The 57671-nt window shown below is 65.8% G+C and carries 43 protein-coding genes and 1 pseudogene (1 of these 44 running past the window's edge); 20 read left to right on the plus strand and 24 right to left on the minus strand.

The genetic code is table 11. From position 1 onward, the window contains the following. Positions 1-223, plus strand: a pseudogene (locus tag KAK06_RS13195) (IS91 family transposase); the annotation flags it as partial. Between the two features lie 420 nt (positions 224-643). Here KAK06_RS13195 and KAK06_RS24570 read toward each other — a convergent pair. Together KAK06_RS24570 and cysQ are read right to left on the minus strand one after the other, a co-directional pair. Continuing rightward, entirely contained in the window at positions 644-2671 is a 2028-nt protein-coding gene (locus KAK06_RS24570; RefSeq protein ID WP_210802585.1) for a capsule polysaccharide biogenesis protein, read from the minus strand. Between the two features lie 22 nt (positions 2672-2693). Continuing rightward, positions 2694-3473 carry a 3'(2'),5'-bisphosphate nucleotidase CysQ gene (gene cysQ / locus KAK06_RS13205; protein WP_210802586.1) on the minus strand — a complete coding sequence of 260 codons (780 nt, stop codon included), beginning with the start codon at positions 3471-3473 and terminating at the stop codon, positions 2694-2696. 981 nt (positions 3474-4454) lie between these two features. Here cysQ and cysD point away from each other — a divergent pair. The 4 genes from cysD (at position 4455) to KAK06_RS13225 (ending at position 11253) form a co-directional block, all read left to right on the plus strand. Continuing rightward, entirely contained in the window at positions 4455-5378 is a 924-nt protein-coding gene (gene cysD, locus KAK06_RS24190) for a sulfate adenylyltransferase subunit CysD (RefSeq protein ID WP_375140893.1), read from the plus strand. A 44-nt stretch (positions 5379-5422) separates the two neighbouring features. Next, positions 5423-7327, plus strand: coding sequence for a sulfate adenylyltransferase subunit CysN (gene cysN / locus KAK06_RS13215; RefSeq protein ID WP_210802588.1), 1905 nt, complete (start codon positions 5423-5425; stop codon positions 7325-7327). Positions 7328-7396: 69 nt separating this feature from the next. Beyond that, positions 7397-9130, plus strand: a complete 1734-nt coding sequence (locus KAK06_RS13220; protein ID WP_210802589.1) for an SLC13 family permease — start codon at positions 7397-7399, stop codon at positions 9128-9130. 50 nt (positions 9131-9180) lie between these two features. After that, positions 9181-11253 carry a S9 family peptidase gene (locus KAK06_RS13225; protein WP_210802590.1) on the plus strand — a complete coding sequence of 691 codons (2073 nt, stop codon included), beginning with the start codon at positions 9181-9183 and terminating at the stop codon, positions 11251-11253. On the opposite strand, the gene KAK06_RS13230 is transcribed toward KAK06_RS13225, so the two are convergent. Further along, positions 11254-12441, minus strand: a complete 1188-nt coding sequence (locus KAK06_RS13230) for an ATP-binding protein (RefSeq protein WP_210802591.1) — start codon at positions 12439-12441, stop codon at positions 11254-11256. A 54-nt stretch (positions 12442-12495) separates the two neighbouring features. Then, the gene (locus tag KAK06_RS13235; protein ID WP_210802592.1) at positions 12496-13308 is read right to left on the minus strand and encodes a nucleotide-binding protein; all 813 of its coding nucleotides are present in this window, start codon (positions 13306-13308) and stop codon (positions 12496-12498) included. 332 nt (positions 13309-13640) lie between these two features. Between KAK06_RS13235 and KAK06_RS13240 the strand changes: the two genes are divergently transcribed. From KAK06_RS13240 to KAK06_RS13255, 4 genes are all read left to right on the plus strand, one after another. After that, the gene (locus KAK06_RS13240) at positions 13641-15035 is read left to right on the plus strand and encodes an undecaprenyl-phosphate glucose phosphotransferase (RefSeq protein ID WP_210802593.1); all 1395 of its coding nucleotides are present in this window, start codon (positions 13641-13643) and stop codon (positions 15033-15035) included. 16 nt (positions 15036-15051) lie between these two features. After that, complete coding sequence (locus tag KAK06_RS13245; RefSeq protein WP_210802594.1) at positions 15052-16251, plus strand: hypothetical protein; 1200 nt, start codon at positions 15052-15054, stop codon at positions 16249-16251. 77 nt (positions 16252-16328) lie between these two features. Further along, the gene (gene epsE / locus KAK06_RS13250; protein ID WP_210802595.1) at positions 16329-17168 is read left to right on the plus strand and encodes a polysaccharide export protein EpsE; all 840 of its coding nucleotides are present in this window, start codon (positions 16329-16331) and stop codon (positions 17166-17168) included. A 57-nt stretch (positions 17169-17225) separates the two neighbouring features. Beyond that, entirely contained in the window at positions 17226-17948 is a 723-nt protein-coding gene (locus tag KAK06_RS13255) for a tyrosine-protein phosphatase (protein ID WP_210802596.1), read from the plus strand. 9 nt (positions 17949-17957) lie between these two features. Here KAK06_RS13255 and KAK06_RS13260 read toward each other — a convergent pair whose 3' ends face one another. The 20 genes from KAK06_RS13260 to KAK06_RS13350 all read right to left on the minus strand — a co-directional run bounded on the left by KAK06_RS13260 (position 17958) and on the right by KAK06_RS13350 (position 45816). Continuing rightward, on the minus strand, positions 17958-18650 hold the full coding sequence (locus KAK06_RS13260; protein ID WP_210802597.1) for a hypothetical protein: 693 nt from the start codon (positions 18648-18650) through the stop codon (positions 17958-17960). Positions 18651-18822: 172 nt separating this feature from the next. Further along, on the minus strand, positions 18823-20373 hold the full coding sequence (locus tag KAK06_RS13265; RefSeq protein WP_210802598.1) for an O-antigen ligase family protein: 1551 nt from the start codon (positions 20371-20373) through the stop codon (positions 18823-18825). Between the two features lie 342 nt (positions 20374-20715). Continuing rightward, a complete protein-coding gene (locus tag KAK06_RS13270) occupies positions 20716-21033 on the minus strand; it encodes a hypothetical protein (RefSeq protein ID WP_210802599.1) in 318 nt (105 codons plus the stop codon). Positions 21034-21339: 306 nt separating this feature from the next. Beyond that, positions 21340-21504 carry a hypothetical protein gene (locus KAK06_RS13275; protein WP_210802600.1) on the minus strand — a complete coding sequence of 55 codons (165 nt, stop codon included), beginning with the start codon at positions 21502-21504 and terminating at the stop codon, positions 21340-21342. 53 nt (positions 21505-21557) lie between these two features. After that, entirely contained in the window at positions 21558-22535 is a 978-nt protein-coding gene (locus KAK06_RS13280; protein WP_210802601.1) for an NAD-dependent epimerase, read from the minus strand. A gap of 177 nt (positions 22536-22712) precedes the next feature. Further along, entirely contained in the window at positions 22713-24005 is a 1293-nt protein-coding gene (locus tag KAK06_RS13285; RefSeq protein ID WP_210802602.1) for a glycosyl hydrolase family 28-related protein, read from the minus strand. A gap of 42 nt (positions 24006-24047) precedes the next feature. Next, positions 24048-25229, minus strand: a complete 1182-nt coding sequence (locus tag KAK06_RS13290; protein ID WP_210802603.1) for a hypothetical protein — start codon at positions 25227-25229, stop codon at positions 24048-24050. Then, positions 25226-26008 carry a WecB/TagA/CpsF family glycosyltransferase gene (locus KAK06_RS13295; protein WP_210802604.1) on the minus strand — a complete coding sequence of 261 codons (783 nt, stop codon included), beginning with the start codon at positions 26006-26008 and terminating at the stop codon, positions 25226-25228. The genes KAK06_RS13290 and KAK06_RS13295 overlap by 4 nt, the downstream gene beginning before the upstream one ends. Positions 26009-26022: 14 nt before the next feature. Beyond that, positions 26023-27015, minus strand: a complete 993-nt coding sequence (locus KAK06_RS13300; RefSeq protein WP_247652844.1) for a glycosyltransferase family 2 protein — start codon at positions 27013-27015, stop codon at positions 26023-26025. A gap of 8 nt (positions 27016-27023) precedes the next feature. After that, positions 27024-28382 (minus strand): lipopolysaccharide biosynthesis protein, encoded by a 1359-nt coding sequence (locus tag KAK06_RS13305; RefSeq protein WP_210802606.1) that lies wholly within the window; start codon positions 28380-28382, stop codon positions 27024-27026. Further along, on the minus strand, positions 28379-29338 hold the full coding sequence (gene murB, locus KAK06_RS13310) for a UDP-N-acetylmuramate dehydrogenase (protein ID WP_210802607.1): 960 nt from the start codon (positions 29336-29338) through the stop codon (positions 28379-28381). The genes KAK06_RS13305 and murB overlap by 4 nt, the downstream gene beginning before the upstream one ends. Before the next feature lie 38 nt (positions 29339-29376). Continuing rightward, the gene (locus KAK06_RS13315; RefSeq protein WP_210802608.1) at positions 29377-30648 is read right to left on the minus strand and encodes a UDP-N-acetylglucosamine 1-carboxyvinyltransferase; all 1272 of its coding nucleotides are present in this window, start codon (positions 30646-30648) and stop codon (positions 29377-29379) included. Positions 30649-30650: 2 nt separating this feature from the next. After that, positions 30651-31130 carry a serine O-acetyltransferase gene (locus KAK06_RS24680; protein ID WP_210802609.1) on the minus strand — a complete coding sequence of 160 codons (480 nt, stop codon included), beginning with the start codon at positions 31128-31130 and terminating at the stop codon, positions 30651-30653. A gap of 1264 nt (positions 31131-32394) precedes the next feature. Beyond that, the gene (locus KAK06_RS13325) at positions 32395-34659 is read right to left on the minus strand and encodes a GumC family protein (protein WP_310741086.1); all 2265 of its coding nucleotides are present in this window, start codon (positions 34657-34659) and stop codon (positions 32395-32397) included. A 271-nt stretch (positions 34660-34930) separates the two neighbouring features. Continuing rightward, positions 34931-35056 (minus strand): hypothetical protein, encoded by a 126-nt coding sequence (locus KAK06_RS24405; protein WP_259373626.1) that lies wholly within the window; start codon positions 35054-35056, stop codon positions 34931-34933. Between the two features lie 173 nt (positions 35057-35229). Continuing rightward, the gene (locus KAK06_RS13330; protein WP_210802611.1) at positions 35230-36399 is read right to left on the minus strand and encodes a nucleotide sugar dehydrogenase; all 1170 of its coding nucleotides are present in this window, start codon (positions 36397-36399) and stop codon (positions 35230-35232) included. A 185-nt stretch (positions 36400-36584) separates the two neighbouring features. Next, entirely contained in the window at positions 36585-38768 is a 2184-nt protein-coding gene (locus KAK06_RS13335) for a patatin-like phospholipase domain-containing protein (protein ID WP_210802612.1), read from the minus strand. Continuing rightward, a complete protein-coding gene (locus tag KAK06_RS13340; RefSeq protein ID WP_210802613.1) occupies positions 38765-40306 on the minus strand; it encodes a hypothetical protein in 1542 nt (513 codons plus the stop codon). Before KAK06_RS13340 ends, KAK06_RS13335 begins: the two co-directional genes overlap by 4 nt. A gap of 15 nt (positions 40307-40321) precedes the next feature. Further along, positions 40322-42148 carry a cytochrome P450 family protein gene (locus KAK06_RS13345; RefSeq protein ID WP_210802614.1) on the minus strand — a complete coding sequence of 609 codons (1827 nt, stop codon included), beginning with the start codon at positions 42146-42148 and terminating at the stop codon, positions 40322-40324. Beyond that, on the minus strand, positions 42145-45816 hold the full coding sequence (locus KAK06_RS13350; protein WP_210802615.1) for an adenylate/guanylate cyclase domain-containing protein: 3672 nt from the start codon (positions 45814-45816) through the stop codon (positions 42145-42147). The genes KAK06_RS13345 and KAK06_RS13350 overlap by 4 nt, the downstream gene beginning before the upstream one ends. A gap of 257 nt (positions 45817-46073) precedes the next feature. On the opposite strand from KAK06_RS13350, the gene KAK06_RS13355 reads away from it, so the two are divergent. The 11 genes from KAK06_RS13355 to KAK06_RS13405 form a co-directional block, all read left to right on the plus strand. Further along, entirely contained in the window at positions 46074-47492 is a 1419-nt protein-coding gene (locus KAK06_RS13355; protein WP_210802616.1) for an MBL fold metallo-hydrolase RNA specificity domain-containing protein, read from the plus strand. A 102-nt stretch (positions 47493-47594) separates the two neighbouring features. After that, complete coding sequence (locus KAK06_RS13360; RefSeq protein WP_210802617.1) at positions 47595-47771, plus strand: hypothetical protein; 177 nt, start codon at positions 47595-47597, stop codon at positions 47769-47771. 385 nt (positions 47772-48156) lie between these two features. After that, entirely contained in the window at positions 48157-49941 is a 1785-nt protein-coding gene (locus tag KAK06_RS13365) for a DUF1800 domain-containing protein (RefSeq protein ID WP_310741087.1), read from the plus strand. 5 nt (positions 49942-49946) lie between these two features. Next, complete coding sequence (locus KAK06_RS13370) at positions 49947-51455, plus strand: DUF1501 domain-containing protein (protein ID WP_210802619.1); 1509 nt, start codon at positions 49947-49949, stop codon at positions 51453-51455. A 52-nt stretch (positions 51456-51507) separates the two neighbouring features. Then, positions 51508-52047, plus strand: coding sequence for a dTDP-4-dehydrorhamnose 3,5-epimerase (rfbC, locus tag KAK06_RS13375; protein ID WP_210802620.1), 540 nt, complete (start codon positions 51508-51510; stop codon positions 52045-52047). A 61-nt stretch (positions 52048-52108) separates the two neighbouring features. Next, entirely contained in the window at positions 52109-53557 is a 1449-nt protein-coding gene (locus KAK06_RS13380) for a mannose-1-phosphate guanylyltransferase/mannose-6-phosphate isomerase (protein WP_210802621.1), read from the plus strand. A gap of 93 nt (positions 53558-53650) precedes the next feature. Next, complete coding sequence (locus KAK06_RS13385; protein ID WP_310741088.1) at positions 53651-54772, plus strand: UDP-galactopyranose/dTDP-fucopyranose mutase family protein; 1122 nt, start codon at positions 53651-53653, stop codon at positions 54770-54772. Positions 54773-54950: 178 nt separating this feature from the next. Continuing rightward, positions 54951-55343: a hypothetical protein gene (locus tag KAK06_RS13390; protein WP_210802622.1), complete on the plus strand. Its 393-nt coding sequence runs from the start codon at positions 54951-54953 to the stop codon at positions 55341-55343. Positions 55344-55509: 166 nt separating this feature from the next. Next, complete coding sequence (locus KAK06_RS24575) at positions 55510-56214, plus strand: CatB-related O-acetyltransferase (RefSeq protein ID WP_310741089.1); 705 nt, start codon at positions 55510-55512, stop codon at positions 56212-56214. 43 nt (positions 56215-56257) lie between these two features. Beyond that, complete coding sequence (locus KAK06_RS13400) at positions 56258-57052, plus strand: sulfotransferase family 2 domain-containing protein (protein WP_210802624.1); 795 nt, start codon at positions 56258-56260, stop codon at positions 57050-57052. After that, on the plus strand, positions 57049-57671 hold the 5' portion of the coding sequence (locus KAK06_RS13405; protein ID WP_210802625.1) for a hypothetical protein. 637 nt of this gene lie beyond the right edge of the window; 623 of the gene's 1260 nt are visible here — the first part of the coding sequence; its start codon is at positions 57049-57051; the stop codon falls past the right edge of the window. The genes KAK06_RS13400 and KAK06_RS13405 overlap by 4 nt, the downstream gene beginning before the upstream one ends.

Below are 57671 nucleotides of genomic sequence, written 5' to 3' on the forward strand. Positions count from 1 at the left end.
CCACCGCATCCGGCACTACGGACTTCTGGCCAATGGCAGCCGCCGAGCCGACCTGGCCAAGGTGCGCCAGGCGCTACAAGTAGAGCCCAAGCCTGCAGCGCAAGATGCCGTGGCGCTGGCTACGCCAGCACCTGTCTTCGTGTGTCGCCACTGTGCTGGCCCCATGCAGGTGGTACAGACCTTCCTGCGCGCACAGACCATCCGCGGGCCGCCGACATCATGAACCGCCGCAACACGACCCTCGTTGAGATGCCGACAAGCCGCAGACGCGCCTCGGCCGGGATAGCCTGCGCCGCCAGTTCGTGCAAGCCTTCCACGGGCCTCACGACGCGTCTTGAAGCTTGCTCCGTCAGGCCTCAGCGCAAGAAGGCCGCCGTGCAATGGACACCACCAGGCCACTGCCGGCGCCATCCAGTGAACGTGCCGAACCTGCAATCCCCATAGGCCGACGCGTCAAATCAACGCCCGTGGCATGCGCCGCGGTTTCCTCCCTCGAGGCTTGTGCGACACCTGCCCTCAGGTCAGCATCGACTCGATGCGCCGCCGCATGCGCGGGCAGGTATCCCACAACCCTAAACATAGTGAACCCTCGGGGTCTTTCGGTCGGGTGAAAGCGTGACCTATGACTGCTTTGCGGCGACTATCAACGCCCACGCAAACGGCGTGCCCACCCCAGTAACCAGCGCCGCGCCGCCCGCCGGGCGCGCCCCTCGGCCGGGCGCTCACGCCAGGCCAGTAGCGCGTCGATCGCCCGCTCGGGCGGGCAGGGCAGGCCGCTGGCCGGGTCCACATAGCGCGGGTAGAGGATCAGGCTGGCAGCCACCAGGCTGTCCAGATCCAGCCGGCGTTGGCGCCGCGGCAGCGCCACGCGGTCCTCGGTCAGGCCCCAGCCGGCGTAGAACGGCGCGCCCCAGCAGACCACGCGGCGCTGGCGCAGCAGGGCCTCGAAGCCCGCCAATGAAGTGAGCACATGCACCTCATCCACCTGATCCAGCAGCTGGTCGATCGGCACATCCACCACCACCTCGTCGGCCAGCGCATGGGCGTTGGCCTCGCCGTCACCGGCGCGGCGCAGGCCGGCCACCACGTCGGGGTGGGGCTTGTAGACCAGCCAGGCGTCGGGCCGCTCGGCGCGGGCGGCGCGCAGCAGGTCGGCATTGCGGCGCAGGCCGGGTGCGCCCCAGCGCAGCGACTCGTCGGCCTCCACCTGGCCCACCACCAGCAGCACCGGCCGCTCGCCGGCCGGGCGCTGCCAGGCGCGGCCGGCCAGGTTGTATTTGGTCAGGCGCGCCGCCAGGATGCGTTGGCGCAGCGCGGCCGCCCGCTCGCGCAGGGCGGCGGACACCTCGCCCGACTGCAGCCACTGCTCCAGCTGCGACGGCGCCGTGGCGTCGTAGTACAGGCCCTGGGCGTCGATCACCCAGGACAGCGGCTGACGCATCTCGGCGCCCAGGCCCACCGAACGCAGGAAACCATCCTCCACCCGCCGCACACTGGCCGGCGCCGCCCCGGCGGGCGGCGTGGCGCGGCCCCACAGCACCAGGTGCTCGCCCCCGGCCAGCGGCTGGCGTGCCGACTGGAAGCGCACCTGGCTGCCCGGCATGAAACGCTGCAGGATGGGCCGCTTCCACCACGAGAAACCCACTGCGGTCACGCGCTCGGGATCCTGCTGGCGCTGCTGGCGCAACCAGCCCACGGCCTGCACCAGCGCCTCGGGCGTGCAGCGCGCGCCGCCATGCGGATGCACCTGGCGCGGATAGTCCACCAGCGCCGCATGCACCAGCGCCTGCAGGCGCGCCGGGGGACGGCGCGCCAGGGTCTGTTCGTCGCGGCTGAGGCCCCAGCCGGCGTAGAAGGGCAGACCGAAGCAGCGCAGCGGCCGGCGCCACAGCAGCGCCTCGAAGCCCATTTGCGAGGTCACCACATACACCGCCGCCACCTGCTGCAGCAGGTCGGGCGGATGCACCGGATCGGCCAGCCACACCACGCGCTGCGCGGCGCCCGGCGACAGCGTGCCCGGCGAGAAATGCCCGCTCTTGCGCCCGGCCATGACGTCTGGATGCACCTTCAACAGCACGCGTGCGCCGGGGTGCTCGTCCAGCGCAGCCTCCAGCATGCGGGCAAAGCTGCGCGCGTCGGCGCCGCCGTGGGCGATCGCGGCGTCGCCAGCGGTCTGGTCCACCACCAGCACGTCGCCCTCGCGGGCCAGTTGGGCCAGGCTGGCGGGGTCGCGGTCACGCGCCAGGTTGTACTTGGAGACGCGCGCCTCGCACCAGGCCTGGCGCAGGGCCTCGGCGCGCGCGGCCTGGGCGGCGTCCACCCCAGCGGCGATCAGGCGCTCCAGGCGCGAGGGCTGGCTGGCGTCGTAGTAAATGCCTTCGTCGTCCAGCACCACCGACCACGGCGGCGCGTCCGGCCCCAGCGCCAGCGAGCGCAGAAAGCCGTCCTCCAGCCGCAGCAGCGGCAGGCCGTGGCGGCGGGCCTGGGCCTCGGCGCGCTCGGCGCTGGGCTTGCGGCCCCAGGCCAGCACGGCGTCGGCCTCGGCCGGCGAGCGCACCAGCCGTGCGCCGTGCAGCAACTCAGGCAGCGTGGCGATGCGGGCCACGCCCGCGGTGGGCGCCCACAGGCGGCGGCCGCTCAGCAGCGCCGCGCAGGCGTCCAGCTCGGGCATGGCGCGGGCGCGGCGCGGCGGATCAGAGACCGGCGGCAGCGAAGTGCGGGTTGTCGAAGCCCGGCTTGCCGTAGCGCAGGTCGGCGCCGTCAGCCACCACGGTGACGCGGCCACCGGCGGCGCGCAGCACCGCATCACCGGCGGCGATGTCCCACTCCATGGTGCGGCCCAGGCGCGGGTACAGGTCGGCTTCGCCCGCGGCCACCAGGCACAGCTTCAGCGACGAGCCGGCGTTGGTGCGCGAGGCCACCTTGCGGCCCCCCAGGAAGGCGTCGAGCGCGGTCTCGTCGCCATGCGAGCGGCTGGCCACCACGGTCAGGCCCTCGGCCGGCACGGCACGGCAGCGGATGGCGCGGCGGCCCTGGGCGTCTTCCAGCCAGGCGCCCTGCCCGGCCACGCCGCCGAACAGGCGGCCGATGGCCGGCGCATAGACCAGACCCAGCACCGGGCGGCCCTGCTCGATCAGCGCGATGTTCACGGTGAACTCGCCGTTGCGGCTGATGAATTCCTTGGTGCCGTCGAGCGGATCGACCAGAAAGAAGCGGTCACTCACATCCGGAATATTGCCCGCCGACACGGCCTCTTCGGCCACCACCGGGATGCCCGGGGCCAGGCGCGCCAGGCCAGCCAGGATCACCGCCTCGGCGCGGCCATCGGCCTGGGTGACCGGCGAATCGTCGCCCTTCTTGGTGACATCAAAGTCGGTGGCGTAGATGTCCATGATGACCTGACCCGCATCGCGGATCAGCGGCACCAGGCTTTCCAGCAGGGCGGACAGGTCGGGGGTGGTGGCTGCGTTCATGGTGGGGTCATGCCAAACAAGGGATGCCCGATTGTGCAGCGCCCATGGCACACTCCCACCCCTAAAACATTTATTGACCAGACCTTGTCCACGCACGCACCCGACGTTTCTGCGCTGAATTCACGCCGCCGGCGTGCGGTGCAGCTGCGCGTGGACGGTCTGAGCCTGAGCCAGATCCAGGCCGCCACCGGCCTGAGCGTGCCCACCATCATCAAGGCCTACCAGGCCTTCGAGCAGGGCGGCTGGCAGGCGATCGACGTGGCCGCGCGTGGCCGCCCGCGCGGCAGCGGCCGCGTGCTGGACGCCGCCCAGGAGGCCGCGCTGCGCCAGGCCGCGCTGACCCAGGCCCCTGAATCGGCGGGCCTGCCCGCCGGCCTGTGGGACACCACCGCGCTGCAGGCGCTGGCCCGTCAGCGCTGGGGCCTGAGCCTGGAGGCGCGCGCGCTGTCGCGCCTGCTGGAGCGCTGGGGCCTGGCCCTGCACAGCCTGGCCGACGCCGCGCCCCAGCGCGGCCCCGGCGCCGACTGGCTGCGCGAGGGCTGGCCCGCGCTGCAGCGCGAGGCCCGCGCCCAGCACCGCAAGCTGCTGTGGGTGGGCGCGTTGGCGCACCACAGTGGCGCAGCCGCAGGGGCCGGCATCCTGGTCGCCCTGACACCTCGCGGCAGCCTGCGCTGGCTGCCGGTGCAGCGCCTGTCGGCGCTGGACGGCTGGCGCCGCCTGTTCGAGCGCCTGGCCGCCGACCCCGACGGCCCCTGGCTGCTGGCCCTGCACGGCCCCGACCTGCGCCGCGCGCCCACTCTGACCGATTGGCTGGCCACCCAGCCCGCGCTGGCGCTTCAGGATTGCCCGATCGCGCCGATACGCCGGACAGCGCCCGAAGCGGCGCCCGTGACCAACGCCACAACAAACGATCCCCCGCGTGCCGCGCCAGCGGCGAACATCCCGTCCTTCGACAGCCGGGCCCGCCCCGCCGTCGCCAACATCCCATCTGCGCAGGAAAAACCGATGAGCCTGACCCACCTCCAACGCCTGGAAGCCGAGAGCATCCACATCATGCGCGAGGTTGTCGCCGAAGCCGACAACCCGGTGATGCTGTACTCGATCGGCAAGGACTCGGCCGTGATGCTGCATCTGGCGCGCAAGGCCTTCTACCCGGCGCCGCCGCCGTTCCCGCTGCTGCACGTGGACACCACCTGGAAGTTCCGCGCCATGTACGAGCTGCGTGACCGCATGGCCAAGGACTCGGGCATGGACCTGCTGGTCTATCACAACCCCGAGGCGATGGAGCTGGGCATCAACCCCTTCACCCACGGCTCGCAGATCCACACCGACATGTGGAAGACCCAGGGCCTGAAGCAGGCGCTGGACAAGTACAACTTCGACGTGGCCTTTGGCGGCGCCCGCCGCGACGAGGAGAAGAGCCGCGCCAAGGAGCGCATCTTCTCGTTCCGCAGTGCGCAGCACCGCTGGGACCCGAAGAACCAGCGCCCCGAGCTCTGGCGCCTCTACAACGGCCGCAAGCACAAGGGCGAGTCGATCCGCTGCTTCCCCATCTCGAACTGGACCGAGCTGGACATCTGGCAGTACATCTACCTGGAAAACATCCCCATCGTGCCGCTGTACATGGCCGCCGAGCGCCCGGTGGTCGACCGTGACGGCACGCTGATCATGGTGGACGACGACCGCTTCCCGCTGCGCGAGGGCGAAGTGCCGATGATGAAGAGCGTGCGCTTCCGCACCCTGGGCTGCTACCCGCTGTCGGGCGCGGTGGAGTCCACCGCCAGCACGCTCACCGAGATCATCCAGGAAATGCTGCTGACCAAGACCAGCGAGCGCCAGGGCCGCATGATCGACCACGACTCGGCCGCGTCCATGGAGAAGAAGAAGCAGGAGGGGTACTTCTAACCCCACCCGCATCAGCTTCAACATCTACCCGAACAGGAAAGACCATGGCACACGTTTCCGACATGATCTCGGTCGACATCGAGAAGTACCTGAAGCAGCACGAGAAAAAGAGCCTGCTGCGCTTCATCACCTGCGGCTCGGTGGACGACGGCAAGTCCACCGTCATCGGCCGGCTGCTCTATGAATCGAAGATGCTCTTCGAGGACCAGCTCGCCGCGATCGAGAACGACTCCAAGAAGTGGGGCACCCAGGGCGGTGACATTGACTTCGCGCTGCTGGTCGACGGCCTGGCCGCCGAGCGCGAGCAGGGCATCACGATCGATGTGGCCTACCGCTTCTTCAGCACCGACCGCCGCAAGTTCATCGTCGCCGACACCCCGGGCCACGAGCAGTACACGCGCAACATGATCACCGGCGCGTCCACCGCCGACGTGGCCGTGATCCTGATCGATGCGCGCAAGGGCGTGCTCACGCAGACCCGCCGCCACAGCTACCTGGTCAGCCTGATCGGCATCCGCAAGGTGGTGCTGGCCATCAACAAGATGGACCTGGTCGATTACTCGCAAGAGGTGTTCGACCGCATCAACGAGGAATACCGCGTCTTCGCCAAGCAGATCGGCCTGAACGACATCACCAGCATCCCGCTGTCGGGCCTCAAGGGCGACAACATGCTGGCCGCCAGCGAGCACACGCCCTGGTACCACGGCCCCACGCTGATGGGCTTCCTGGAAACCTGCGAGATCGACGAGGCGCGCCAGCAGCGCGAGGCCTTCCGCCTGCCGGTGCAGTGGGTCAACCGCCCCAACCTCGACTTCCGCGGCTTCTGCGGCGTCATCACCGGCGGCAGCATCAAGCCGGGCGACCGCATCCGCGCCCAGCCCTCGGGCCGTGAGAGCAAGGTGGCGCGCATCGTCACCATGCACGGCGACCTGCCGATGGCCGTGGCCGGCCAGAGCGTGACCATCACGCTGGAAGACGAGATCGACATCTCGCGCGGCGACGTCATCTCCACCGCCGACAGCCCCGCCGAGGTGGCCGACCAGTTCGAGGCCACCATCGTCTGGATGACCGACGAGCCCATGCTGCCGGGCCGCCCCTACCTGCTGAAGGTGGGCACGCAAACGGTGACCGCCACCATCACCGAGCCCAAGTACAAGGTCAACGTCAACACGATGGAGCACCTGGCGGCCAAGCAGCTCGAGGTCAACGAGATCGGCGTGGTCAACCTGGCGCTCGATCGCCCCATCGCCTTCGACCCCTACACCGCCAACCGCGACACCGGCGGCTTCATCCTGATCAACCGCCTGACCAACAACACGGTCGGCGCGGGCATGCTGCACTTTGCGCTGCGCCGCTCGCACAACATCCACATGCAGCATGTGGACGTGGACAAGGCCGCGCGCGCCACCGCCAAGGGCCAGAAGCCCGCGGTGCTGTGGTTCACCGGCCTGTCGGGCGCGGGCAAGTCGACCATCGCCAACCTGGTCGAGAAGAAGCTGCACGCCATGGGCCGCCACACCTACCTGCTCGACGGCGACAACGTCCGCCACGGCCTGAACAAGGACCTGGGCTTCACCGAGGCTGACCGGGTGGAGAACATCCGCCGCATCTCCGAGGTGGCGCACCTGATGGTGGACGCCGGCCTGATCGTGCTGACCGCGTTCATCTCGCCGTTCCGCTCGGAGCGCGCCATGGCGCGCAGCCTGATGGGCGAGGGCGAGTTCGTCGAGGTCTATGTGGACACCCCGCTGGACGTGGCCGAGGACCGCGACGTCAAGGGCCTGTACAAGAAGGCCCGCCGCGGCGAGATCACCAACTTCACCGGCATCTCCAGCCCGTACGAAGCGCCCGAGAACCCCGAGATGCGCGTGAACACCACGAACCAGTCGGCCGACCAGGCTGCTGACGCGGTGATCGCGGCGCTGCGCCAGCGCGGCATCATCGACTGAGGCGCTCAGCCCCAGGCCTCTAGCCCAACCGGGCGCACGCGTGTGCGCCCGGCCTGACGGAGTCATGTCATGAGCTGGCAACAAGCCGTGGTGTTCGCCACGCTGGCGCTGCTGATCGTGGAGCTGGTGCGCGGCCGCCGCGCGCCCGGCACGCTGTTCGCGGGCGCGGCCTTTCTGTTCGTCATGCTGAACTTCATCAGCATGGGCAACGCGCTCAAGCAGTTCACCAACAACGGCCTGATCACCGTGGTGGTGCTGCTGCTGCTGTCCATCGTGCTGGACAAGTCGCGCATGCTGGAGCTGATGGCCGAGAAGCTGGTGCGCGGCCCCTACCGCTGGGCGCTGGTCAAGCTCTACGGCGCCACCGCGGTGTACAGCGCCTTCCTGAACAACACCGCCGTGGTGGCCTCGTTGATCGGCCCGCTCAAGGGCAACCGCGAGCACAGCGCCGCGCGCCTGCTGATCCCCATGTGCTACGCCGCCACGCTGGGCGGCATCCTCACGCTGGTGGGCACCAGCACCAACCTGCTGGTCAGCAGCCTGCTGGCCGGCCGGCACATGCCCGAGCTGCACCTGTTCGACCTGTTCCCGGTGGGCATCCTGATCGTGCTGTCCTGCGGCGCGGTGATGATCCTGCTGTACCCGCGCCTGCTCAAGGCCCAACCACCGGCCGAGGACGAGACCAGCGACTACTTCCTCGAGGCCGAGGTGCTGCCTGACTGCCCGCTGGTCGGCAAGACCATCGAGCAGGCCGGCCTGCGCAACCTGGGCCACCTGTTCCTGACCGAGATCGTGCGCGGCGACAACCTGATCGCCCCGGTAGAGCCCGACCGCTTTGTCAATGCCGGCGACATCCTGGTCTTCACCGGCGATGTCACCCGCATCGACCTGCTGGCCCAGTTCCCGGGTCTGCGCCCGCACGGCCACCATGATGATCTGCCGCTGACCAACCTGGTGGAGGTGGTGGTGGCCGCCGGCTCCACGCTGGCGCGGCGCACCATCCGCGAGGTGGACTTCCGCTCGAACTTCGACGCCGCCGTGGTGGCCGTGCGCCGCGGCGCCGAGCGCCTGGGCGGCAGCATCGGCAACACCCGGCTGGAGGTGGGCGACGCGCTGGTGCTGGTGGTGGGCCAGGACTTTGAGAAGCGCAACAACCTGGGCCGCAACTTCGTCATCGTCTCCAAACGCGAGGTGCAGAAGTTCGTCGACCCGCGCAAGGGCTGGCTGTCGATGATCGGCTTTGTGGCGGTGATCGCGCTGGCCGCCTTCGGCCTGGTGGATTTCCTCAAGGGCATGCTGCTGCTGCTGGTGCTGTTCCTGGCCAGCGGCCTGGCCAAGGTGGCCGACCTGCGGCGCAATGTGCCCTGGGAGCTGATCATGATCATCGCGTCATCGCTGGTGATCTCCGAGGTGATGCTGGGCACCGGCGCCGCCAAGCTGCTGGCCGGCGGCCTGCTCAGCGGCGCCGAGCAGTTCGGTCCCTATGCCGCGCTGGCCGTGCTGCTGCTGGCCACCTGGATCCTCACCGAGCTGATGACCAACAACGCCGCCGCGGCGCTGGCCTTCCCGATCGCGCTGGGCGTGGCCGAACAACTGGGCCTGTCGCCCATGCCCTTTGTGATGGCGGTGCTCTACGGCGCCAGCTGCAGCTTTGCCACCCCCTACGGCTACCAGACCAACCTGATGGTCATGGCCCCGGGCCGCTACCAGCTGCGCGACTACCTGCGCGCCGGCCTGCCGGTGGCGCTGACCTTCCAGGCCGTGGCCCTGGTCGCCATCCCGGTCTTCTTCCCCTTCCGCTGAAGGCGCCGCGGCGCTGCGTGCTACAACCCGGTCCTCTCAGGAGGACCTCCATGCTGCACCGTGCCCTGCGCGCGGCCACGCTCGCCGCGTCGGCCGCCCTGTTCACCGCCCTGCCCCACGTCAGCGCCCAGGCGCAGAGCGCCGCGCCGGCCGCCAGCCCGGCCCCGGCCCAGGTGCCGCTGATCGAGCGCGCCCGCTTCTTCGGCAACCCCAGCAAGGTGGCCGGCCGCATCAGCCCTGACGGCCGCTGGCTCAGCTGGATCGCGCCGCGCGACGGCGTGCTCAACATCTGGGTGGCCCCGGTCAACCAGCCCGAGCAGGCCCGCGCCCTCACGGCCGAGACAAGCCGCCCCATCCGCTCGTACTTCTGGGCCCCCGATTCGCAGCGCATCCTGTTCATCAACGACAAGGGCGGCGACGAGAACTTCCTGCTCTACGGCGTGCCCGTGGCCGGCGGCGAGCCGCGCCTGCTCACCCCCTTCGAGAAGACGCGGGTGCAGATCGTCAAGATCAGCCGCGAGCGCCAGGACCGCATCCTGCTGGGCATCAACAACCGCGATCCGCGCTGGCACGACATCTACAGCCTGGACCTGGCCAGCGGCCAGCTCAGCCTGGTGCTGCGCAACGAGCAGGGCTGGGCCGGCTTTCATGCCGACGAACAGTTGGTGCTGCGCCTGGCCGAAAAATCCCGCCCCGACGGCGGCACCGACTACCACCGCGTGAAGGACAACCAGGTCGATGCCACGGCGCTGAGCAGTGTCTCGATGGAGGACTCCACCACCACCGGCCCGCGCGGCTTCACGCCCGACGGCCGCACGCTGTACTGGACCGACTCGCGCGGCCGCAACACCGCCGCCCTGGTGGCCCAGGATCTGGTCACGGGCAGCACCCGCGTGGTGGCCGAAGACCCGCGCGCCGACATCGGCAGCGTGCTCACCGATCTGCGCGACGGCCGCGTGCTGGCCTGGCAGGTCAACTACCTCACCGAGGAGTACGTGGCCAAGGATCCGGCCGTGGCGGCTGACCTGGCCTACCTGCGCGGCGCACTCAAGGGCAGCTTCACGCTGACCGCCCGCACCAATGCCGACGACCGCTGGGTGCTGGCGGTCGATCCGGTGACCGCGCCGTCCTACACCGTGCTGTTTGACCGCCAGGCGCGCCGCCTGACGCCGCTGTTCGTCAGCCGCCCCGAGCTGGACGGCGCGCCGCTGGTGCCCATGCAGGCGCTGGAGCTGAAGGCGCGCGACGGCCTGACCATGGTGAGCTACCTGTCGCTGCCCAAGGACGCTGATCCGCCCGGCAGCGGCCGGCCCGCCAAGCCGGTGCCGATGGTGCTGCTGGTCCACGGCGGCCCCTGGGCGCGCGACGACCACGGCTACAACAGCTACCACCAGTGGCTGGCCAACCGCGGCTATGCGGTGCTGTCGGTCAACTTCCGCGGCTCCACCGGCTTTGGCAAGGCCTTTGTCAGCGCCGGTGACCTGCAATGGGGCCGGCGCATGCACGACGACCTGCTGGACGCCGTGGACTGGGCCGTCAAGAACGGCATCACCACCCGCGAGCAGGTGGCCATCATGGGCGGCAGCTACGGCGGCTACGCCACGCTGGCCGGCCTGACCGTCACGCCCACCGCCTTTGCCTGCGGCGTGGACATCGTCGGCCCGTCCAACCTGTTCACGCTGCTGGAATCGATCCCGCCCTACTGGGAAAGCTTCCGCCAGCAGCTCTACCGCCGCATGGGCGACCCCACCACCGAGGCCGGCAAGGCCCTGCTCAAGGAGCGCAGCCCGCTCACCTACGCCGACCGCATCGTGCGCCCGCTGCTGATCGGCCAGGGCGCGAATGACCCGCGCGTGAACGTGCGCGAGTCCGACCAGATCGTGCAGGCCATGGCCGAGCGCAACATCCCCGTCACCTACGTGCTGTTCCCCGACGAAGGCCACGGCTTTGCCCGCCCGGTCAACGCCATCGCCTTCAACGCCGTGACCGAGAACTTCCTCGCCCGCTGCCTGGGCGGCCGGGCCGAGCCCATCGGCGACACGCTCAAGGCCTCGACCGCGCAGGTCAAGCATGGGGCGGCGTACACGCCGGGGGTGGCGCAGGCGCTGCCGGCGGGGCGCTGATCAGACCTGCGCGCTGCGCGCCTGCAGCGCCGCCACCAGGGCGGCCAAGGGGAGCACTTGCACGTCGTTGGCCATGCGCCAGGAGTCCGTGCCCGGGTACACCAGCCAGCGCCGGTGGGGCTGCAGGTCAGCGCAGGCGCTGTGAAAACCGCGCTCCAGCTTCGGGCTCAGGCTGCGCTTGATCTCCACCGCCCAGCATTCGCCGTCAGGCAGTGTGAGCAACAGGTCCACTTCGGCGCCGGCCGCGGTGCGGTAGAAGTGGGCTTGGGTAGTCGGCCCCGCTGCGGTCAACAGGTTGTCGATCACCCAGGTTTCCCAACTGGCGCCCAGCGCCGGGTGCGACAGCAGAGCCTCCTTGTGAGGTATGCCCAGCAGGGCGTGCAAGATGCCGCTGTCGCGCACATAGAGCTTTGGCGAACGCACCAGCCGTTTGCCCAGGTTGGCGTGCCAGGGCGGCAAGCGGCGCAGCAGCATCAATTGCTCCAGCAGGCTCACCAGGCCATTCACCAGCTTGACGTCCACGCCCAGGCTGCGGCTCAGCGCGGCGCTGTTCAGCAGCCCCCCTTGCTGGTGCGCCAGCATGGTCCACAGTCTCCGCAACAGATCGGCGTTCACACCAGCGCGAAACTGCAAGACTTCGCGTTCGACATAGCTGCGGATGAAGTCGCGCCGCCAGGCCAGGCTGTCGGCATCGTTGGCCGCCAGCAGGCTGTCGGGAAATCCGCCGCGCAACCACAAGGTGTCGGCGTCCGTGCTGCCGGTTTCAGCCAGGGTCAAGGGCGCCAGTTCAAGAAACGCAATGCGGCCGGCCAAGGACTCCCCCGCTTGCGCCAGCAACTCCACCGAAGCCGAGCCCAGCAGCAGGTACATCCCAGCCCGCCGCCCGCTGCGGCGCCCCTTGTCGATCAGCCCCCGCAACACCGGAAACAAGCCCGGCGCACGGTGAATCTCGTCCAGGATCACCAGCTTGTCGGCATGATCCGACAGGTACAGCTCAGGCTGCGCCAACTTGGCCCGGTCGGCCTCGGATTCCAGGTCCAGGTACACCGACGCGCGCTCTGCGCTCAGTGCCGCACCGGCCGCCAGCGCCAAGGTGGTCTTGCCCACCTGACGCGGGCCCAGCAACGCCACTGACGGCTGACGACGCAGCGCACTGAGCAGCCCATCGTGGAGCAAACGCTGAAACATCCTTGTAATTCTGCCATCCGAAGGCAGAAATGCAAGGTTATCCAGGCCGGATACTCAGCGCCGCGCCCCCAGAAACCCCGACAGGATCCTTGACAGCCGGCTGGGCCGGCTCAGCACGGAGGCGGTGGCCGCTGGGCTCAGGGCGACGGGTTGCGTGTCGGCCGGCTGGGAGGCCGGCGGCCGCAGCGGCACCACCTTCGCCGCCAGGCGCAGACTGGGGGTCAGCGGATCGTCCTTGGGCTGCGGAAAGAACACCGGCTCGGCCCAGTTCAGCAGCGGCTGCCATTGCTCGCGGTCGGTGGCACCCACGTTGTCGGGCATGTCGAAGAGGCTGATGCCGTTTTCCACCGCGCGCACGTAGATCTGCGCCATGCGCAGCGAGGTGATGTAGGGGATGTTCACGCTGGCCGCCCATTCGGCGGTGATGCGCTCGACATGCGTGCGTGAATCCACCCGCATGCCCACGGCGGCCACCCGGCACTGGCCCTTCATGATGCGAGGCTGGCTGCGCAGCTCGTTCCAGCAGTCGGAGGCAGACTCGCGGTCAAACACCGAGCCACCCACCGGCAGCAAGATGGCGTCGGCCACCATCACCACCCGGGCCAGGCCCAGACCGTGCAGGCCGCCAGGCGTGTCCAGCACCAGGTGCTGGGTGCCCAGGGCGGGACGCGACAGACGCACGGAATCGCCCACCCAGCCCACGATTGGCGGCGCCGCTGAGGGCCGGCGCGCCAGCCACACCCGCATCGATTGCTGGTGGTCCAGGTCGCCCAGCGTGACCGACCCGGTGCTGCGCGCCAGGTACACGGCCAGGTTGGTGGCCAGCGTGCTCTTGCCGCTGCCCCCTTTGCGACTGACGACTGCCAAGGTGCCCATGGCGGCGCAAGTTACATGGTCTTACAGGTGGGGTCAATCCGCCATTGTGCTCAGGGGCGCCGCTGGCGTGCGCTTGCGCACACTTGGCAGGCCCGGGTGTCCACCCGGGCATGGCGCTTGCGGCTGCCTACGCATGAACCCCAGGACCGTGTCAAGTGGGCGCACTCATCAGTTCCGTGGACACCGCCGCACACAGAGGCCTTGCATTCGTGAACTGATTAGCACCCCTTCGCAGCCCGCTATTTACAATCCGACTGTTGTTACCAAGGGAGTGCGCCGATAGGTTGCAGGCCACCAGGGCCTGACCACCTGCGGCACCGCCAATGTTTGAAGACCACAGCGCCCGCAAGCGATTCCTGAGTTCGCCGCCGTCCGTGCCCACGGCGGTGGCGGCCATCATGGAGCCGGTGGTGGCCTGCGTCACGCTGGCGTTCTGCCATTCGTTGTTCCGCCAGCCGTTCAGCGGCATCTCCACCGCGCTGATGGTGCTGCTGCTGGTGCTGATGTTCCCGGGCGCCAACCGCTTTGGGCAGACCGGCGTGGGCGTGGTGATCGGCACCCTGCTGTCGTGGCTGGGCGTGCTGCTGGTGCTGCTGCTGCTGGGCTACGCCACCAACACGCTGCAGCAGTTTCCGGCGCGGATGCTGGCCACCTGGATGGTGCTCACGCCCGTGATGCAACTGCTGCTCACCGTGGTGGGCACCAGCTGGCTGCGCCACCACGCGTCATTGCCCAGCTCGCGGCGGCCGGCGGTGGTGGTGGGGGCCAACCACAGCGGGCAGCGGGTGTCGGCCATGCTGCAGGCGCGGCGCTCGTTTGGCCACGACCTGATGGGCTATTTTGACGACCGCACGCCCGAGCGCACCGAGCTGCCCCCCGGCGCCACGCTGCTGGGCCGGCTGGCCGACCTGCCCGCCTACATTGACGAGCACGGCATCAAGGACGTGTTCATCACGCTGCCCATGAGCTCGCAGCCGCGCATCCTGGACCTGATGGAGTCGCTGCAAAACACCACCGCGTCGCTGCACTACGTGCCCGATGTGTTTGCCGTGAACATCATCCAGGGCCGCCTGACCGACATGGGCGGCGTGCCGGTGGTGGGCCTGATCGTCACGCCGTTCACCGGCGTGAACGGCCTGATCAAGCGCATCAGCGACATCGTGCTGGCCGCGATCATCCTGGTGCTGATCTCACCCATCCTGCTGGCGGTGGCCATTGGCGTGAAGCTCAGCTCGCCCGGGCCCATCATCTTCAAGCAGCGCCGCACCGGCCTGGACGGCGAGGACATCAACGTCTACAAGTTTCGGTCCATGGTCACCCAGGACAACGGGCCGGTGGTGCAGCAAGCCACCCGCGGAGACCCGCGCATCACGCGCTTCGGGGCCTTCATCCGCAAGACATCGCTGGACGAGCTGCCGCAGTTCATCAACGTGTTGCAGGGCCGCATGAGCATTGTGGGACCGCGCCCGCACGCCGTGGCCCACAACGAGCAGTACCGCCAGCTGGTCAAGGCCTACATGGCGCGCCACAAGGTGAAGCCGGGCATCACCGGCTGGGCCCAGGTGAACGGCCTGCGCGGCGAGACCGACACGCTGGACAAAATGGCCGCCCGGGTGGAATACGACCTGGAATATCTGCGTAACTGGTCATTGGGCCTGGACCTGCTGATCATTGCCCGCACCGCCAAACTCATGTTCTTCGACCGTGGCGCCTACTGATCTTCTCCTCACCGCCGTGCGCCGCGCCGTGCTGGCGCTGCCGCTGCTGTCCGCCACCGCCGCGCTGGCCGAAGGCAACCCCTGGGGCATTGCCGGCGAGCTGGACATCACGCATGACAGCAATGTGCTGCGCGCGCCCACGGGCGGCGCGGTGTCTGACACCATTTTTTCGGCAGGGCTGCGAGGGCAGCTGGATCAGGGCATTGGGCGCGAGCGGCTGCGGGTTAATGCACTGCTCGAGCACAACCGCTTCCAGAACCAGCGCGCGCTGGACAACCTCAGCCATGAGGTGACCGTGGGCCTGAGCTTTGAGCCCGGCAACCTGGTGTTTGGTGAGCTGAACCTGCGCAATGCCCGCAACCTAGCCAATCGCACTCTACAAGATGGCAGGGTGCTGACCCAGGGCAATCTAGAGCGACAGACCCAGACCACGCTGCGGCTGAGCAAAGGCGTGGTCAGCACCTGGACGCTGGTGGGGGGGTTTGACGCCTTCCAGCGCCGCGAGTCTGAGGCGGCCTATGCTCTCAGCGATCTGAGCTACCACAGCCTTGACCTTGGCGTGCGCTACCAGTCCACGCCCGAGCTGCGCCTGACCGCGCTGCTGCGCCGCAGCCAGGGCGAGTACCCCAACCTGGGCAGTGGCGACGACTACTCGCGCAACGACCTGGAGCTGCGCGCCCTGTGGGAGCCCACCGGTGCCAGCCAGGTGGACACGCGCCTGGTGTGGGGCAACTCGGATCACTCATTGTCGACCATTCGCTCCGGCACGCAGTGGTCAGGGGCCGTGAGCTGGACCTGGCAGGCCACAGGCAAGACACGCTTGTTGGCTCGCGCTGCGCGCTACAGCGACACCGGCGCGCGCGACATCGGCATCGGCAGCACCGACATCGTCAAGAATTACAACGACGCGCTGATCCGCACCACCGTGGATGTGGGGGCGCGATGGCGGGCCACAGGCAAAATACTCCTTGAGGCCACAGCCAGCCGCTCGCAGCGCAGCCTGAGTGCCAGCCTGCAAAGTGGCACCGCCAGCAGCACCGGCTCAGACCGCAGCCACACGCTGCAGCTGGCCGTCAGCTACCAGGCCCTGCGCAACCTGCAGCTGGCCTGTCAGGCCGGGCGAGAGTCACGCAGCATCAGCGGCAACGTCGCGGGGCGGTCTTTTCCGTATTCCAGCACGACCTTCGGCTGTTCGGTGCAGGCCTGGCTGCGCTGAGGCCTCTGTATCGTCGTAACCTAGTCGGTCTGCTGGGCCCCGGGGGCCCTCAGACCCTTTACTGAGCCCGCTCATTCATGTTTCGCTCCCTGATTGCCTTGTTGTCGGCGCTGCTGCTGTCGGCCCTGCCGGCGGTGGCCCAGCCCACCATCACCATCCCCGCCTCCGACCTGGCGGCCAGCACCGCGCCCGAGTACCGCCTGGGCCCGGGCGATTCCATCCGCGTGCAGGTGTACCAAAGCCCCGACCTGAGCCTGGAGCTGCGCCTGAGCGACGCCGGCATGGTGAGCTACCCGCTGCTGGGCGCCATCCGCCTGGGCAGCCTGACGGTGAGCGAGGCCGAGCAGTTCATTGCTGAAGGCCTGAAGCGCGGCGAATACATCAAGAACCCCCAGGTCACCGTGCTGCTGATGCAGGCGCGCGGCAGCCAGGTGAGCGTGCTGGGTCAGGTGGCCAAGCCCGGCCGCTACCCGCTGGAGCAGGGCGGCACGCGCCTGAGCGAGCTGCTGGCCCAGGCCGGCGGCGTGCTGCCCACCTCCGGGGCCGACCGCATCGTGGTGGTGGGCACGCGCGCGGGCAAGCCGTTCCGCGCCGAGGTGGATTTGCCCTCGGTCTTTGACACCGCCGAGCGCCCGGGTGATCTGGTGCTGCACGGCTATGACACGCTGTGGGTGGAGCGCGCGCCCCTGTTCTACATCTACGGCGAGGTGCAGCGCCCCGGCCAGCTGCGCCTGGAGCGCGGCATGACCCTGCTGCAAGGCCTGGCCGCGGGGGGTGGCCTCACCCTGCGCGGCACTGAAAAGGGCATCCGCATCCACCGCCGCGGGCCCGATGGCGCCATCCAGATTCTGCAGCCCGACATGGCTGCGGCGCTGCGCGATGGCGACGTGATCTACGTGCGCGAGAGCCTGTTCTGAACGTGCAGCGCCGCGCTGCCCCTGCAGCGTTGGCGTCCCGGTGTCGAAGTAGTCCCCATGATCGACCTGCATTGCCACCTGCTGCCCGGCATTGACGACGGCCCCGCCACCCTGGACGACGCACTGGCCCTGGCCCGCGCCATGGTGGCCGATGGCATTGTGCAGGCCGTGGCCACGCCGCATGTGTTTCCGGGCCGCTTTGACAACACCCGCGGCAGCATTGCCCCGGTGCACGCCGCGTTTTGCCAGCGGCTGGCGCAAGAAGGCATTGCGCTGCGCCTGCATGTGGCCGGTGAGCTGCGCCTGAGCGCCGAGCTGCTGGACCGCTTGGGCAGCGGCGATCTGCCCTTTTTGAACCAGGACGGCCCGCGCCCGCGCGCCATGCTGCTGGAAATGCCCGACGGCCAGGTGCCGCTGGGCACCGATCGGCTGTGTGCTGCCTTCTCGCGCCAGGGCATCGTGCCCCTGATCGCCCACCCCGAGCGCAACCGCGGCGTGATGGAGCGGCTGGACCGCATCCTCCCGCTGCTGGATGCGGGCTGCCAGCTGCAGGTGACCGCCGGCTCTTTGTTGGGTGACTTTGGCGAGCGCGCCCAAGACACGGCCTGGGACCTGCTGGATCGTGGCCACGTGGCCGTGGTGGCCAGCGACGCGCACAACCTGCGCGGCAGGGCGCCCCGCATGTCGGCAGCGCGCGAGTTGCTGGCGCAGGAGTGCGGCGAACCCATGGCCCGCCGCCTGACCCAGGACAACCCCGCCCGGCTGTGCGGCCTGGCCTGATCCGCTGAGCTACTGAGCAGCCGTGCTGGCCGCCGCGGGTGCTGAGGCCGGCCCCGATGCCGCCGCCTGCCCGGCTGTGGGCGCTGCGCCAGCCGGGGGGGTGTCGTCCTCAGCCACAAACTCCTTCTTGTAGCCCATGGCCACGTTGTTGATGCGCACGCGGTCACGGGTGTCGGCGTCCAGGTACAGCTGGATGGCCCAGTCGCGCACATCAGCGGGCGCGTTTGGCCAGTCCTGCAGCGCATAGCGCAGACCGGCTTTCTGCACCGCCCACTCATTGGGCCCCAGTGCCCGGGCTCGGCGCCAGTCGTTCCACAAGCCTTCGGTGTTCTTCAGGTCGTCCTGCACGCTGGCCGTGCGCAGCCACATCCAATACGCGTAGGGCTGCAGCGCAAGCGCCTGGCGGTAGTCCGTCAGGGCCTGGTTCAGCAGTTGCTGTTGGCGAGCGGCGGCATCAGGCGCCGTGGTCACCGATGGCGCGCCACTGCGCGCGACATTCAGGTCACCAAAGGCGACGTAAAGCTCCGGCGAATTCGGCGTCAGGCGCGCCGCCACCGCCAGGCCCTGGGCCACCTCGTCCAGCACATCGTCCTGGGGAGGCACCTTGCCCAAGCGGACCAGCTCCAAGAGGTGGCGGGCCTCGGCCGAAGCCAGATCCGCCCGCAGGGTTGTGCCGCCGTACCAAAACACCCAAGCAGCCATCGGCAGCACCAGCAGCGCCATTGCGCGCACCCACCAGACCGGGCCCGGAACCGGCAGGCTAGCGGACGACTTCGAGGACCGCCGCCGCCGACCCTCGGTGCTCCGGCCGCCTTCATGAGCGTTGCCGCCATGGCGGCTGTCGCTGGAACCGCTGGGCCATACCTGCAATCCATCAGTGCGCATGCGGCACCTCCTTCGCGGCGGGCGCGGCTTCGGCCGCGCCGTCGTGGGCCTCATCGTCGCCCGGTGCATCATCGGGCTGCTCGGGCAGAGTCGCCGCGTCGGAGCGCCCACGCTGACGCGCCGAGGGGCGCACCGGCACTGTGTATGGCAGGGCCAGCAGCACGGTGAACAACATCGCGTTGGCCGGCATCTGCAGGTTGAAATCCACCAGGCTGTGCAAGCCCAGGCAGCCCAGCGCCACCAGCGTACACACCGCCACGCCACGGCTCAGGCGCGGCTGGTCATCGCGCAGCAGGCGCACGGCGCGCCAGCCCGCCAGCAGGCCCACGCCCACCCACAGCAGCATGCCCACCAGCCCCACCTCCACGGCTTGCTGCACATAGTCGTTGTGGGCGTAGTCGAACTTGCCCCAGTAGATCTCGGGCGTGCGCACCCGCGGAAATACCCGGTCAAACACTCCGCCGCCCCAACCCCACCAGGGCTGCTGCTCCACTAGCTCGAGTGACACCCGGGGCGTGCGCAGACGCGCCTGGAGCGACTCTTCGCGGTAATTTTGTGGCCGCGGCCCGGCCACGGCGCTGGCCGCAGCCGCCGAACCAGGCGGCGCATCAGGATCGGCCTGGATGGAGTAATCGGTGTCCTGTAGGCGATCGACCACCCGGTCCAGGCCCACCAGTTGCCCCAACACCACGATGTCGACCACCACCATGCTGGCCACCACCCACAAGGCCGGCCGCCGCAGCTTGAGCGAGCGCCAGGCCGTGAACAGGCCCACCAGCAGCAGCGTGATGAAGAAAGCCGCATTGCCCATGCGCGAATGCGTCATGACCAGCGCCACAACCATTACTACCATCAACAGGCGCAGCATCATCTTGGGCGATAGCATGAACCGCAGTACAGCCAGCAGCCGGTCCTGCCAGCGGCTGACTTTGCGGCCCTCGTCTCCCAGGTTGGCCACAAGCAGCCCCAGACCCGCGGCCAGGCTCAATTCCATGAAACCGGCCAGATGATCGGGGTTGGCAAAGGTGCCGGCCGCCCGTGGGCCCACCTCCACCGCCGAGTAAAACAGCGTCCACCGCAGGTTAAGCGACTTCAGCGCGATGGCCAGGAAGGCTTGGACCAGGCCCGCCACCACCGCAGCCAACAGAATCTTGCGCGCCAGCTCTTCGCGCGGCACCGCCACCAGCGTGAGCGCAAAGGCGGCCACGCACAGCAAGGTGCGCACCAGGTAGTTGCTGGTCAGGAACGGATCCACAGTGGTGAGCACCCCCGCCAGCTGGGCTGCAGGAATCAGCGCCAGCAGCAGCAGCAGCGCTAGCGGCCACACCGCCCCCGGCGCGCCGCGCACCTGGGCCCACACCGGCCCAGGCAGCACCCGCGGCGCAAACACCACGCCCACCATGGCCACCACCAGCAGCGCGGCCCACAGCAGCAGCGACACCAGACCCAGCGCCCAGGGGCGGTTGCCCCCCAACATCAACGGAAAAGCGACCATCAGGGTGGTCAGCAGGGCCAGTGCCCCGCGATTCAAGAGATGCAACATCCGCTCACACTAACGCGCACCCACGGCGCCTAAAAGCCCGAAAAACCCAGCCCTTCAGGGCGTTTCCTGCGGCAAATGCACGCACTGACGCCTTCGAGCGCTGCGCGCTGGCTGGGCGTTTCAGTACAGGGAGTTGAGCCGCGCGCTAGCCGCAGCGTTGCCGAGGCCTTAGGGCAGACCAGGAGCAAGGACGCCACGGCACACCACCAGCCGGCTGCGGCCCCGATGGATCGACGCAAAGTGCGACCCCAAAATGCAAACAGCCAGCTCGACGCGGCCGGCTGGCTGTTTGTAGCTGCCGGGTGGCCTACTGGGCCACCCTGGCCGCGGTGTGAAGACTCAGCTCAGGCTGGCAGAGCAGATCGGCAGTGCCGGATCGATGCTGCACTTGCACAGCTTGGCGTTCTTGGGCGAGAGCATGTCGCACTTGTCCAGCGCCTTGTTCTTCGCTTCTTCCTCGCGCACAGCGATGTTGGCGCCGCGGTTTTCAACGCAGGTGGCGTAACGCTTCGGGTCCGCAGGCCACTTCGCGGCGCAGATGTCTTCTGCCACCGGGAGATCGCGCACCTCACCCTTGCCAGCGAAAGCCGAGGTGGACATGCCGCCAGCGACCACAACCAAAGCAGCCAGAACCGCTGCAAAACCCTTGATAGCCATGAGAACCCTCCGATAAAACTGCAGATCAACTTGCCCAGCTTCTGATGACGAACCTTGACCCGACGGCTGGGGCGAAGAGATCAGTCGCTGTGACGGAGTGTAGCTTAGCAAGGCCCGGGCCGCACCCCTATTGCACCCTTCATACAGGGGATGCGGTGGGTGGGCCCTGTGACGAACTTGGCACCTCGCACGCCATTCCTGAGTGGCTTGCGTGGGCATTGGCACACCCTTGGGGCAACCACGCGCACTGGCGCAGTGCACCAGACGACCACCCGCCCAGACAGGCGCCGGCGGCCTGCCCAGGCCTCAGCGCTTGCGCCCTGCGCTCGACCGGGCGGTGTCAGACCCAAGCACACCGCCGATGATCGTCATCCGCGTTTCGTACTTCTTCTTCATGCCCAGCGCAGAGCAGGCATCCAGGCGCGACCAGTCGGTACAGGTGTTGGCGTTGCCATCGTTGTCAAAGAGCACGTCTGACGTGAAATCGCAGCAGTGGATGGAACCGTGTCGTGTAGCAATGTGGCTCAGGTCCCGTAGTGCTGGCGGTACCAGGCCGCGAACCGGTCGATGCCTTCGCTCAACGACGTGTTGCGCGGCTGCAAACCCGTCCACGCCCGAAGCGCAGACACATCGGCGTAGGTGGCCGGTACATCGCCAGGCTGCATTGGCAGGTGGATCTTCTTGGCCTCACGGCCCAAGGCCCGCTCCAGCTCGCCAATGAAGTCCGCCAGCTTCACCGGCGTTTCGTTGCCAATGTTGAAGACCTTGTAGGGTGGTGCGCCCTCGCCAGCCACCGGGGGCTTGTCCACCGTGGCCACCACACCATCCACAATGTCGTCGATGTAGGTGAAGTCGCGCATCATCTGGCCTTCATTGAAGACCTTGATGGGCTCACCCGCCAAGATGGCCTTGGTGAACAGGAAGTAGGCCATGTCAGGCCGTCCCCAGGGCCCATACACCGTGAAGAAGCGCAACCCCGTGGTGGGCAGGCCGAACAAGTGGCTGTACGTGTGCGCCATGAGCTCGTTGCTCTTCTTGGTGGCGGCGTACAGGCTGACCGGGTTGTCCACCCTGTGTTGCTCGCTGAATGGCATTTCCTTGTTGCCACCGTATACGCTGGAGCTACTTGCGTAGACAAGGTGCTGCGGCGGGTAGGCGCGGCACATTTCAAGCAAATTCAAGAACCCGACCAGATTAGAGCTGGCGTACTCATGTGGCCTTTCGATTGAGTAGCGCACACCGGCCTGCGCGGCCAAATTGATTACCACATCGAAGCGGTTAGCCTCAAAAACTTCGCGAAGTCGCGCCAATTCAGACAGGTCACCCTCTACAAAGCTAAACGCAGCACTTGCTCGCAGCTCACTAAGACGCCCAAATTTAAGGTGGGGATCGTAGTATGGATTGAGGTTGTCGTACCCGACAACTTCGTCACCCCGGGCCAGCAGCCGCTGACTCAAATGCATGCCGATAAAGCCCGCGGCACCAGTGACAAGAACTCTCAACTCGATCTCCTTGTGTAGATAAAAGACCAAAACTCAGAGAAATAGCGGTTGCACCCAAAGAGAGACAATTCACCCACTCTACTAGCAGACCAGACTTAAGCTACTTACCTATCAATTGCCATTGGATACCAACGTGATTTACAAATATAAGGGCGCCCAATTCACGGAACGATCGATCTAGTGGCTGAAACAAACTGACCGCCCTTGGTTATCACCAACACAACGAACGGATCGCTCGTCGAAGTCACATGCCGACACGGTCAGCCTGAAATTGCCGCTAGCATCCAGCAAATCAAAACAAGCCACGGGCGCTAACTGCACACTCCGTCCGTGATCATCTGCGCCACTGCGAACTATTACACTGGAAAGCAAGAGCAACCCGTCACCCGCACACTTGAAGTGAGCACCATCGCCAGCGCGCCCATTGCGCCGAATCACACTTCCACTAATTGCCACCTCCGAATCCCTTATCTCAAAGCCAAACCTACCTACCGCCCTGTCAGTTACGCCACCAACTATTGTGACATTCCTAGCACCCACAAATCGCCAATTCAAGGAGTTCCATTCGCACTTGGTCCCCATAAATGTATTGTCGTTAGCGCCTCGCAGCATCTCGATGCCGACATCATTGGCATTAATCTCACATGAAATAAAGTGACTGTCCACGGCAGAACCAAGCCCAACAACACACTTCGTCGCATGACATCGCGTAAATCTTGAATTTCGCCAATACGCTCCCGCCGAGCCAAATCCATAGCGGAAGTTTGCCACCGAAACATCCTCAAAGGTTATCCCATTCATATCCCCCCTGCCGAACACATCCGTATCCCGCCTTCCCCAAAGCGAAAGTCTTTGAATAGTGTTCAATCCGGACGGCAGAAAGACATGATGGGCACGCGGCGCCAGATGAATCAGAGGGAGCCGCCCCCCATAATTTTCAGGACCGGACGGAGAGTATACGCGCCTGTAGCCAATACCAGAAATAGTAATACCAGTGGGCAGAGGCACCCCGCCAACAATATAAGCAACCCTAGCCGGCGGAATGACGACTGAATTGGCACCAGAGTGAATCGCACGATGAAAGGCATCGCTGTCGTCGGTTACTCCATCACCAGTCGCACCATAGTCCTCAACATTAACTTGACCGACACCACCAACCCGCTGCCAATGATACCCCTGCACATTCGAAGGGAAGCGCTTCCCCCAATCAACCTCCCCCTTCTCAGGCACCAGCTCAAAATACCCGCCCCCCCCGGGCATACCCGCATGATATGAGCGAACATAGGCGAGTGCCCGCAGTACACGCTCACCACCTTCTTGATCGAATCTGTATGAGGACATCTGGCCTATGAAATCAAACCACAGCACCCGAAATCCGGCAGAATCACCGACTATCGCAGAGTTAGCACCCAGATTCACCGAGGAAAGAACAAATCCAAAGAATGATCGAAATAAATCACGCCGCAGCATAATCTGGGACCTTCAGCAGAAGTAAATGTTATCCTTCGGAATTTACCTTGAACCAAGCCGGCGCACACCATTCGCACTGAGAACGCTCGATACTTCCCCGCTTGACGAAAATATCAACAGCATTGAGAAGAAGAAAAACGTACTATTCATGGAGGAAACTGACAACCCATTAAGGATCAGGATGAAAATAATAGATATCGCAGCAAGGCGACTACGTAATTTATAATACGAGACAACGTACATTCCAAGAAGCAACACCATGAGGCCTATAAGTCCATGGTCGAAGACAGCGCGCAAGACAAAAGAATGAAGAACAACTGAGAAGCAATTGCCCTCGCCAAACTCGCTGAAAAGCCGTGAGTAGAAGGCAAGCTGAATGCATGAGACATCGGACAGCGCCGTAATTGTCGGATTTCCCAGGAGCCAAGTCCCAACAGACTCCCCTCGCATCTCAGCAAGAAAGACCTGCAGAAACTTCACCCGATCGATATCATCCGCGGAAGAGTAACGCTCCGTGCGGCTTCCAACGGCGATCAAAGCAGTCAGCGACGCGAAGAATATTGCGCTGTAGCGAAAGGCCAAACTTGAACGTCTTGCCCAGATGAACAACAGGATGCTGAAAGATGCTGCTCCAGACAGCGACCCACTCGCCATGACAATAAACGCAATGCACAACTTCCTAATAGTGCCTATATCAACACCATCCACCAGGTGAAGTTTAAGCGCTAGAAATAGTGGAAGCATCAACTCAAAATTATTCTCCGCAAAGAGGCCTGGACGGGGTATCTCGAAGAGCAAACGCGCAGCAAAATACTTCAACGCCATAAGCGCGATTACACAATCCAGAACTCGGCGTAGCCCGTGACTTGAAATACCACCACCCCTATTTAGGGAAAGTACGGCTAAGTAGAAAAAGCTCTTATAGATGTAAAAGAAGTCCGACCAATCGCCATTCCTATCATCCCATGCAAATCTAATAGCTCCAACCAAAATGTAGGAGAAAGATGCGACTGAGATGATGAAAAGAAATTGGTTTGCCCTGCTCGCTCTTTGCGTCAGGAGCAAGATAAAGCAGCCGACCTCTATAGCCGCAGTGGCTGGCAATAAGTTATGGCGATAGTATGTTGCGGTCAGCTGCTCATAAGATAAGAGCCCACCAATCCCAAGGACTACAAGGAAGGCTATCAGCGCCCTCTCAACCAAGTTTAGTTTCGTGGTGCTCATCGCTTCGGACGAACGAATGAAAAGGGCTTTATAATTATCAATATTAATGCCTGCGCCAGAAACGGAAGGTACTGTACTGTGTATCGGCGCCAGAGCCGAGCTGGCTCTTTATATAAACGATACAGCGCACGGATATTCCACCTATTTACCCATCTTGGATAATACTCATTACTCTTGCTTTCGACCACCTGATCGAAGTACCCTCCACAAGTGAAAGCAAGTGCGTTGTACCCTGAGGCCCGTAGGTCTAACAAGAATTCCTCTTGAAACGGTGCACCCATCCCACACACCACAAGTTCAGGCTGATCAGAAGCAACTAACTTCCTGCAGTACTCACCTCGCTGCTCTCTACCATCAAAATAGCCCGAGCGGGTAGAGACAATCTTCAAATCAAAGACCCCTTGAAGAATTCTTCCGGCTTCAGCAGCAATGCCCTCGGCGCCCCCGACAAAAGCTACCTTGCGACCTGTTTTGCCTGCCCACATCAGTACATCTGTTGCAATTGAATTCCCATCAAAGGAAATTCTGGTTACTTCGCGCCCCTCAACAAGGGAGCATACCTTTGCCATCAGAATGCCATCGGCAAATACATAGTCGAAGTCATGAAGATGCTTTATATGTGCTTGATTTAGCTTCGCGGTTCTTACCGAGAGCGGATTGACAAAGGTAATCAAGACTGCCCTTTGCCTAGCGCTGGCTTGGTCAACTAACTCTTCCCAGTTTGGGACAGCACCCTTTACGAGTGGCAGTATTCCCGCAAGACCAGACAATTGTTTCATACAATGCTCATGCGCTATTTCGAAGCGAACGATCTGGCGGCAGTAATCAAGCGATCAGGTGCAAGACCGAAACTACCAAGGACCCTAGCCATTAGTGCCTGGACCTCATCTGAGAATGCCGAATGATACTCGGTCTTAATTATTCTTCCCAAGTCGTCAGCCTGTCTGTGCCTGCCCATGAAGTGCAGTTTAACTCGACGCCTCGAGAGATCCCGAGCAATTTCCCTCTCGAAGACGCTCACAACCTTTTTTAGATCCTTAGCTGCAGCGCTCAATATCGCGTCCCTCTCTGATTCCGGTGAGGAATCTACAAGTGCTACCAAATACTTATATCGAATTTGCTCAAGTGATTTTTCCGGGTTGTAGCTCACGCCATCCAGCCTGGCATATCTGCGGTAAAGCACCTTGTTCAAATAGATCCCACGCGAGGCCTTCAGCAGGCGATGAAAGAGATCCCAGTCTGAGCACCACTTATATCGAGTATCATATCCACCAACACCCTTCAAGTTCTCTGCCCGATACATTACTGAGCCATGGGTGAACGGCACTGCGCGCGTCAAGTCTCCATTGTCTACATATCTCTTTCTATGCGTTTCGTCCCTAAAACTATTGCCGGTCACCTCATCAATGGTTTCTGTTGCAGTAGCCACAAAGGATGCGCCCCAATCCTCGTCTAGTGCAGCCACTTGTTCAGCTAGACGGCTAGGAAAGCACTCGTCCCCAGAGCCCACAATTGCAACATAGACGGAGTCGGCAAGGTCACTATACTTCTTAAACCCCGCAGTCATTCCAATATTTTGCTCCTCTCGAAGCACCATAATTCTCGGATCACTTAGTAACTTAGCCACTCGTTGGAGCTCATTCCATGTGGAATCTGACGATGCGTCGTCCCAAACTATGGCAATGAAGTCCTCATAAGTCTGCGCAGCTAGACTGCGAAGCGTCCGTTCAACCACAGCGCTCCGATTGTGGAATGGACACAGTGCAACAACCTTTGCTTGAATCATAGTTGCGATTACCTTGCTTCGTAGAGCCTTCTTAGTGCGGCAGAAAGCCGAATCCAAATTTCCTCAAAATCAGATCGACGAGCAATGAGAAAATAGCTGGGCCTAGTTGCTGTAGCTAGAGTTAAGTAGCTTATTGCACAAACAAATGCAGCCAAGTAGCCAAACACAACTCCCAGAGATGCGTTCTTTACGGTTCCAGCCCCTGGCAAAATGTAATTTAGGCAGATCGCAACAATAAATCCCACACCATAAATCACCAAGCCAAATCGCCTGTCGCCAGTCCCCGAGAATCCAGCATATATTATCTTAGTCACCACTATTAGGGGAGATCCGATTGATAGGACAACAAAGGCAGTGAGCATATCTGCGCTAGCGCGCCCGAAGAGCAAGTGACAGACCATCTCAGCCAAAAGCGCAAAAATAACTGCAGGGACTGTGAGTAAGGCAAGCAGTAAACGAGAGATCTTAGCTATGCGCGCAACTGCGTCCCCAGGACTCTTAGCTCTCGTTGAGTCTGAGAACAACACTAAGCCAATCGCTGCGGCTACTTCGAATAGGATCTGATTTGCTTGTAGCGCCGCGAAGAAGTTGCCGGCCGCCTCCGAGCCCTTCGCCTGTTGCACACTCCACACGCCAACTCTGTCGATCGATGTAACCAAGAGGACAGCAAGCGCGAAGGTAACGCCACTTTCGATCAGAATACGGGCGTCACTTGCCGATTTCGTCAACGTGGAATCTTTGGCGTCATTGCCGCTTGGGTCCAGAACCTCTTGGCTAGGTGTATCGAACCTTCGGCTCAATCGTATTATAAAGAAGGCAACCGAGGTTGCCACCAAAAACGACTGCAGCAGAATCAAAGATGTTACCGAGAGTCCCCCACCAGCACTTGGAAACATCCATGCAACGAGTAAGCAAGCCGCAAAGAGCGCCCTTGGTAACGACTCAATTAAATTAAACGAACTGAAATCATTTAGGCCCAACATCGCGCCCTGCAACCAACCTACCAGTGTTAGCGTAATTACCCACACAGTACCTGATACGAATATGTCTATTGGGACGTTAGCCTTGTATAGCAAATGGTAGGTGGAACCAAGAACCACAATCAGTAGTAACGGGCTGGAGAGCATACTCGCACGGTAGTACTGCCCCAGCTCAATTGACCCAGAACCAAGAAGCTGCGCTCCAGACTGGCGTACGCCAAGATGCCCAATCGCAGAGATAATTGCACCAGCACTGACAACTAACCCGAAGAGTCCAAAATCACTCGCATCGAGAATTCTCGATATCAGAATTATAGAAATTAGGTTTGCACCCTTCAGGACAAACCTTCCTGATATGGTTAATATTAAATTCTGGGCGAATCTCAATTCAGAACCTTGTGAGCCGGCGAAAAAATCCCATTCTCATCGACATACCTAACCTCAGCCGCCAACAGGTGACCAGTTTCCTCGTAGACACGCGTGCGGATAATGTGTATCAGGCTCAATATGTCTGCAGAAAGCGCACCGCCGCAGTTAACTATGAAATTTGCATGCCTTTCAGAGACCTGCGCTCCTCCGACTCGATATCCTTTGAATCCCAACTCTTCAATTATCTTTCCAGGTGGGCCCACGCGCTCATACAGTGTTGGATCGCTAACGAATGTAGAACCGCAATTCGGCTGCTGCAGCGGAAACTTAAGTCGCCTCGACCTCAGAATGCTTAGCATCTCCTTCCTTGCGACCGACCGCCCAACATGGTCGTTTAGTTGCAAGGTTGCTGAAGCGATGAACTCTCCGTTGGATTGAAAGCCCGACCATCTGTGCGCAAAGCCAATTTCCCCAGGCTGCTTCTCCAGGCATTTGCCCTCTTTGTCAACTGAAGTTATGGCGGCAAGTGAACTTGAGATTGATTGTCGGCATGAGCCTCCATTCATGTAGATCAACCCGCCCAAGGTTCCTGGTATTCCGACAATATGCGCCAGATCCCGATAACCGAGGCTCATGGAGATCCTCGCAAGCCTTTGAGCGCTTACGCCCGACTCGGCGCAAATGGTATCGCGAGTTACGCGGGTTGACGCGAACCATGGCCCAATCTGAATGCACGGGCATCGCAGCCCCCTGTCCGAAAACAGAAGGTTGCTAGTGCTGCCAATGACAATTGGTGTAGTTCCTGCCCGCCGGAAATAAGCCTGGACATCCAAATAGCTAGCTATCGACTTGGGGCGTATGATAACGTCAGCGACTCCTCCAGTTCTCCATTGACTTATATCCGAGAGACGTACATTTGTATGAAGTATTTCTGGGAATCTGTTAACAAGACCCCCGATGAGCTCCTCATCCATTATCAACTCCGTTGAGCTGTAGTATCGTACGTATTTTCTTAATTCTGGATTGTTACCTGACCGCCAAGCGCCTGCATTTTTTCGACGATGTTCATATATCCCCTAGATATTTGCCAGGCGTCAGAGATCTCGGTCTCTCCGGACGCACCCAAGCCGCAGAGCATCAGCGCGGCGCCGGCTCGTAGATCTAGCGCTCGCACTTGCGCCCCTCTTAAGCCCCCCCCCTGCCCGAATATCTTCAGCATGTCGCCCTCAACTGCAGTGCGAAGACCCATTTTGGAGAGTTCTTCGGCATAGCCATATCTTCCTGGAAATCGTAGATCTGTTATCCTTGATTCTCCATTGGCGAAGGCGCCCCACGATGCCAATACAGGCTGCACATCAGAGTTTATGCCCGGATGTGGCCCGGTGCTAATTTCGATGGGATAACACTTACCGCCGCGAATGATAAGAGAGTCCTCTCCAGCATAGAATCGTGCTCCCGCAGCTCTCAAATGTGCCATTACCACTTCTAAGTCACCGAAGGGGAAACCCATAATTTCGATGTCTCCCTTGGTAATCGCAGCGGCCGCTACCCAGGTTATCGCCTCCATATTGTCGTTTATTACAGTGTGCTCGGCGCCATCCAGTTCCGAGACGCCGTGAATTTCTATTTGTTCCTGACCATGAACAAAGATCTTTGCTCCCATCTTTCGGATCATCGCAATAAGGTCAAGGATCTCTGGCCGCACATGTGGATTCCAAATTCGAGTGACGCCTTTCGCCAGAGCCCCCATTAGTATTGCGTTCTCCGTTGCGCCTGTAGATCTCAGCGATAAATGTATATCAGCACCCGTGAGTCCCGACGGAGCCTCCGCGCAAAGATAGTCTCCTTCCTCCCAGACTCTCGCCCCCAACCGCTCCATCACCATTACATGGAGGTCATATTTTCTTTCCCCAAGTTTGCAGCCCCCAGGCAGGGGAACTGAGCCTACATGATGGCGCGCTAGAAGACCGCCTAGAATGAGCAAAGTGTTTCTGATTGAACGTTTGCTCCATTCAAGGCGCGTAGGCGGCGCTTGACCCCTATCAATCGCTGAGATCTCTATTGAATCCTCATTCGTTACAACACACGATTTACCGAGGAGCTCCAGCATCTCAACGTGCAGTTCTGCGTCCAGTAGTCTCGCTGGATAGTTCTTCAGTCGAACTGTTCTTTTGGTCAATAGACTTGCCGCCAGTAGTCTAAGGGCCGAGTTTTTTGCCCCACTCAACGATACGATGCCTTCAAGTCTTGAAGGCTTAACCAAAATTCTCTGAAGTTCAGACATAATTAGTCCTTGTTAGTGAGAATACAGCGTGCCGGCGCACCTACTGCCACAGAATATTCGGTGATATCTGTTAGCACAACAGCGTTAGCACCAATTGTGACGCCATCTCCGATATTAACCCTTCCGACAACGATGGCGCCAGCGAAGATGGTTACATTACTTCCTATGACGGGATAATTGCCCTCGGCGTAGTCACCTAATCGGGCCCCGCCAAGGGTAACACCCTGATAAATGGTGACGCCTTGGCCGAGGACTACACCGTCGCCAATTACTATTGCTACAGGGTGAGGAAACTTGGTCCCTTTGGGGATCACCGCGTTCTCCGATATGAAGACACCCAGCTTCCTTTGCATTCGTAGCACCAGAAGTCTGCTTAGCTTGACCATTCCTCTAGTTTTAGCCCACCTAGGCAAAGAGAGGTAGTTCTCCAGAACTGACCCAGATCCTCCAAGCATGTGTCCTGCGATTCTTCTTATCAGCATAAGTCGCAACGAATTTTCTGTATTGTGGTTAGAAAGATTAGAGATTCGCAGTTAAATCGCGGGCCCGACGACTCCACACCATCTTTATATTAGGACTTCTTTTGCAGGCTTTGTGGAATTCTGGCGATGAAGATCCCTTGCGACAATTAGGCCCAGTTCAGCGTCACAACCGACGCCAGACTCGTCATGCATAAACAAGTTCTTTGCATTTATCTGAGTTTTTTAATCATGGGTGCTGATGCCCACCTCGCATCAGTGCTAAATAGACCAGAAGCATCACGATGTCGTCTCTGGATTCAGCTTAACTGATTTCTTATTCGCATAGTTGAATGAAGAAGTGCGCTATGTGACAGGACGCTGGTCGTAAGGGGTGAACGTAAATTTGACCGTTCAATCTCTTTACTTCCAAGGGTCGGCAGTTATCCCTTTTCTATCTAGATTCAACCTACGCATGCGGTTATGTAATTTCAGCCTGGAAAACCACAGTTAAAGCTTGCTCAACTGCTCATTATAGGTTCGCCACTTGGATTAAGAACGAAGGCGCCTTTGGCAGGCTCGTACCCCGGTTGCGTTCTGTTTGAGGACACTTCCATAGGTTATTGAATTTTCCATCAGGCACACGTCCAAGTGCATGGGACTGCAATTGAACTGCGCTAAGCACCGAGGTGCGCCACGTACGATCGCGTTTCTACCTGCGCTACCATGAGTATTCCTGGGCAGCGACTTGTTACTGCTGAGGGCGACGATTCATTCTGCTTACACCGTTACCATCACACGTCCGAACTAAGACTGCATGGGCCTTGCCTCTTGGCTTCAGTCACCGCTCGTGTGATGCAAGTCCAGAAATAGGAAAGATTCCTCGCAATGGCCTCAAAACCGTCCAGTCGCGTTACCGCAAGCACCGGTTCGAGAAATTTTTTGAAACAGTGTTATGTACTGTCCATCTTGCGCTACGAAACCAGTGTCGATAGTTAATTTGAGGGCCGTGCACATTGCTAAGCAATTCGAGGCTGGCGCTAGCCCTTTAGTTAGCTTGAAGGTGGAGGCTAGCTTTGGGGCAGTGGTCCGGCTAGCTCGCGATTAAGGATTCCTTTATCAATTCTTACTCGCCCTGTACATGACAATTAACTCTAATGAAATTTGAAGTTTGAATACTTCGTACCGCTGCGCTATTTACTACTTCACGTGTACCGAGTACCAATCAGGGCGGCAATCTATCGGACAGTCAGGATGCGCCAATTCTCCCCAGAACAAGGCGACATTATTAGCTACGGCCTGGGTCTATCACATCGTCCTTCGCGGCGTAGCCAGCACCTGTGTAGTTGTAACCATAATCTGCTTGATAATAGCTGTGGTACCTTCCTGCTTTATTCATGTCCAGCTGGTTGAGCACCACGCCCAGCATCTTGGCGCCTGCACGTTGCAACCGGGTGATGCTCTTGCGCACCATGGGGGTGGGCGTGCTCATGGCCTTGGCCACCAGGATGGTGCTGGTGGCCAGCGGCGCCAGCACCAATGCCTCAGACACCAGATCAACCGGCGGAGAGTCGATGACCACGATCTCAAATTGCCCGGTCAGCTGAGCAAGGATGGCCTTGAAGCGCTCAGACAGCAGCAGCTCCAGCGGGTTGGGCGGCAAGTCACCCACGGGCATCACCAGTAGGGTGGAATCGGCCACGGTGTGCAGGCATTCGTCCAACGTGGCATCACCAGCCACCAGATTGGCCAGACCCTTCAGGCCGGGCGCCAGGCCCAGGCGGCGGGCCACCTGGGGGCGGCGCATGTCGGCATCAATCAGCAGGGTGCGGCGGGTTTGGGCGTGGGCAAGGGCCAGGTTGATGGACACAGTGGTCTTGCCCTCACCCGGGATGGTGCTGGTCACCAGCAGGCTCTTTTGCGGTTGGTCAATATTGCTGAGCAGCACGCCGGTGCGGGCGGTACGAATGGCTTCGGCATGAGCAGACTGGGGCTCGTGCAGGAACAGCAGGGCCATGGCCGCCTGGTCATGCGCTTGCAGGCTGGGCAGCACAGTCAGTGTCGGCAGGCGAAGGCGCGCCTCGGCATCATCGCCACCCTTGATGGTGTTATCCAGCTTATCCATCAACACCGAAACGAGTGATCCAAGCAACATTGTCATCAACGACGCCAGCGCCACCATTTGAAGCTTCTTGGGGCGTACCGGACTTTGCGGCGCGACGGCGGCATCAACTACACGGCCTATAGCAGCCTGCACCTCGCCGGCCACATCCGTCTCTTTAGCGCGATTGACGAACATGTTGTACAGGTCGCGGTTGGATTGCACCTCGCGCTCCAGCACGGCCAGCTGGAATTCCTCCTTGTTGACCTCGGCCACGCCGCTGCGGGCGGCGCCCAGGGCGCGCTCCAGGCTTTGCTCGGTGGCGCGGGCGGCGCTGTATTCACGGGTGACGGCGTCCACCGCGGCCGCCTGTTGCGTGCGCAGGGTGAGCTGGGCGGTGTCCAGCTCGGCCTGCAGTTGCAGCAGAGCGGGGCTCTTGGCGCCCTGGGTTTCAGACAGCTGGGCCTGGCGTTGCAGCAGGTCATTCACCCGGGCCTGAGCCTGGATGACGGTGGCGTCGCGGGCCACCCAGGGCACGCCGGAATAGTTGCCCTTGGGGGCGGCCTGCACCTGCTGGTAGGCCGATTCCAGTTGTAGCCGGCGCGCGCGCGCGTCCACCAGCTGGGCGTTGGTGCCACCTACCTGCTGGCCCGCCAGCGTTTGGGCCGATCCGCCCAGGCTGACAATGCCCTTGCTTTGGCGGTAGTCCTGCAGGTCTTGCTCGCTCTTGGCCAGCGCGTCACGCAGGGCGCCTAGGCGGTCTTGCAGGAAGCCGCTGGCCTGCTGGCTTACCTTGAAACGGGCCTCGCGGTCGTTCAGGATGTAGTTGTCGGCCAGGGCATTGGCCAGCCGCGCGGCCAGGGCTGGGTCAGCGCTATCAACGTTCACTTTCACCAGTTGGCTCAGGCGCACCGGCTCCACCGTGGTGGCTTCCATCAGCGTTTTGGTGGTGGCGGCCACCAGGGCGGCCTCGTCTTGGCCATCCAGGCGGGTGATGCCCAGGGCCTGTTTGAGCGTTCCCACCACGCCATCGCTGCCGCGCAGGGGGTCAAACTCGGGGTGCTGCCACAGCTTCAGGACGCGCACGGTGCGCTCGGCCACCTCGCGGGATTTGAGGATCTCAACCTGCGTTTGGTAATGCTCTTTGACCTGGGCGCCGGCGCTGTAGATGTCTTGAATGGACACCAGCTTGCCAGGGCCCGATTCAATTTGCACCGTGGCCGTGGCCTGGTAGATGGGCGTCATGGCCAAAGACACGGCGCCGGCCACCACGGCGGCCACGCCGGCCAGGCCCAGGATGGGCCACTTGCGCTTTTTGATGCTGCGCCAGTGCTCCAGCAGCTCCAGCTTGTGTTCGTCGCTCAGCTGAAAGCCGATGGGCTGGAAGGCGGCGGGGTCGGCCACGTCAGTGCGGGCGGGGGTGGGCGGCAGGCTGGGCAGATTCATGGACATGACTTCGGATGCGCCGCCCCAGAACTTCAGGGGGCGACACCTCAGGGCCCGCAGGCAGTGCCTGTGGCCCGAGATGGGGACGAGAACCTGGCCAGGGCGCCCCACCGCCAAAACGTGGGCCACACAGGGCCCACACGGCGTGGCCAGGGCGCTCCTGACCGCAGATGACGCAGGGAACAGCACCAACGTAGTGCGCCATACCCTCGCAAACCCTGAATGATCGCATGGGCACCGCGCTGGCGGGGCGGGTACACCGGAGGAACCTGTGGGTTCAGGTGGCAGACCGCACGGGTTGGGTGGTGTCTTGCGCGGCCTTGCTGGGTTCGGCCTGCACGCTGACCAGGCCGATCAGGCCCAGGGCCAGCACGGCCACCAGGGCCAGTTTGGCGTTTCTCATGATGTACTTCCCTCTATTGACTTCGTTGGCTGCCGGCCAAAAGCCACAGCGTTACCGAAGTTAGCAATTGCCGGGCCAGCCGACCATCACTTGAATGGAGGAGGTTGGGGCCATTCAATCGTCACAGCCGTGACTTAGTTCACGGCCAGGCGGGCCCGGCTGGACGGCGCGGCTCAGTCGCCGCCAAACAGGTCGCGGGTGTAGACCTTGGCCTGCACGTCGTCCAGCTCGGGCACGTGGCGGTTGGCCACGATCAGGTCGGCCTGGACCTTGAAGGTGGCCAGGTCGCGCTCCACGCGCGAGTTGAAGAAGCTGCTGTCGGGCAGTGCGGGTTCATAGACGATGACCTCCACGCCCTTGGCCTTGAGCCGTTTCATGATGCCCTGGATGCTGCTGGCGCGGAAGTTGTCAGAGCCGGCCTTCATGATCAGGCGGTAGATGCCCACCACCTTGGGCTGGCGCGCCAGGATGTCTGACGCCACAAAGTCTTTGCGGGTGGTGTTGGACTCGACGATGGCGTGGATCAGGTTTTGCGGCACATCGCGGTAGTTGGCCAGCAGCTGCTTGGTGTCCTTGGGCAGGCAGTAGCCACCGTAGCCAAAGCTGGGGTTGTTGTAGTGGCTGCCAATGCGCGGGTCCAGGCACACGCCGTCGATGATCTGGCGGGTGTCCAGGCCGTGGCTGGCGGCGTAGGTGTCCAGCTCGTTGAAGTAGGCCACGCGCATGGCCAGATAGGTGTTGGCAAAGAGCTTGATGGCCTCGGCCTCGGTGCTGTGGGTCAGCAGCACAGGAATGTCTTGCTTGATGGCGCCCTGGCGCAGCAGATCAGCAAAGCGCTGGGCGCGCTCGCTGCGCTCGCCCACCACAATGCGTGAAGGGTGCAGGTTGTCGTACAGGGCCTTGCCCTCGCGCAGAAACTCGGGCGAGAAGATCAGGTTGGGCGTGCCCAGCTCTTGCGCCAGCTTGGCGGTGTAGCCCACGGGCACGGTGCTTTTGATCACCATCACCGCGTTCGGGTTGATGGCCATCACGTCCTTGACCACGGCCTCCACGCTGCGGGTGTTGAAGTAGTTGGTCTCGGGGTCGTAGTCGGTGGGGGTGGCAATCACCACAAACTCAGCGTCGGCATAGGCCTGCTGCTTGTCCAGCGTGAACTGCAGGTTCAGGGGCTGGTGGGCCAGGTAGTGCTCAATCTCGGCATCAGCAATCGGGCTGCGGCGCTGGTTGAGCAGGGCCACCTTGGCGGGATCAATGTCCAGCGCCACCACGGTGTGGTGCTGGGAGAGCAGCACGGCGTTGGACAGGCCGACGTAGCCGGTGCCGGCAATGGCGATCTTGGTCATGGGCAGGAAATTGGTGAAAGAGATGCGCTAACTGGCCGGGATTGTCGGCTACCTTGCTGACAGGCCAAGCGAGTGGCGTGCCAGGGGTGTGCCAGCGGTGTGGCGCTGGTGGTAACGCGAGGCTGCGCAGGGCTGGTCGGCCCAGGGCCGTGCACCATGACCCGCCAACAGGCTTGGACAGCGCGCTAGATGGGCGGTCGCAGCCGCAATTCGGGCATCGGCTCTGCGCGGTACGGGCCGAACTGATCCTCCAGGCTGGTCAGGCGGGCTTCCAGGTCGCTCACGGCCTGAACGGCTTGCAGCAGTGCATCGCGCTCACTGGTGGTCAGCATGCGTCCGGCCGGGTCGCCGGTGGCCTGCTGTGTCGGGTCGGGGGCGCTGGTGCTGCGCGGGTAGCGCGGCGTCAGCGGCCAGCTGCGGGTGGCCTCGTCCAGCAGCGCGGCCAGGTCCTGGCCGGTGCTGCGGCTGCGCACGGCCTCGGTATATCGGGCCAGGTGACGGCGCAGCGCGCGCAGCTCCACCACCGCCCGCACATAGGTCTGTTCCTGCCAACCACGGCTGGGCCGCCCGTCGGCTTGGGGGGCAAAGCGCTTGAGCAAGCGGTCAGCACCACGGGTGCCATACCTGTGGGCGATGCGCATGATCACGTCGCCACGCATGGCGATGTTGAGTTGGCCCTCGCCGCGCTTGAGGGCGATGCGCAGCACGCGGTTGCGCACGATGGGCAGGCGTCCGGCGACGCGGTCGTTCCAGTCCTTCATCGTCAGCACCATGCCCAGGACAACGCCCAGCAGGCGGCTGAACGCGCCGCGTTCGGGAATGCGCCCGGTGTTGGGATCGGGCTTCTCGGCGCCCGGAACCTCGCGCTGCCAGTTGTCGGCCTGACCCTCGCGGTGGGTTTCTGGCAGCCAGATGGCGTCGTCCTTGTAATCCTGCAGCCGGCGATCCAGGAGCAGCGCAAAGGTGGGCCAGCGCGGATGGGCGCGGTCAAACAGGTGGACCGGGAAATTGGCGCACAGGCCGCCGTCGGCCAGCAGGCAGCGGCGCAGGGCTCGCCGCGGACCGGCGTCGGCGGAGCTGGCCTGTGCCTTGTCCGGGCGCGAGGTCTCGTAGTCCATGGCGTACACCGGCACCAACTCGAACAGCAACGGAAAGCACAGGCTCAGCCGGGCCGCCACCACGATGGGCATGTCGGCCGTGGGCAGCTCGCGCAGTGCGCTGGCCGGCACCTCGTGCCGGGGGCCGCCGGCGTGGGGGCCGACGCGCACCGGCGGGGGCTCCTGGTCATCGCTGCCGGACCGGGGGGCGTAGGGCACGGCAATCCGGTCCAGGGCGCGCATCAGGGCGGGCGGAAAGATGCGCGCCCACTCTTCCGGCAGGTAGTACAGGCGGGTCAGCGGCTCATCCAGCGGCAGGCGCACCGGGCGGCCCTGGGTGACGTTGCTGGTGAACATGGTCAGTCCGATGCCGGGCTCGTCGGGCGGCCCGCCATCGGGGCGTGGCCCAGGCCCGGGGCGGCCGCCGCGCGGCGCGGCCCACAGCTCGGCGAAGCTCAGCGGCGGGTCGTCCTCGCCGCGCCCCGCCGACAGCTGCACGCCGCGGTGCATCCACTCGACCAGCGCCTCCGAGCGGCCATCCTGGCTGTTGCCGGGACACAGGCCGTAGTCGTTGTCGGCCAGCGCCCGAAGGTCACGCAGGAACAGCAGCACCGCCAGCAAGGCCACCAGGGCCAGGCCCACCGCCAGCAACGCCACGCCCCCAGCCAGTGCCTGCAGCGGGAGCCAGCCGTGTACGCGCGCCAGCAGCCAGGCCGCCACCGGGCTGCCGATCAGCACCAGGCACAGTGGCAGCCACCAGCCGTAGACCGTGGCCACGGTCCGAAACAGCCAGGTCACGCCGCCCTTGACGTCGGAGGAGAACTCCTTGTCGGGCGGCACAGGCTGGCCATAGCGCTGCACGGCAAGCACGAACAACTTGAACAGGCGCCGCACCGGCCGGCGTGGCTGGAACAGGCGCAGCATCAGGGCCTCGCCACGCTCGTTTTCCTGGGCCAGGTCGGCCGGCATGCGGCGCAAGGCCTCGAACGAGCGGTGGACGCCGTGGCAGCGGCCGTACTCGGCGGCGGCGGCCACGGTGGCCGCCACCGCCCCCACCGAGTTGCCGCCTATGTGGCGGAAGCGGTAGTGACGCGCCAAGCCCACCAGCGCCCAGGGATAGACCACGCCGCTGGCCACACCGCCGTTGAGCACCAGGTCGCAGAACTGATCCGCGGGCGGCTCTTCGTCCACCGGCTCAGGGATGTTGGCGTAGCTCTGGGGGTCGAACACCGCAGCACGGTCGCGCCAGAGCCAGGCCCAGCGCACGCTCATAGCCAGGGCCCCCGGTCCTCGGCCCGCACAAAGTCGTTGGTCAGCAGGGTGGTCAGCGCGCCGGCACTGGGATACCACGCATACATCAGGCCGCGCGGCCGGACGAACACCTTGAAGCCCTCAAGCCAGACATCGCGCCAGCCCGCCATCGGCAGCAGCAGCCGGGCTGAGGGGTCGTCGTGCGGACCGATCAGCGGATCGAGCGCCCGGTCGTCCAGGTCGCGGCCCGGCGGCGAGGCTGCAACCCACTGGCCCAGCAGTTCCTCGAACTGTGACTGCAGGTCAGCGCAGAAGAAGTGGCCCAGCTGACCGCGCTCGATACCATCGGTGGGCAGTTGCTCCCAGCAGGCCGGGCCAAAGGGCACGCTGCGGCGCAGCAGCGGCCGCGGACGCCATGCGCCGTCGGCATCGGGCCGAGACTGCAGGCGTCGCACATGCGAGCCGAAGGGGCAGCCCTGGCCAAGGCTGTCGGCTTCCTCGTAAAGGGCCGGTGTTGTGGACGAGGCCTTGGGGCGCAGCAGCTGCAGGGCGTAGGCGTCGCGCTTCTTCCAGCAATCGGCACGCGACTCACAGTCCTGTTTGCTGCAGAAACTGCCCCGCGACGGGCAGCTTGGCGCGATCGTGCCGGGCTCGATGCGCCGGCCGTCTGGCCAGCGGCCGCTGAGCTTGGCCTTGATGAGCTGGCGCGCCGTGGCGAGCGGCTCGTCCTTGCCCAACAGCACCAGCAGTTCATCGGCCCAGCGGGTGACCGCCTGCTCGAAGGCCACCACGTCCTGCACGGCCGGACGGAACGCGCCGAAGCTGGCGTTGCGGAAAAACTCGCGCACGGCGCTGGGGGCGCGCGGCAGCGCCCAGCGGTTGATCCGCATGTCGTCGGGATGGCCCAGCAGCAGCGCGCCGGGCGCGTGCTGGCGATGGTCGAGCGCCTGCTGGGCGGCGGGGATGTCGGCGAGGGGCTCGATGGCGATGTCGCTCAGGTCGTCGCGCAGGCCGAAGTGGGCCCAGCGCCCCTCCTGGCCGCTGGGCGGCGGCAGGTGTGCGCCCCGGATCAGCGCCACAAAGGGCGGCGCACTGGCGGGGGTGGTCTTGAGCGCCAGCCACGCATCACGCAGCGAGCAGGCGGTCGTCTCGACCAGGTGCGCAGGTCCGTGCAGCGTCACCAGCACATGGGCACGGTCGAGGGACAAATCAGGCCAGTCCTCCTGGGGTGGCTGCTGGTTGGCGATGCCATCACCCACGGCCGCACGCCGCGCGGGCGCCCCGGCGGCGAAGGACGGCGCCAGGCTGCGGAAAACGCGCAGGTACTCGTCAGGAACCTTCAGTGCCTCCAGACCCGCACAACTGAAGCCGATGCTGCAGGTCATGTCGCCCTGAGGGCGGGCGCCATGGCTGATCGGCTGCGATCGCAGCAGCCTGGCGGCGTCATGCGCCCGCCCGGCGGGCACCTGCAGTACGACGTGTCGCACCTCGGCCCCGGCGGGGCGGCGCAGCAGCACCGACTGGACGTCGGGGAAGGCTTCAGAGGCTCGGCGGTTCATCGCGCGTCCTTGGCGTCAACGGCGGCACATCGGCACGTCGCGGTTGGGATAGGCGCTGTACAGGTAGCCGGCCAGCGGTGCCCGGTTGAAGCGCTTGACGGTGGCGATGAATTCCTCGGGGAACGCGCTGACGGGGTGCGGCGGGGCGTCCTCCAGGTGTTCGAACAAGCCGTCGAAGAGATCGCCAGCGCGCAGCGCGAAGTGGTAGAGGTAGGGCTCAAGTTCACCGTTGTAGATGGTGCGCAGGATCAGCTGGGTGTCGTCGTCGCTGAACTCGAACCACGCGAAATGCACACCGCCGAAGCTGGTCAGCAGGTGCTCGATGCGAGGCACGGCAGCGGCAATCAGGCGGCGCAGCTGGGCGACATGCTCGGCCCGCGGCGACTTCACGCGCATCGAGACAATCAGGTTGCGCTGGGCTCGGCTGCGTACGCGCTTGTAGGTGAGCGGCAACTGTGTGCAGGCCACACCCCACAGGCGCTGCATGGGGAAGTCATCGCCGGTGAGCGGATCGATGCGGCGCGCCAGACCCGGCAGGTGCAGCACCCGTTTCACCAGCGCGGTGATCAGCGGCAAGGCCAGGTCCTTGCCCAGGCACGGGTGCGCCGCCTGGCCATGGGCGGTGTGACCCCAGGCATGGGCGCAGACCTGCGCGCGCGCCTGCTCGACGTGCCGGGCCACGTCGAGCAGCAGCAGGCAGTCGTCGCCATCGGGGATGCGGGTGCCCGTTGGCAGTTGCTGCGCGCCGATGGTTCGGCGCGGTAGCACCGGCAGCGGCGGTTGCTGGGCGACCAGGTCTGCCACCTGAGCGGCCAGTGCCGCGGCGCTCATCTCGCGAAGCTCGGCCAGGCGTGGCGCCTGGCCAGGCGTCAGCAGCTGATCAACAACCTGGCAGACGGCCGTCTGGAGATTGCCCAGCGTGCCGGCGATCAGCATGGCGCAGACCATGGCGCGGTCGTGGCCTGACAGCGGGCTGGCCACCTCGGGCAGTTGCCGCAGCAGCGGCTGACCCAGCAACTGCAGCGACAGGTGATCCAGCGGCTGGACCCCCACAGGCGTGCGCGCAAGATCGGGCGGGCCAAAGCGCCGCGCCGCGCGCCGCAGGCTGTCGTACTCCTCGACCAGCGCCGAGATGCGCGTGATCAGCGCGGCCACGGCGCGTTGCCCCTCGGGCACGGTGGCGGGCTCGCTGACGAAGTGGCGCCCGATGGCGACGTACTGCAGCGCCCGGTAGGTGGCCTGCGCGCTGCGCTCCAGCAGCCCGTGGTCCTGGAAGCCAAAGCCGAACACGATGCCCATGTAGCGCAGCGCGGCCTGGCCGGCCCAGGCGGCCAGATCAAAGTCGTCCTGCGTCAGCGCCAGCAGCGCCGACTGCTCCACCGCCCTCTCAGCCGCCTGGGCCCACAGGACGGACGGCTGACATTGCAACAGTTGGCGCACGAAAGCCTGCTGCTCGGCATGCTCCGGGCCGGCTGACGGGTCCCGGGCCAGCAGGAAGGCGCCGCCGCCCAGCTCAGCGTAGGGCAGGTTGCTGAAATGCTGCGGCTGGGTCAGGGCGTGCTGGATGTCCTGGACGTCGGTGATCAGCCAGACGCGCCGGAAGCCCTGCGGCGGCCGATCCCCCAGTGGCGGCGCCGGATCGTCGCGGCGGTGGACGCGGCTGGGCAGGCTGTAACACGGGTCTGACCTGAGCGCTGTGATCAGCGCCGGGTGGTCATCGGGATCGCACCAGTGATCGAAGAAGCGCCGGTTGCGCTCTTCGTCGAGCTGATCGCTGGGCAGCTGGTTGAGGCACTCCAGCAGGCGATTGGCATCGAAGGGCGGTCGATCGTGGCGTCTCATGCGGGCTCCCAGGGGACAGGGTGTCGGGATTCAAAGGCTGCGCCTTGCGACCAGGCGGCCTGGGCCTGGAGCGCCCAGCGGTGGTCGCGGCAGCGGGCATGGCTGCGGCCTACCTGATGCAGGGCAAGGTCGAGCAGCGCAGCGGCCTGAGTGCAGCGGCCCTGCGCCGCATGCCAGGCGCCCAGCGACAGGGCGCAGCGCAGTGCCAACCCGGGCTTGGCATGCCGCTGCGCCAGCCGCAGCGCGCGCGCCAGCAAGCCGCCTGTGGTGGCGGTGTCGCCGCGCTGCCAGGCGTGCAGGCCCACCAGACGGCGCAGCTCGGCGTGGTAGTACAGCTCTCGGATGTCGCGGCTGACGCGCTGGGCCTCGTCCAGCAGCGCACCGGCCCCGGCGGTGTCGCCCAGGCGCAGCAGGATCTCGGCCCGCGTCATCAGGTAGGTGGCGCAGGAGATCCGGGCGCCGCCGCCGGTCCACAGCGCGTAGCCACGGTCCATGTCCTGGGCGCCGATGTCCACCTGGCCCCGGTCAGCCGCGAGCTGGCCGCGCACCATCCAGGCGTGAGCCAGCCAGACCTCGAACTGGCCACGCTCGCAGACATCGACCGCCTCGTCGGCGTGGGCAATGGCCGCCGCGGTGTCGCCGCACAGACGCTTGATGCTGGCTGCAAAGCCCAGCGCGACACCCAGGCTGAACGGGTGGTCCAGCGCGCGGGCGTGCGCCAGCAGCTGGTCCAGGCGATCCAGGGCGTCGCCGGCGCGTCCCAGCTCAAACAGGATCCAGGCCGAGTAGCCCAGGCACATCACCGCCGGATCCTGCACGGCGCTGCGCGGACGGGCCATGCCGCGGTAGTGTTCCAGGCAGGTTTCGAAACCGTCCAGCGCGTGTCGCCAGTGGCCGCGGTGGAAGCGCACATTGGCCTGTGCCCAGTGGGACTGCAGCGCCAGCAGCGGATCGCGATGCCAGTCGGTGGCGGCCACCGCTTGGTCGGCAATCTGGCTGGCACGCCGCAGGTCGCCGCGCATGACATAGCAGGCCTCCAGGCCCAACTGGATGCGGGTGAGGACCGCAGCGTCGTCCTGGCCCTTGGCCAGGACTTCGGCCTCGCGGTAGGCCTGTTCCACCTCGGCACTGCCGTAGCCCTGCAAAGCCAGCAGCGCCGCGGCCACGAGCTGCTGGGCGCGGGTGGCAAAGCGCGCGCGCACCAGCGGGTCGGACAGCTCGCCCGCCAGTGAGAGGCTGCGCCGGCCGAGCTCCACCGCCTCGCGGTAGGCCTGCCGGGCCGCCGCGCCGCGCGCAGCGGCAAACCAGGCGCGGCGCGCCTCGTCCAGCCGGCCGGCGGCCTGCAGGTGGGCAGCGATCAGCTCCGGCCGCTCACGCGGGATTTCCGGCGATACCGCCTCGATCAGGGTGGCGATCAGGCCATGCAGACGTTCGCGGTCGGCCGTGGGCGTGGACCGGTAGGCCACATCGCGGATCAGGGCGTGGCGGAACCGATAGCCCGGCTGCGCGCCGCTCAGGGGCAGCAGAAAGCCAGACTCCAGCAAACAGTCCAGGCTGCCCTGGCGCCGCGCCTGCCGCACGAAGGGGTCGTCCAGCTCCAGCAGCCGCGCCACGTGGTCGGCCCGGCATTCGCGCCCGAAGACCGACAGCAGCTGCGCCATGGCACGGTCCAGGCCCAGCTCGTCCAGGCGCGACACCAGCAGGTCCTCGAGTGTGGCGGGCAGTTCGTCGAGGGCCTCGACGCCCCGCTGCTGCAGCATGCGCAGCGATTCTTCGAGGAACAGTGGCACGCCCTCGGCACGATCGATGATGCGCTGCAAGACCCAGGCCTGCGCACCGCCAAGCTCGCGGGCCAGTTCACGCATGGCCTCGTCGGGCAGGCCGCGCAGCGTCAGCTCGTGGGCGCCGGCCACGTGGAGCCTGGGGGCGCTGCCGGTGCGCTCGCCCAGGACCACCACGCGGGCTTGTGGGGCCGCGCCTTGACGCAATCGATCCAGGAGCTGCAGGCTGGACGGGTCGATCCAGTGGGCGTCATCGACCACCAGGCAGCAGGGTGCGGCAGCGATGATCGCCTGCAGGCAGGCCAACAGCACCGGACCCACGCGCTGGTCAGCAGGCGCCGGCTCCAGCGCGTCGGCTGTGGGCACCAGCAGCCGCACCAGCTGTTCGACCTGCTCGGGCGCGGACTCGCCGACCGTGTGGTTGACCAGCCGGCGCACGGCGGGCATGGACGCATCGCTGCCGATGCGCCAGTGCTCGCGCAACAGGTCAATGATGGCCGCAAAAGGGCTGCGCTCGGCCAGCGGGTGGCCGCTCAGGCGCAGGCAGCCCAGGCCACGCTGACGCACGACCTGGCTGAACTCGGCCAGCAGGCGTGACTTGCCCAGGCCGGCTTCGCCGCGCACCAGGCACCACTGGGGTCCGCTGTGCTGCGCCTCGTCGAGCAAGCGGCTCAGCGTGTGAAGCTCCTGGCCGCGCCCCACAAAGCGGTGCGCGCCGCCATGCACGACGCCCTGCAGCGCCACCACATCGGTCAGGCGGTACAAGGTGGTGCTGATGCCGAAACCCTTGATGGGCACGTCTTGCGCGTGGATGTCCAGCACGAACTCCGGCCCCACCCTGGGCAGGGTGGCCGGGGCGACGACGATCTGGCCCGGCTGGGCGTGTTCGCGCGCGCGTGCGGCGAGATGCACGTCGGCGCCATAGGCCAGACGCGCATTGATGGCCACCTCTCCCGATGCCACGCCGATGCGCACCTTCAGCCCCAGGCGGTCGAGGGTCTGGCTGAGCCGCCAGGCGGCCATCAGCGCACGCTTGGCCGCTCCTTCCACGGCACGAGGAAATCCGAAATAGGCCATCAGGCCGTCATCGCCCTGCGGCATCTCGAGCGTGCCGTGGAAATGCTCGGTCACCTCGCGGCAATGGCGGTAGTAGGCCTGCATGGTCTGGCCGTAGCGCTCGCCCTTTTCGCTGTTGACCAAGGGCGTGGAGTCGACAAGATCGATGCTCAGCGCCGTCACCGGACGCCACGCCTGCTCTGCGTCATCCAGCAGGCCTTTGGCGTCGCCATACAGCCGACAGCTGTCGAGCGGCAGGCCCAACTGCTTCAGTGAGTGCTCCAGCGCCTGGGAGAACCACAGCGGGTCTCGCCAGTGGCTGCGCAGAAGCGTCTCCAGCAAGCTGCGCTGAGCGGGTGGCCACTGCTCGTCGACCACCACCAGCGGCCGCCCCTGCGACTGCGCCTGGGCCACGGCCACCAGGTGACCAGGGGCGTTGGCGGCGCGCGTGACCACCAAACGGGGCGCATCGGCGGCCACGGCATCCGGCAGCCCGACGTCGGTGATGTAGCGCGTGATCGCCCGGCCGGGCAGGCCGAGCTGGGTCCATTCGCGCTCCCAGGGCCAATCGTCCAACGCGGCGGGCAGTTGCAGGCTGAGTCGGTCTCCAGGGTGCTGGCAGAGGACCTGGCCCACCGAGTCCGGCAGTGCCCGTTGATGGGGTGCCGGCCAGGGGGCGTGGCCAGTGATCATCCGGGTGCGGCCGTCGCTCAACCAGACACGCAGACCACCGCCGGGCGCCTGGTCCAGGCTGAGCAGCCAATGGACAGGGGCATGGCGGAAATGGGCCGCTACAGCACCCGCGGACGCACGATCGACAGCCGTGTCCATGTTGACGCGCCCCCCTCCCGTGGGTCCGACGATCGGCCCTGCATCTGACGCCAGACCATTGTGCTGCCGGCGGGTGGGGAGCGCGCAATTGGGGCCGGTCCGGAGGATCGACCGGCAGCGCCCCGCACCAACCCAGGGCCTGGCCGCTTGTTCGAGGGCGTGTGCTTGCCCGGGAGATCCCTCTCCAGTGGGATCGACGAGCTGGGGGCGCCTGGGCCAGACTGCCTGACCGACAAGCACAAGACAAGGGCAGGGACATGGAATTGCTTCACCACGGCGCCACCCGCGGCGTCACCGGCTCGTGCCACCAGTTGCTGGCCGATTGCGGCCGCTCGGTGCTGGTGGATTGCGGGTTGTTCCAGGGCGCAGAAACCTCCTCCGACGGCAGCGCTGGCGCGGGGCGGCTGGACGTGGGCTTTGCGCTGCAGGGCGTGCAGGCGCTGGTGCTCACGCATGTCCACATTGACCACGTGGGGCGCGTGCCGCAGCTGGTGGCGGCGGGTTTTGAGGGGCCCATCCTGTGCAGCCAGGCCTCGGCCGAGCTGCTGCCGCTGGTGCTGGAAGACGCCATGGAAATCGGCTTTGCGGCCGAGCGCCATCTGGTGGCGCCGCTGCTGGCGCGGCTGCGTCAGCGCCTGCAGCCGCTGCACTACGGCCGCTGGCACACGCTGTGGGACGACGCCCGCGGCCAGCTGATGGTGCGGCTGCAGCCGGCCGGCCACATCCTGGGCTCGGCCTTTGTAGAGCTGGACCTGCGCGAGCCCGGCCGCACCTCGCAACGCATCGTGTTCTCGGGCGATCTGGGCGCCACCGACACGCCGCTGCTGCCCGATCCCGCCCTGCCGCGCGGCGGCGCCGATGTGCTGGTGCTTGAAAGCACCTACGGCAACCGCCTGCACGATGACCGGCGCCAGCGCCGCCAGCGCCTGCAGGCCGTCATTGAACGCGCGCTGGCCAACCGCGGCACGGTGCTGATCCCGGCCTTCAGCATTGGCCGCACGCAGGAGCTGCTGTACGAGCTGGAAGACATCGTCCACACCCAGCGCCAGCAGCCCGCGGCGCCGGGGCTGGCCTGGGGCGACCTGGCCGTGGTGGTCGACTCCCCGCTGGCGGCCGATTTCACACGCGGCTACGCGCGGCTCAAGGCCTACTGGGACGATGAAGCCCGGGCCCAGCTGGCGGCGGGGCGGCACCCGCTGGACTTCTCGCAGCTGCAGACGGTGGGGCCGCATGACCAGCACCTGCAGGTGGTGAACCACCTGGCGCGCACCGGCGAGCCGGCCATCGTGATTGCCGCCAGCGGCATGTGCGCGGGCGGGCGCATCGTGAACTACCTGAAAGCCCTGCTGCCCGATGCCCGCCACGACGTGCTGCTGTGCGGCTACCAGGCGGTGGGCACGCCGGGCCGGCGCCTGCAGGAACAGGCGGGCCGCGCCCCGGACCCGTCCGCCCGCGTTGACCTGGACGGCCAGACCGTGCCCATCCGCGCCCATGTCCACCTGCTGGGCGGCTACTCGGCCCACGCCGACCAGGCCCAGCTGCTGGCCTGGGTGGCGGGCCTGCCGCGCCCGCCGCGCCAGCTGCGCCTGGTCCACGGCGACGCCACCGCCAAGGCCATGCTGGCCGGCCTGCTGCGCCAGCGCTACCCCGGCACCGAGGTCCTGATCCCGGGTTGATGTGCAAAAAGTGGGTAGAAACCCCTAGCCCTAGGGGGCGACGGCCGGCCTCCATGATCTCTATGCTGCATTGCAACAACCCTGGCATTGAAAGGACCTGCAATGAAGCGCGTCTCATGGGGCAAACTGCCGGTGCTGCTGATGGGTCTGGTCATGATGCACAGCAGCATGGCAGCCGACGGAACCCTCCCCAGCACCTCTGATCTGGACACCCTGCTGGCCGGCCTGGCCGCGGGCGTGCTGGCCGTGGGGCTGATGCTGCGCCGGCTCAAGCGCTGAGCCACCAGCGGCGCCTGGCCGGGCTCGGTAGGTGCAGCACCCACCGGCCATCAAGGCCCTTGCGGCACAGCTCGCGCGGGCGGCAGGCGACCACCACGCCAGGATCGAACACGCGGCGCGCGGCGTTCAGCTGCGGCCTCATGCAGACCGTGCCGGCCACCATGACGTGCCGGACCTGGGCGCCGGTCAGGCCCCGGGGAACACGCAGATCTGTGCATTCCACCACCCCCATCCGCTCAAGGCGCCCGCTCGCCCGCCGATGAAGCCGTCTTGACGCGCGTCTCGTTCCGGAGGCGCGCCCGGATGGTGGGTGGCAGCAATGCGGCAGACGAATCGGCGCGACAGCGCCCGCTTGGGCGGTGGGGCCCGGCGGTGGCAAGGATGGGTGGGTGCGGGGCTGCTGGCGCTGCTGGCCGGCTGCGGCGGGGGTGACCCGGCGGCCACCGAGGCCACCGAAGCCACGGCCGATCCGGCACAGGCCGCGGACAGCACCACCGTCAGCACCTTCGAGGTGGCGCAGGCCGCCACCCCGGCCCAGCCCACCATCCGGGCCGACGCCTTCCGGCTGCTGACCCAGGCCAGCTTTGGGCCGACCGAGGCCGAGATCCAGCGCGTCATGAGCATCGGCCCGGCCGCCTGGATCGACGCGCAGATGGCGCTGCCGGTGCAGGGCTCGCACCTGTCGCGCTGGCTGGCGGATGACGCCGCGGCGCGCGCCCGCAACCCGGGTCTGACGGCCGGCGGGGCGTCGGTGGCCTCGTCCTTCTACCAGCAGGCGCTGTTCGGCCAGGACCAGCTGCGCCAGCGGGTGGCCTTTGCGCTGTCCGAGATCATGGTGGTCTCCAGCTACGACATGTCGGGCCGCAAGGCGGTGGCCGTGGCCTCCTACCTGGACATGCTGCGCGCCAACGCGCTGGGCAACTACCGCCAGCTGATCGAAAAGGTGGCCCTGCACCCGGCGATGGGCATGTACCTGTCGCACCTGAAGAACCGCAAGGGCGACCCGGTGGGTGGCCGCGAGCCCGACCAGAACTTCGCCCGCGAGCTGATGCAGCTGTTCAGCGTGGGCCTGGTGGCGCTGAATGCCGACGGCACGCCGCGCCTGGTGGGCGGCCGGCCGCTTGAGAACTACGGCCCCGACGACGTCGAAGGGCTGTCGCAGGTGATGACCGGGTTCTCCTGGGCGGGCCCGGACACCTCCAGCGCGCGCTTTTCAACGGCCTTTGTGGCCGCCGGTGACGCCGCCTGGCGCCCGATGCAGGGCTACCCGGCCTTCCACGAGACCCAGGCCAAGCACTTCCTGGGCACCACCGTGGCGGCGCAGGCCACCGCCCAGCCGGCGCTGAGCCTGCGCCAGGCGCTGGATACGCTGGCCGCGCACCCGTCGGTGGGGCCGTTCATCGGCCGCCAGCTGATCCAGCGTCTGGTGACCAGCCAGCCCAGCCGGGCCTATGTGGCGCGCATCTCGGCGGTGTGGGCCAACAACGGTGCCGGCGTGCGCGGCGACCTGCGCGCAGTGGTGCGCGCCATCTTGCTGGACCCTGAGGCGCGCAGCGCCGCCACCGCCGCCAGCCCGGCCTTTGGCAAGCTGCGCGAGCCGGTGCTGCGCCAGACCGCGCTGCTGCGCGCGCTGGGCGCGAAGTCCGATTCCGGCCAGGTGCTGATGGAGGTGGACGACGACCCGGCCAGCGGCCTGGGCCAGACGCCGATGCGCTCGCCCACGGTGTTCAACTTCTTCCGCCCCGGCCATGTGCCGATGGAAGGCCAGTCGGGCGCCCTGGGCATGACCGTGCCCGAATGGCAGACCACCACCGAGGTCAGTGTGGCCGGCTATGTGAACCACGTGGCGCGGCTGCTGACGGTGGGCGTGGGCACACACAACCGCACCGCCCAGGGCACGCGCCCGGACCTGCACCCCGACCTGTCGGCGCTGCTGGCGCTGGCCGGCTCGCCCACCCAGCTGGTGGAGGCCACCACCGCGCGCCTGCTGGGCCCGTCGGCGCCGGCCGCGCTGAAGACGCTGGTGCTGCAGGGTGTGACCGGCATTGCCGTGCCCGCCCTGAAGGCCGACGGCAGCAACCGCGCCAAGGTCAATGACGCCCTGCTGCGGCGTGTCCAGGCCGCGGTGCTGATCACCGCCGCCAGCCCCGAATTCATCGTCCAGAGGTGAGCCCCGTGAGCCCTTCCCTGTCCCGCCGCGCCTGGTTGCGCCAGGCCGCCCTGTACACCGCCAGCCCGATGGCGCTGAACCTGCTGGCGATGCAGCAGGCCGCTGCGGCCAGCACCAGCGGCTACAAGGCCCTGGTCTGCGTCTTCCTGTTTGGCGGCAACGACGCCTGCAACACCGTGCTGCCGCTGGACGCGGCCTCCTGGGCCGCTTACGAAGCCGCGCGCGGCGGCGGCGGCGACCCGGTGGCCCTGGCGGCGCCGGGCACCCCGGCGCGGCCGGGTGCCTCGTCGGTGAATGCGCGCCTGGGCGGCGTGCTGCCGCTGGAGCCGCTGAGCGCCCTGCCCGGCGGGCGCCAGATGGCGCTGCACCCGGTGCTGGGCACAGTGCGCGATCTGTTTGCGGCACGCCGCCTGGCCGTGGTGGCCAACGTGGGTGCGCTGTCGCAGCCACTGACCAAGGCCGACTGGGCCGCCGGCCGCGGCAGCCGGCCCGGGCGGCTGTTCTCGCACAACGACCAGCAGGCCTACTGGCAGTCGTTTGGCAACGAGGGCAGCACCCAGGGCTGGGGCGGCGCCTTTGCGGCGCGCGCCGGGGCGTCGAATGCCCACCCGGGCCTGGCGGCCATGGGCGTCAACGGCAGCACGGTGTGGACCAGCGCGGCGGGCCTGCCCGGCGGCCAGATCTCGGGCACCGGGCCGGTGCGCCTGGGCGGCGCGGGCGAGACCCTGCTGGGCAGCGCGGTCACGCGCCAGGCCCTGCTGGCCGCGGCCAGCCGCCAGCGCGGCACGGGCGTGCTCGAGGGCGATCTGGCAGCGCTGACCCAGCGCTCGATGAACACCGAATCGCTGCTGTCGGCCGCGCTGCCGGCCTTGGCCGCGGGTCCGTGGAGCAGCGCGGGGGCCAAGAGCCAGGCCACCGATCCGCTGCTGCAGTGCCCTGACCCGCTGGGCGGCGCCGCCGCCTTCAACCCGCTGGCCGGCCAGCTGCAGGCGGTGGCGCGGGTGATTGCCGCGCGCAGTGCGCTGGGCATGGGGCGGCAGGTGTTTTTTGTCAGCCTGAGCGGCTGGGACACGCACGACAACCAGCCGTCGCGCCACGCGCTGCTGCTGGCGCAGCTGTCGCACGGCCTGGGCTACTTTGACCGCACGCTGCAGCAGATGGGCGTGGACCAGTCGGTGACCACCTTCACCGCCAGCGATTTCGGGCGCAGCTTCGTCAGCAACGGCGACGGCACCGACCACGGCTGGGGCGGCCACCACCTCGTGATGGGCGGCGCGGTGCGGGGTGGCGAGCTGTACGGCAGCCTGCCCGTGTACGGCGCGGCGCTGGGCAACGGCGAGTTTGACAGCCCTGACCAGATCCAGCGCGGCGCGCTGCTGCCCAGCACCGGCCTGGCCAGCTACGCCGCCACGCTGGGGCGCTGGTTCGGCCTGAGCGACAGCGAGCTGCTGGCCCTGCTGCCGGCGCTGGGCAACTGGCCCAGCAGCTCACGCCGACTGGGCTTCTTGGGGTGATCCGGTCGGGGCGGACCGGCGATACTTCGGGTCCGCCACTTGCCCGCGAGCCATGCACATTGAGACCACCGCCCTGGAAGGCGTCCTGATCTTCACGCCCAAGCGATTTGGCGATGACCGGGGCTTCTTCATGGAAAGCTTCAACCAGCGCGTCTTTGACGACGCCGTGGGCCAGCCCACGGCCTTTGTGCAGGACAACCACTCACGCTCGGCCAAGGGCGTGCTGCGCGGCCTGCACTTCCAGAACGCGCCGCATGCCCAGGGCAAGCTGGTGCGGGTGGCCGCGGGTGCGGTGTTTGACGTGGCGGTGGACATCCGCCCCGGCAGCGCCACCTTCGGCCGCTGGGTGGGCGTGGAGCTGAGCGCCGACAACCAGCGCCAGCTGTGGATTCCGCCGGGCCTGGCGCACGGCTTTCTGGTGCTCAGCGACAGCGCCGATTTCCTCTACAAGACCACCGATTACTACGCGCCCCAGGCCGAGGGCGCGATCCGCTGGGACGACCCCGACCTGGCGATCGCCTGGCCCGATGTGGGCAGGGCGCCGCTGCTGTCCGCCAAGGACGCCGCGGCCCCGCCGCTGAACCCACGCTGATCCCTGGCGGGCGCGAATCCTGCGTTCCTTCTTCATCACCTCCCTAGACCGAGACCCTGCAATGACTGATAAGACCCCCGTCGTTCCCGTGATCATGGCCGGTGGCAGCGGCACCCGGCTGTGGCCGCTGTCGCGCGCCGGCTTCCCCAAGCAGTTCCTGGTGCTGTCGGGTGACAGCAGCCTGTTCCAGCAGGCCGCGCAGCGCCTGGCCGCGCTGGCCGCCCCGGATCTGGCGGTGCAGCCGCTGGTGGTGGTGGGCAATGCCGAGCACCGCTTTCTGACGCTCGAACAGCTGCGCGAAATCAAGCAGGAGCCGGCGGCCGTGCTGCTGGAGCCGGCCGGCCGCAACACCGCGCCCGCGCTGACCCTGGCGGCGCTGCAGGCGCGCGCCGACGGCGGCGACCCGGTGATGGTGGTCACCCCGGCCGACCAGACCGTGGCCGATGGGGCGGCCTTCAATGCCGCGCTGCGCCAGGCCGTGGCCCAGGCCGCGCAGGGCAGCATCGTGATCCTGGGCGTCACGCCCGACAAGCCCGAGACCGGCTACGGCTACATCCGCGCCGAGGCCGGCAGCGGCTCGCCGGCCAAGGTCGCGCGCTTTGTGGAAAAGCCTGACGCCGCCACCGCCGCGGCCTACCTGGCCGAGGGTGGCTACACCTGGAACTCGGGCATGTTCGTGCTGCGCGCCTCGGTGTGGCTGGCGGCGCTGGCGCAGTTCCGCCCCGACATCCTGCGCGCCTGCGAGGCCGCCTGGGCCGGCCGCCAGGCCGACGGCCGCTTCGTGCGCCCGGACAAGGCCGCCTTCGAGGCCGTGCCCTCCGAATCGGTGGACTATGCGGTGATGGAGCGCTGCCCCGGCAGCGCCTTCGACATCCGCGTGGTGCCGCTGGCCGCCGGCTGGAACGACCTGGGCGCCTGGGATGCCGTGTGGCAGGTGGGCGCGCAGGACGAGGCCGGCAACGTGGCCGCGGGCGACGTGATGCTGCACGACACCGAGCGCACCTTGGTCCACGCCAGCAGCCGCCTGGTGACCACCGTGGGCGTGCGCGACCTGGTGGTGGTGGAAACCTCCGACTCGGTGATGGTGGCCGACCGCAGCCGCAGCCAGGACGTCAAGCACATCGTCAACCGCCTGGCCGCCGGTGGCCGCAGCGAGCAGCTGCTGCACCGCAAGGTCCACCGCCCCTGGGGCTGGTACGACAGCATCGACATGGGCCCGCGCTTCCAGGTCAAGCGCATCATGGTCAAGCCGGGCGCCTCGCTCAGCCTGCAGATGCACCACCACCGCGCCGAGCACTGGATCGTGGTCAGCGGCACGGCCGAGATCACCAACGGCGACAAGACCCTGCTGCTGACCGAAAACCAGAGCACCTACATCCCGCTGGGCCAGGTACACCGCCTGGCCAACCCGGGCAAGGTGGACCTGGAGATTGTGGAAGTGCAGTCGGGCAGCTACCTGGGCGAGGACGACATCGTCCGCTTCGAGGACACCTACGGCCGCACCAGCTGAGCGGGGAGCGGAATAACGGGGCCAGTGCGGCGCTATTGCGCCGACAGCCCCGCGCCCACCGCGTCGATCATGGGGCCCCGGAAGGAGAGCCCCATGAGCGCTTCGATGCACATTGGCATGGCCGGCGCGGGTCTGTCCTGCGCGGTCATCGCCCGCGAGCTGGCCGAGCGCGGCCACCGCATCACCATCCACGAAACCCGGCCGCATGTGGCGGGCAACTGCCACACCGAGCGCGACGCCGGCTCGGGCGTGATGGTGCATGTCTACGGGCCGCACATCTTCCACACCGACGACGAGGAGGTGTGGACGCTGGTGAACCGCTACATGGACTTCAAGCCCTACGTGAACCGGGTCAAGGCCACGGCGCGCGGGCAGGTGTTTTCGCTGCCGATCAACCTGCACACGATCAACCAGTTCTTCGGCAAGACCTTCTCGCCCACCGAGGCGCGCGCCTTCATCGAGCGCCAGGCCGACACCTCGATCACCGACCCACAGAGCTTTGAAGAGCAGGCGATGCGCTTCATCGGGCGCGAGCTGTACGAAGCCTTCTTCAAGGGCTACACGCTCAAGCAGTGGGAGGTTGACCCGAAGCGCCTGCCGGCCGCCATCCTCAAGCGCCTGCCGGTGCGCTTCAACTACAACGACAACTACTTCGCCCACCGCTTCCAGGGCATGCCGGCCGAGGGCTACACCGTGATGGTCCAGCGCATGCTGGACCACCCGAACATCATCGTGCACCTGGGCAGCGCGCTGCGCCCGGCCGATGTGGGCCAGTACGACCATGTCTTCTGGTCGGGCCCGCTGGACGCCTTTTACGGCCACGCTGACGGCCGCCTGCCCTACCGCACGCTGGATTTCGAGCGCTTCGAGGGCGAGGGCGATGTGCAGGGCTGCGCCGTGATGAACTACAACGACGTGGACGTGCCCTACACCCGCATCACCGAGCACAAGCACTTCGCGCCCTGGGAAGAGCATGCGCGCTCGGTGTGCTACCGCGAGTTCAGCCGGACCTGCGGCGAGAACGATGTGCCCTACTACCCGGTCCACCTGACCGAGGGTGACCAGCTGCTGCAGCGCTACCAGGCACGCGCCGCGCAGGAAACGCGCGTGAGCTTCGTGGGCCGCCTAGGCACCTACCGCTACATGGACATGGACGTCACCATCCGCGCCGCGCTGGATGCGGTGCGCAGCTTCATCGGTGCGCACCAGGCCTGAGCAGACCTGCGGGAGCGTGCAAATGTCCCGCACAGGGCCGCGCACACAGGCCGAAGCCCCCAGTTTTTTGACCTGCGCGCCGAATGAATGGCCGCATAATTCACCGCGTGCAGTAGCAGGCTCGTCAGAAGCAGTCCCGCCTGCACCATTCGAAAGCTGACACAAGGAAAGTATCGACATGGGTATCAAGGAACTGGCCGCCAAGGTGGCCGCCGCTCACCCCGAGATCGCTGCACCGCAGATCAACAAGGTGCTGCGCACCGCGCTGACCGCTCTGGCCGAAGAACTCGGCAGCGCTGCCGATGGCCCGCTGAAGCTGTCTCCCCTGGGTAACTTCCAGGTGATGACCAAGCCCGTCAAGGGCGAAGAAGGTGGCGAGTCCAAGCGCCGCATCATCCTGAAGCTGGCCAAGGCCAAGGACGCCGAGTCCAAGGCTGAGCGCTCCGGCAAGAAGGCCCCGGGCGCCGAGCGCAGCGCCGCGCGCGCCGAGAAAAAGGCGGCCCGCCAGGCCGGCAAGGCCGCGACCAAGGCAGCCACCAAGGCCGCCGCCAAGGCTGCCAAGCCCGCCTGAGTCTCACCAGGCCCCGCCCGCGCGCCTGACAGCGCCCGGGCGCACCAGCCGGGCCGCCAGGCCCTGACGGCCCGAGTGCGCTGCGCTCGGGCCTTGCGCTTTCTCGACGGTCCCACCGTCCTCTCATTGCCGCCTGAGCATGCCGATCAAACTCACCTCGGGACTCATGGACAAGCTGACCGCGCGTGGCGTGTCGAGCCTGCTGTCCCCCGGCGCGACGCTGCCCGACAACGTGGTCCTCGAGCCGCCCTGCAGCCTGAAGTGGATGCAGATCGCGCATTCGCTGCACCTGGGCGCGTTCAGCTACGCGGTCAGCGGCTTCTACTTCGGCTGCCGCATCGGCCGCTACTGCTCGTTCGGTGAAAACGTCCAGATCGGTCGCCACCCGCACCCGATGCACTGGTTCAGCACCTCGCCGTTCTTCTACCAGGACTACAAGGGCGTGCTGGACATGCCGCCGCCCGAGGGCTGCGCGATGCAGCCGGCCAAGGATTTTCCGCGCACGGCACCGCCGGTGACGGCCAAGCTCACCACCATCGGCAACGACGTCTGGATCGGCCACGGCGCCTTCATCCTGCCGGGCGTGACGATTGGCGACGGCGCGGTGATCGCCGCCATGTCGGTGGTCACCAAGGACGTGCCGCCCTACGCCGTGGTGGCCGGCAGCCCGGCGGTGGTCAAGAAATACCGCTTCCGCGACAAGCGGGTCGAGCGCATGCTGCGCACCCGCTGGTGGGAGTTCGCCCCCTGGGACCTGAAGGGGGCGCCGGTGGACCAGTTCCCGGCCTTCATCGATTTCGTCGAACAACTGCGTGCCGATGGCAAGCAGACCTACCAGCCCGAGAAGATCCAGCTGTCCTCGCTGGTCTGAGGGTCCCTGCCGCTGAGCCGTGCTGCGGCCGGCATGCTCCTCCATGCGCGTCGTCTTCCTCCACATTCCCAAGACCGCCGGCCAGTCGGTGCACGCCGCCCTGGAATCGGCCTTCGAGCCCGCGGCCATCTGCCCGGCCCGCGTCAACGACCAGCTGCGGCTGCTGAGCATCGCCGAGCTGAACCGCTACCAGGTGTTCTCGGGGCACTTTGACTGGTGCCTGCTGGACTGCCTCAAGGGACCCAGCTACCGCTTCACGATCCTGCGCGACCCCATGGAGCGCATCCTGTCGTTCTACTTTTTCCTGCGCAAGCAGGGCGAGGCGCTGTCGCCCGCAGAGCGCGCCAAGCCGCAGCACACCGGCATGCGCGCGGCGGCCGAGATGACGCCCGACGAGTACTTCCTGGCCGGGCCGCCGCACCTGCGCAATTTCCTGAACGACCACTACGACAACTTCTACACCTACTACTTCGCCGGCCGCACCTACCGCGGGCGCACCGGCCTGGTGGGCCTGCAAAACCGCGGCGTGTTCAGCCGCGAGAAGCTGATGGACGTGGCGCGCGCCAACCTGGCCGAGCTGGACCGGGTGTTCACGGTGGACGAGATGCCGGCGGTGTTCGAGACCATCGGCCAGCTGGCCATGCCGGGGCGCAGCCTGCCGCGCAGCGAGTTCCGCAACAACGTCAACGACAGCCTGCCGGTGCAGTCGCGCGTGCAGCGTCTGCGCGAGCTGGGGGCCTCCGAGGAGACGATGAAGTGCATTGCCTCGTGGTGCGAGATGGACAACGAGCTGTACGCGCACTACAGCGCGCGCCACAAGCAGCCCGGCGCGGCATGACGCACACGCCGCACCGCCTGGCCCTGGCCGCCTGCGTGGCGCTGTCGGCCACGGCGGGTGCGCAGCAGCGCGCAGCGGCCACGCTGCAGGTGTTCGGGCCCGAGCACTACGCGCGCCTGGCCGCGGCCGATGTCTGGCGGTCCTGGAACGGCGGCCCCTCTGACGCCATCCTGCGCCCGGGGCCGAAGCTGATGTTCTTTGGCGAGCTGGAAGGCTGCCCCACCGGGACCGAGGCACCGCAAGGCGGTCCGCTGCGGCAGACCGATGACGGCGGCGGCTGGCGCCGCCTGGCCGAGCTGACCGGGCTGCCCCCCGGCCGCCCGGATCAGCGCCACCACTGGGAGCCGGCGCCGCTGCCGCGTGTGTGCCGCGGCGCGGCCACCGACGCCGCGCCCGGCGAGCAGGCCTTGGCGCAGCTCAACACCGACCCCGACGAGGGCGGCCTGGGCCTGTACACGGTGACCGGCCCGCAGACGCGCTTCCAGGCCTATGGCCCGGGCGGCCAGGGTCGCACCGGGGCGAATGCGCACATCCAGGGCAGCTTCGTCCACTTTCGACAAGCCTGGAACAGCGAGCAGGCGTTCCGGCCCTGGGCCGGCGGCCCCGAGTCCGAGCTGCA

The organism is Ideonella aquatica, from assembly GCF_018069755.1.
Lineage (GTDB): Bacteria > Pseudomonadota > Gammaproteobacteria > Burkholderiales > Burkholderiaceae_C > Ideonella > Ideonella aquatica.

Bases quoted from the DNA above. Each gene is read 5' to 3' on its own strand.
- KAK06_RS13390 (WP_210802622.1), top strand. From the start codon at position 54,951: ATGGGTATCAAGGAACTGGCCGCCAAGGTGGCCGCCGCTCACCCCGAG.
- KAK06_RS13355 (WP_210802616.1), top strand. From the start codon at position 46,074: ATGGAATTGCTTCACCACGGCGCCACCCGCGGCGTCACCGGCTCGTGC.
- cysQ (WP_210802586.1), bottom strand. From the start codon at position 3,473: ATGAACGCAGCCACCACCCCCGACCTGTCCGCCCTGCTGGAAAGCCTG.
- KAK06_RS13330 (WP_210802611.1), bottom strand. From the start codon at position 36,399: ATGACCAAGATCGCCATTGCCGGCACCGGCTACGTCGGCCTGTCCAAC.
- KAK06_RS24575 (WP_310741089.1), top strand. From the start codon at position 55,510: ATGGACAAGCTGACCGCGCGTGGCGTGTCGAGCCTGCTGTCCCCCGGC.
- KAK06_RS13335 (WP_210802612.1), bottom strand. From the start codon at position 38,768: ATGAGCGTGCGCTGGGCCTGGCTCTGGCGCGACCGTGCTGCGGTGTTC.
- KAK06_RS24405 (WP_259373626.1), bottom strand. From the start codon at position 35,056: ATGAGAAACGCCAAACTGGCCCTGGTGGCCGTGCTGGCCCTGGGCCTG.
- KAK06_RS13400 (WP_210802624.1), top strand. From the start codon at position 56,258: ATGCGCGTCGTCTTCCTCCACATTCCCAAGACCGCCGGCCAGTCGGTG.
- KAK06_RS13340 (WP_210802613.1), bottom strand. From the start codon at position 40,306: ATGAACCGCCGAGCCTCTGAAGCCTTCCCCGACGTCCAGTCGGTGCTG.
- KAK06_RS24570 (WP_210802585.1), bottom strand. From the start codon at position 2,671: ATGCCCGAGCTGGACGCCTGCGCGGCGCTGCTGAGCGGCCGCCGCCTG.
- KAK06_RS13225 (WP_210802590.1), top strand. From the start codon at position 9,181: ATGCTGCACCGTGCCCTGCGCGCGGCCACGCTCGCCGCGTCGGCCGCC.
- KAK06_RS13315 (WP_210802608.1), bottom strand. From the start codon at position 30,648: ATGTCTGAACTTCAGAGAATTTTGGTTAAGCCTTCAAGACTTGAAGGC.
- KAK06_RS13300 (WP_247652844.1), bottom strand. From the start codon at position 27,015: ATGATTCAAGCAAAGGTTGTTGCACTGTGTCCATTCCACAATCGGAGC.
- KAK06_RS13360 (WP_210802617.1), top strand. From the start codon at position 47,595: ATGAAGCGCGTCTCATGGGGCAAACTGCCGGTGCTGCTGATGGGTCTG.
- KAK06_RS13385 (WP_310741088.1), top strand. From the start codon at position 53,651: ATGAGCGCTTCGATGCACATTGGCATGGCCGGCGCGGGTCTGTCCTGC.
- KAK06_RS24680 (WP_210802609.1), bottom strand. From the start codon at position 31,130: ATGCTGATAAGAAGAATCGCAGGACACATGCTTGGAGGATCTGGGTCA.
- KAK06_RS13240 (WP_210802593.1), top strand. From the start codon at position 13,641: ATGTTTGAAGACCACAGCGCCCGCAAGCGATTCCTGAGTTCGCCGCCG.
- murB (WP_210802607.1), bottom strand. From the start codon at position 29,338: ATGGATGAGGAGCTCATCGGGGGTCTTGTTAACAGATTCCCAGAAATA.
- KAK06_RS13325 (WP_310741086.1), bottom strand. From the start codon at position 34,659: ATGTCCATGAATCTGCCCAGCCTGCCGCCCACCCCCGCCCGCACTGAC.
- KAK06_RS13285 (WP_210802602.1), bottom strand. From the start codon at position 24,005: ATGCTGCGGCGTGATTTATTTCGATCATTCTTTGGATTTGTTCTTTCC.
- KAK06_RS13220 (WP_210802589.1), top strand. From the start codon at position 7,397: ATGAGCTGGCAACAAGCCGTGGTGTTCGCCACGCTGGCGCTGCTGATC.
- KAK06_RS13290 (WP_210802603.1), bottom strand. From the start codon at position 25,229: ATGAGCACCACGAAACTAAACTTGGTTGAGAGGGCGCTGATAGCCTTC.
- KAK06_RS13345 (WP_210802614.1), bottom strand. From the start codon at position 42,148: ATGAGACGCCACGATCGACCGCCCTTCGATGCCAATCGCCTGCTGGAG.
- KAK06_RS13260 (WP_210802597.1), bottom strand. From the start codon at position 18,650: ATGGCTGCTTGGGTGTTTTGGTACGGCGGCACAACCCTGCGGGCGGAT.
- KAK06_RS13230 (WP_210802591.1), bottom strand. From the start codon at position 12,441: ATGTTTCAGCGTTTGCTCCACGATGGGCTGCTCAGTGCGCTGCGTCGT.
- KAK06_RS13270 (WP_210802599.1), bottom strand. From the start codon at position 21,033: ATGGCTATCAAGGGTTTTGCAGCGGTTCTGGCTGCTTTGGTTGTGGTC.
- KAK06_RS13255 (WP_210802596.1), top strand. From the start codon at position 17,226: ATGATCGACCTGCATTGCCACCTGCTGCCCGGCATTGACGACGGCCCC.
- cysN (WP_210802588.1), top strand. From the start codon at position 5,423: ATGGCACACGTTTCCGACATGATCTCGGTCGACATCGAGAAGTACCTG.
- KAK06_RS13350 (WP_210802615.1), bottom strand. From the start codon at position 45,816: ATGGACACGGCTGTCGATCGTGCGTCCGCGGGTGCTGTAGCGGCCCAT.
- KAK06_RS13295 (WP_210802604.1), bottom strand. From the start codon at position 26,008: ATGAAACAATTGTCTGGTCTTGCGGGAATACTGCCACTCGTAAAGGGT.
- rfbC (WP_210802620.1), top strand. From the start codon at position 51,508: ATGCACATTGAGACCACCGCCCTGGAAGGCGTCCTGATCTTCACGCCC.
- epsE (WP_210802595.1), top strand. From the start codon at position 16,329: ATGTTTCGCTCCCTGATTGCCTTGTTGTCGGCGCTGCTGCTGTCGGCC.
- KAK06_RS13380 (WP_210802621.1), top strand. From the start codon at position 52,109: ATGACTGATAAGACCCCCGTCGTTCCCGTGATCATGGCCGGTGGCAGC.